The organism is Ruminococcus sp. 1001136sp1_2201st1_G3_2201SCRN_220225 (assembly GCF_040924365.1).
GTDB classification, from domain to species: domain Bacteria; phylum Bacillota; class Clostridia; order Lachnospirales; family Lachnospiraceae; genus Blautia_A; species Blautia_A faecis.
Map to the genome: position 1 here is coordinate 1 of NZ_JBCOME010000039.1, position 42,349 is coordinate 42,349.

55 protein-coding genes and 2 tRNA genes are annotated in these 42,349 nt (G+C 43.0%); 8 read left to right on the forward strand and 49 right to left on the reverse strand.

Annotation, left to right across the window (positions count from 1 at the left end):
• Window positions 1-364: 364 nt before the first annotated feature.
• Entirely contained in the window at window positions 365-1,198 is an 834-nt protein-coding gene (gene rhaD, locus AB5642_RS12820; RefSeq protein ID WP_118578371.1) for a rhamnulose-1-phosphate aldolase, read from the reverse strand.
• Window positions 1,199-1,643: 445 nt separating this feature from the next.
• On the opposite strand from rhaD, the gene AB5642_RS12825 reads away from it, so the two are divergent.
• From AB5642_RS12825 to AB5642_RS12840, 4 genes are all read left to right on the forward strand, one after another.
• Window positions 1,644-1,716: transfer RNA gene (locus AB5642_RS12825), tRNA-Val, on the forward strand.
• Between the two features lie 18 nt (window positions 1,717-1,734).
• Window positions 1,735-1,808, forward strand: a tRNA-Met gene (locus tag AB5642_RS12830).
• Between the two features lie 187 nt (window positions 1,809-1,995).
• Window positions 1,996-2,688, forward strand: coding sequence for a hypothetical protein (locus AB5642_RS12835; RefSeq protein WP_173718250.1), 693 nt, complete (start codon window positions 1,996-1,998; stop codon window positions 2,686-2,688).
• Window positions 2,689-2,740: 52 nt separating this feature from the next.
• Window positions 2,741-4,288, forward strand: a complete 1,548-nt coding sequence (locus AB5642_RS12840) for a hypothetical protein (protein WP_173718249.1) — start codon at window positions 2,741-2,743, stop codon at window positions 4,286-4,288.
• A gap of 82 nt (window positions 4,289-4,370) precedes the next feature.
• Here AB5642_RS12840 and AB5642_RS12845 read toward each other — a convergent pair whose 3' ends face one another.
• The 3 genes from AB5642_RS12845 to AB5642_RS12855 all read right to left on the reverse strand — a co-directional run bounded on the left by AB5642_RS12845 (window position 4,371) and on the right by AB5642_RS12855 (window position 10,082).
• On the reverse strand, window positions 4,371-5,519 hold the full coding sequence (locus AB5642_RS12845) for a DUF4179 domain-containing protein (RefSeq protein ID WP_173718248.1): 1,149 nt from the start codon (window positions 5,517-5,519) through the stop codon (window positions 4,371-4,373).
• On the reverse strand, window positions 5,512-6,021 hold the full coding sequence (locus tag AB5642_RS12850; RefSeq protein WP_118581320.1) for a sigma-70 family RNA polymerase sigma factor: 510 nt from the start codon (window positions 6,019-6,021) through the stop codon (window positions 5,512-5,514). Before AB5642_RS12850 ends, AB5642_RS12845 begins: the two co-directional genes overlap by 8 nt.
• 263 nt (window positions 6,022-6,284) lie before the next feature.
• Window positions 6,285-10,082: a phosphoribosylformylglycinamidine synthase gene (locus AB5642_RS12855; RefSeq protein ID WP_173718247.1), complete on the reverse strand. Its 3,798-nt coding sequence runs from the start codon at window positions 10,080-10,082 to the stop codon at window positions 6,285-6,287.
• Window positions 10,083-10,470: 388 nt separating this feature from the next.
• Here AB5642_RS12855 and AB5642_RS12860 point away from each other — a divergent pair, with 388 nt between their 5' ends.
• Together AB5642_RS12860 and AB5642_RS12865 are read left to right on the forward strand one after the other, a co-directional pair.
• On the forward strand, window positions 10,471-11,382 hold the full coding sequence (locus tag AB5642_RS12860; RefSeq protein ID WP_173718246.1) for a LysR family transcriptional regulator: 912 nt from the start codon (window positions 10,471-10,473) through the stop codon (window positions 11,380-11,382).
• Between the two features lie 78 nt (window positions 11,383-11,460).
• Complete coding sequence (locus AB5642_RS12865) at window positions 11,461-12,549, forward strand: class II aldolase/adducin family protein (protein WP_173718245.1); 1,089 nt, start codon at window positions 11,461-11,463, stop codon at window positions 12,547-12,549.
• 116 nt (window positions 12,550-12,665) lie between these two features.
• On the opposite strand, the gene AB5642_RS12870 is transcribed toward AB5642_RS12865, so the two are convergent.
• From AB5642_RS12870 to AB5642_RS12880, 3 genes are all read right to left on the reverse strand, one after another.
• Window positions 12,666-13,496 carry an Mrp/NBP35 family ATP-binding protein gene (locus AB5642_RS12870; RefSeq protein WP_173718244.1) on the reverse strand — a complete coding sequence of 277 codons (831 nt, stop codon included), beginning with the start codon at window positions 13,494-13,496 and terminating at the stop codon, window positions 12,666-12,668.
• 25 nt (window positions 13,497-13,521) lie between these two features.
• The gene (locus tag AB5642_RS12875) at window positions 13,522-13,851 is read right to left on the reverse strand and encodes a metal-sensing transcriptional repressor (RefSeq protein ID WP_118581323.1); all 330 of its coding nucleotides are present in this window, start codon (window positions 13,849-13,851) and stop codon (window positions 13,522-13,524) included.
• A gap of 162 nt (window positions 13,852-14,013) precedes the next feature.
• Window positions 14,014-14,178 carry a DUF6783 domain-containing protein gene (locus tag AB5642_RS12880; protein WP_308768419.1) on the reverse strand — a complete coding sequence of 55 codons (165 nt, stop codon included), beginning with the start codon at window positions 14,176-14,178 and terminating at the stop codon, window positions 14,014-14,016.
• Here AB5642_RS12880 and AB5642_RS12885 point away from each other — a divergent pair.
• Window positions 14,119-14,262 (forward strand): DUF6783 domain-containing protein, encoded by a 144-nt coding sequence (locus AB5642_RS12885; protein WP_319017159.1) that lies wholly within the window; start codon window positions 14,119-14,121, stop codon window positions 14,260-14,262. The two genes, AB5642_RS12880 and AB5642_RS12885, sit on opposite strands and share 60 nt — an antisense overlap.
• Before the next feature lie 8 nt (window positions 14,263-14,270).
• On the opposite strand, the gene AB5642_RS12890 is transcribed toward AB5642_RS12885, so the two are convergent.
• On the reverse strand, window positions 14,271-14,498 hold the full coding sequence (locus AB5642_RS12890) for a hypothetical protein (protein WP_118581326.1): 228 nt from the start codon (window positions 14,496-14,498) through the stop codon (window positions 14,271-14,273).
• Window positions 14,499-14,738: 240 nt separating this feature from the next.
• Here AB5642_RS12890 and AB5642_RS12895 point away from each other — a divergent pair, with 240 nt between their 5' ends.
• Window positions 14,739-15,311, forward strand: a complete 573-nt coding sequence (locus AB5642_RS12895; protein WP_148461635.1) for a xanthine phosphoribosyltransferase — start codon at window positions 14,739-14,741, stop codon at window positions 15,309-15,311.
• 103 nt (window positions 15,312-15,414) lie between these two features.
• Here AB5642_RS12895 and AB5642_RS12900 read toward each other — a convergent pair whose 3' ends face one another.
• The 41 genes from AB5642_RS12900 to murB all read right to left on the reverse strand — a co-directional run bounded on the left by AB5642_RS12900 (window position 15,415) and on the right by murB (window position 42,035).
• A complete protein-coding gene (locus tag AB5642_RS12900) occupies window positions 15,415-16,881 on the reverse strand; it encodes a sugar-binding protein (RefSeq protein WP_173718242.1) in 1,467 nt (488 codons plus the stop codon).
• Between the two features lie 59 nt (window positions 16,882-16,940).
• Window positions 16,941-17,585: a WYL domain-containing protein gene (locus AB5642_RS12905; RefSeq protein ID WP_173718241.1), complete on the reverse strand. Its 645-nt coding sequence runs from the start codon at window positions 17,583-17,585 to the stop codon at window positions 16,941-16,943.
• A 103-nt stretch (window positions 17,586-17,688) separates the two neighbouring features.
• Window positions 17,689-18,414 carry a type 1 glutamine amidotransferase gene (locus AB5642_RS12910; protein ID WP_173718240.1) on the reverse strand — a complete coding sequence of 242 codons (726 nt, stop codon included), beginning with the start codon at window positions 18,412-18,414 and terminating at the stop codon, window positions 17,689-17,691.
• Complete coding sequence (locus AB5642_RS12915) at window positions 18,411-19,748, reverse strand: Mur ligase family protein (protein WP_118581169.1); 1,338 nt, start codon at window positions 19,746-19,748, stop codon at window positions 18,411-18,413. Before AB5642_RS12915 ends, AB5642_RS12910 begins: the two co-directional genes overlap by 4 nt.
• Window positions 19,749-19,873: 125 nt before the next feature.
• The gene (locus AB5642_RS12920) at window positions 19,874-20,728 is read right to left on the reverse strand and encodes a phosphatidylinositol-specific phospholipase C/glycerophosphodiester phosphodiesterase family protein (RefSeq protein ID WP_173718239.1); all 855 of its coding nucleotides are present in this window, start codon (window positions 20,726-20,728) and stop codon (window positions 19,874-19,876) included.
• 83 nt (window positions 20,729-20,811) lie between these two features.
• Window positions 20,812-21,348: a bL17 family ribosomal protein gene (locus AB5642_RS12925; protein WP_118581175.1), complete on the reverse strand. Its 537-nt coding sequence runs from the start codon at window positions 21,346-21,348 to the stop codon at window positions 20,812-20,814.
• 110 nt (window positions 21,349-21,458) lie between these two features.
• Window positions 21,459-22,418, reverse strand: a complete 960-nt coding sequence (locus AB5642_RS12930) for a DNA-directed RNA polymerase subunit alpha (protein WP_118581178.1) — start codon at window positions 22,416-22,418, stop codon at window positions 21,459-21,461.
• 54 nt (window positions 22,419-22,472) lie between these two features.
• Entirely contained in the window at window positions 22,473-23,066 is a 594-nt protein-coding gene (gene rpsD, locus AB5642_RS12935) for a 30S ribosomal protein S4 (protein WP_118581181.1), read from the reverse strand.
• A 22-nt stretch (window positions 23,067-23,088) separates the two neighbouring features.
• Window positions 23,089-23,484 (reverse strand): 30S ribosomal protein S11, encoded by a 396-nt coding sequence (gene rpsK / locus AB5642_RS12940; RefSeq protein ID WP_148461639.1) that lies wholly within the window; start codon window positions 23,482-23,484, stop codon window positions 23,089-23,091.
• Window positions 23,485-23,541: 57 nt separating this feature from the next.
• A complete protein-coding gene (gene rpsM, locus AB5642_RS12945) occupies window positions 23,542-23,910 on the reverse strand; it encodes a 30S ribosomal protein S13 (RefSeq protein WP_117852568.1) in 369 nt (122 codons plus the stop codon).
• A gap of 299 nt (window positions 23,911-24,209) precedes the next feature.
• Window positions 24,210-24,323 (reverse strand): 50S ribosomal protein L36, encoded by a 114-nt coding sequence (gene rpmJ, locus AB5642_RS12950; RefSeq protein WP_003022746.1) that lies wholly within the window; start codon window positions 24,321-24,323, stop codon window positions 24,210-24,212.
• A gap of 291 nt (window positions 24,324-24,614) precedes the next feature.
• A complete protein-coding gene (gene infA, locus AB5642_RS12955) occupies window positions 24,615-24,833 on the reverse strand; it encodes a translation initiation factor IF-1 (protein ID WP_117852566.1) in 219 nt (72 codons plus the stop codon).
• A gap of 33 nt (window positions 24,834-24,866) precedes the next feature.
• Window positions 24,867-25,625, reverse strand: a complete 759-nt coding sequence (gene map, locus AB5642_RS12960; protein WP_118581184.1) for a type I methionyl aminopeptidase — start codon at window positions 25,623-25,625, stop codon at window positions 24,867-24,869.
• A gap of 18 nt (window positions 25,626-25,643) precedes the next feature.
• Window positions 25,644-26,288, reverse strand: a complete 645-nt coding sequence (locus tag AB5642_RS12965) for an adenylate kinase (protein WP_118581187.1) — start codon at window positions 26,286-26,288, stop codon at window positions 25,644-25,646.
• Window positions 26,289-26,359: 71 nt separating this feature from the next.
• Window positions 26,360-27,676, reverse strand: coding sequence for a preprotein translocase subunit SecY (secY, locus tag AB5642_RS12970; protein WP_368371682.1), 1,317 nt, complete (start codon window positions 27,674-27,676; stop codon window positions 26,360-26,362).
• A gap of 13 nt (window positions 27,677-27,689) precedes the next feature.
• Complete coding sequence (rplO, locus tag AB5642_RS12975; protein ID WP_118581190.1) at window positions 27,690-28,130, reverse strand: 50S ribosomal protein L15; 441 nt, start codon at window positions 28,128-28,130, stop codon at window positions 27,690-27,692.
• Window positions 28,131-28,151: 21 nt separating this feature from the next.
• Window positions 28,152-28,334 (reverse strand): 50S ribosomal protein L30, encoded by a 183-nt coding sequence (gene rpmD / locus AB5642_RS12980; protein WP_117852555.1) that lies wholly within the window; start codon window positions 28,332-28,334, stop codon window positions 28,152-28,154.
• Window positions 28,335-28,348: 14 nt separating this feature from the next.
• Window positions 28,349-28,858, reverse strand: coding sequence for a 30S ribosomal protein S5 (gene rpsE, locus AB5642_RS12985; RefSeq protein ID WP_117852552.1), 510 nt, complete (start codon window positions 28,856-28,858; stop codon window positions 28,349-28,351).
• Window positions 28,859-28,876: 18 nt separating this feature from the next.
• A complete protein-coding gene (gene rplR, locus AB5642_RS12990; RefSeq protein WP_118581193.1) occupies window positions 28,877-29,245 on the reverse strand; it encodes a 50S ribosomal protein L18 in 369 nt (122 codons plus the stop codon).
• A gap of 17 nt (window positions 29,246-29,262) precedes the next feature.
• Window positions 29,263-29,802 (reverse strand): 50S ribosomal protein L6, encoded by a 540-nt coding sequence (rplF, locus tag AB5642_RS12995; RefSeq protein ID WP_118581196.1) that lies wholly within the window; start codon window positions 29,800-29,802, stop codon window positions 29,263-29,265.
• Between the two features lie 95 nt (window positions 29,803-29,897).
• The gene (gene rpsH, locus AB5642_RS13000; RefSeq protein ID WP_118581199.1) at window positions 29,898-30,299 is read right to left on the reverse strand and encodes a 30S ribosomal protein S8; all 402 of its coding nucleotides are present in this window, start codon (window positions 30,297-30,299) and stop codon (window positions 29,898-29,900) included.
• 198 nt (window positions 30,300-30,497) lie between these two features.
• Window positions 30,498-30,683, reverse strand: coding sequence for a type Z 30S ribosomal protein S14 (locus AB5642_RS13005; protein WP_117852543.1), 186 nt, complete (start codon window positions 30,681-30,683; stop codon window positions 30,498-30,500).
• 73 nt (window positions 30,684-30,756) lie between these two features.
• Window positions 30,757-31,296: a 50S ribosomal protein L5 gene (gene rplE / locus AB5642_RS13010; protein ID WP_118581202.1), complete on the reverse strand. Its 540-nt coding sequence runs from the start codon at window positions 31,294-31,296 to the stop codon at window positions 30,757-30,759.
• Between the two features lie 22 nt (window positions 31,297-31,318).
• Window positions 31,319-31,630 carry a 50S ribosomal protein L24 gene (gene rplX / locus AB5642_RS13015; protein ID WP_118581205.1) on the reverse strand — a complete coding sequence of 104 codons (312 nt, stop codon included), beginning with the start codon at window positions 31,628-31,630 and terminating at the stop codon, window positions 31,319-31,321.
• Window positions 31,631-31,641: 11 nt separating this feature from the next.
• Entirely contained in the window at window positions 31,642-32,010 is a 369-nt protein-coding gene (gene rplN / locus AB5642_RS13020; RefSeq protein ID WP_022067326.1) for a 50S ribosomal protein L14, read from the reverse strand.
• Between the two features lie 14 nt (window positions 32,011-32,024).
• Window positions 32,025-32,282, reverse strand: coding sequence for a 30S ribosomal protein S17 (gene rpsQ / locus AB5642_RS13025; protein ID WP_117852536.1), 258 nt, complete (start codon window positions 32,280-32,282; stop codon window positions 32,025-32,027).
• Window positions 32,283-32,300: 18 nt separating this feature from the next.
• Window positions 32,301-32,510, reverse strand: coding sequence for a 50S ribosomal protein L29 (rpmC, locus tag AB5642_RS13030; RefSeq protein WP_118581208.1), 210 nt, complete (start codon window positions 32,508-32,510; stop codon window positions 32,301-32,303).
• Complete coding sequence (gene rplP, locus AB5642_RS13035) at window positions 32,500-32,937, reverse strand: 50S ribosomal protein L16 (RefSeq protein WP_117852531.1); 438 nt, start codon at window positions 32,935-32,937, stop codon at window positions 32,500-32,502. Before rplP ends, rpmC begins: the two co-directional genes overlap by 11 nt.
• The gene (rpsC, locus tag AB5642_RS13040) at window positions 32,937-33,593 is read right to left on the reverse strand and encodes a 30S ribosomal protein S3 (RefSeq protein WP_117852529.1); all 657 of its coding nucleotides are present in this window, start codon (window positions 33,591-33,593) and stop codon (window positions 32,937-32,939) included. The genes rplP and rpsC overlap by 1 nt, the downstream gene beginning before the upstream one ends.
• Before the next feature lie 11 nt (window positions 33,594-33,604).
• A complete protein-coding gene (rplV, locus tag AB5642_RS13045; RefSeq protein ID WP_117852663.1) occupies window positions 33,605-33,994 on the reverse strand; it encodes a 50S ribosomal protein L22 in 390 nt (129 codons plus the stop codon).
• A gap of 97 nt (window positions 33,995-34,091) precedes the next feature.
• Entirely contained in the window at window positions 34,092-34,373 is a 282-nt protein-coding gene (gene rpsS / locus AB5642_RS13050) for a 30S ribosomal protein S19 (protein ID WP_015526921.1), read from the reverse strand.
• A 15-nt stretch (window positions 34,374-34,388) separates the two neighbouring features.
• Window positions 34,389-35,234, reverse strand: a complete 846-nt coding sequence (gene rplB, locus AB5642_RS13055; protein WP_118581211.1) for a 50S ribosomal protein L2 — start codon at window positions 35,232-35,234, stop codon at window positions 34,389-34,391.
• 62 nt (window positions 35,235-35,296) lie between these two features.
• Window positions 35,297-35,596, reverse strand: a complete 300-nt coding sequence (gene rplW / locus AB5642_RS13060) for a 50S ribosomal protein L23 (protein ID WP_117852524.1) — start codon at window positions 35,594-35,596, stop codon at window positions 35,297-35,299.
• Window positions 35,596-36,216, reverse strand: a complete 621-nt coding sequence (gene rplD, locus AB5642_RS13065; RefSeq protein ID WP_118581214.1) for a 50S ribosomal protein L4 — start codon at window positions 36,214-36,216, stop codon at window positions 35,596-35,598. The genes rplW and rplD overlap by 1 nt, the downstream gene beginning before the upstream one ends.
• 21 nt (window positions 36,217-36,237) lie before the next feature.
• Window positions 36,238-36,870, reverse strand: a complete 633-nt coding sequence (rplC, locus tag AB5642_RS13070; protein ID WP_117852520.1) for a 50S ribosomal protein L3 — start codon at window positions 36,868-36,870, stop codon at window positions 36,238-36,240.
• Window positions 36,871-36,950: 80 nt separating this feature from the next.
• On the reverse strand, window positions 36,951-37,268 hold the full coding sequence (rpsJ, locus tag AB5642_RS13075) for a 30S ribosomal protein S10 (protein WP_117852518.1): 318 nt from the start codon (window positions 37,266-37,268) through the stop codon (window positions 36,951-36,953).
• Between the two features lie 535 nt (window positions 37,269-37,803).
• On the reverse strand, window positions 37,804-38,871 hold the full coding sequence (locus AB5642_RS13080; RefSeq protein ID WP_173718238.1) for a hypothetical protein: 1,068 nt from the start codon (window positions 38,869-38,871) through the stop codon (window positions 37,804-37,806).
• A 31-nt stretch (window positions 38,872-38,902) separates the two neighbouring features.
• Window positions 38,903-39,157 (reverse strand): HPr family phosphocarrier protein, encoded by a 255-nt coding sequence (locus AB5642_RS13085; protein ID WP_118581220.1) that lies wholly within the window; start codon window positions 39,155-39,157, stop codon window positions 38,903-38,905.
• Complete coding sequence (whiA, locus tag AB5642_RS13090; RefSeq protein ID WP_173718237.1) at window positions 39,154-40,113, reverse strand: DNA-binding protein WhiA; 960 nt, start codon at window positions 40,111-40,113, stop codon at window positions 39,154-39,156. Before whiA ends, AB5642_RS13085 begins: the two co-directional genes overlap by 4 nt.
• 17 nt (window positions 40,114-40,130) lie before the next feature.
• Window positions 40,131-41,009 (reverse strand): RNase adapter RapZ, encoded by an 879-nt coding sequence (gene rapZ, locus AB5642_RS13095; RefSeq protein WP_118581226.1) that lies wholly within the window; start codon window positions 41,007-41,009, stop codon window positions 40,131-40,133.
• A 114-nt stretch (window positions 41,010-41,123) separates the two neighbouring features.
• Window positions 41,124-42,035 (reverse strand): UDP-N-acetylmuramate dehydrogenase, encoded by a 912-nt coding sequence (gene murB / locus AB5642_RS13100; RefSeq protein ID WP_118581229.1) that lies wholly within the window; start codon window positions 42,033-42,035, stop codon window positions 41,124-41,126.
• Window positions 42,036-42,349: the final 314 nt, after the last annotated feature.

The window sequence follows — 42,349 nt, forward strand, 5'->3', positions numbered from 1 at the left end:
CACGAAACAAAATCAAAAGACTTAGATATAGACTATACTCCGCCAAAACCAAAGAAGCCCCGCATTCCACCAATGAACCACCCCTGGCGTCGTCAACAGTTTGGAAAATTTGTCAAACAGCAAGAACACCACCAGAATGATCAAGATACAAAAATTGCCTGAGGAATGAAGCACATCAATATAACAAGCCCCAGCAAAAAGCCGGGGCTAATACTTCAATTATTTTAGGACATTTTCAAAAACGCTTGACAGCAATTTTTTCATATTTTATAAACATTTATTAAAATTGATTTCCTCTAAAGTAAAAAATCTGCCTGTGAATTTTCTCATCACAGACAGATCTCACATTATTATATTAATTTACTTACTGCTCTTTTTCATAAAGAAATTCTTCCGGTAAAGTAACATGAAAGTCTTTGGCTACTGCGCGGAAATCATCAGGAGTAATGGTCTGAAGCTTACGCGGTGCCATGGACATTACCTTCACCAGGATTTCCGCAGACTTCTCTACTGTATGGAGAAGGCCAAAGGTCAGGTCAAAGTCCTCACCGGAGCAGAACATTCCATGATGTGCCCAGATAACAACGTCATATTTCTTCATCAGCTCAGCTGTTTTTACTGCAATTTCTCTTCCGCCTGGTACCATCCAGCCTACAACGCCTACGCCATCCGGGAAAACAACCGGGCATTCTGTTGCAGACTCCCACAGCTCTCTTGTAAATACCTTGTCGTCCAGTGGAAGGACAAAGGTTAATGCGATGGTGTTGGTTGTATGTGCGTGATAAATAACACGATGTCTGCCGTTTGTAAGCTTCTTTTTTACCTCATGATTCATAAGGTGGGTTGGAAGCTCGCTGGTTGGGCGGCCGCCTTCTACCAGTCCCCAGCGGATCCTGTAATTAACACCCTTGTCATCCAGTTCAATGATTGCAAGACAGGCTTCCGGGTCAACTGCTATGTTTCTGAAATATTTGCCACTTCCGGTTACCAGGAAAAACTCTCCTGCAAGTCCCGGCACCTCTGTGCCGATAGGCTGCCACTCGCCTGGTGCATTCAGACGGGGACGGATCATTTCTACTTCTTCTGCTTTCAGACGATAGCTTAAGTTTCCACCGTTTCTCTCATGCCAGCCCTGCTGGAAACCATCGTCCGCCATTTTGATAAAGCCCTTCATAAATTTGGAATCTAAAATCTTCATACCATCTTCTCCTCTTTTATTTTTCGTATCGCCAACTGACGTTTCCTAATAGGAAAAACAATTGTCAGCTGATCGCAATTATGGTCTCAGGGCGTGTTTGTGAGCCCTTTCTTATGAGACCATACGAATACGCTGCGTCCGTTCTTTTTCTTCTTACAGGTATCCGGTATGCTTTTGTTTGCTCTTCTTGTTTACAGACTCAGTATAACACCAATTCTCATTTTGGAAAGAACCTTACTTGCCAAATTGTTTTCCGCTTTTTGCAAATAAGGACCCAAAATAAAAATTTCTGTTTCTAGAGCCTTTTTTTCCAATAAAATAGTAAAAAAATATAATTCTAAATTTTTTGAAAAAAAGTAAAAAAAGTTGTTGACAATTTGCGACAGTTGATAGTATAATAGCAAAGCGAGCTGCGGGAGAGAAATAAATTTCACAGTTTGTATATGGGGTCTTAGCTCAGCTGGGAGAGCATCTGCCTTACAAGCAGAGGGTCACAGGTTCGAGCCCTGTAGGCCCCATACTTATGAAATGAATATGGCGAGATAGCTCAGTTGGCTAGAGCACGCGGTTCATACCCGCGGTGTCGAGGGTTCGAATCCCCCTCTCGCTATTATAGATGTTGCAGATTGCAGCATCTATTTTTTTTATCTATCAGCGAAGCGGACCTGGAATGTCCGCTTCGCTACTTGCTCATGAACGCAGTCGCTTCGCGATCTGTCAGTGGGAGTTTTCAAGTCAAACGCCATAAAACTTGGCATGTATTTTTTCCAGTTAATAATTTTTAAAGGAGTAACTGCATGAATATTGACCCATCTATCCGTAAACTTCTTGATAATGAAGCTACCATCCACGAAGCTCAGATCCGCGCTTTGTTCCAGACTCTTGACCGCAGGTTTGGGCTTCGTGGAGCTTCTGTGCCTATCCGCTTTGGTTACGATGAGGCTGTACTTGGCTCTTATACACCTGCTTCTTCTCATGAAAAGGAAGGCTTCTATTTTTCCCTTCTGTTTATTGGTTATGCCGTAAAGAAGCCTCTTTCCAAAGAGGATCGCCTGGATCTTTATAAGCACGAATACGCCCATTATATGCAGTACAATATGAAAATACCGGCGCAGTACAACTGGCAAGCCGGGAAACACGGGAGCGCCTGGAAATACTGCTGTTCTCTTGTGGGCGCCGCGCCTACTCCCTATTATAGAATCGGAGAAAGCCTTCTGAAGCACGATTATGACAAAGCTCTGAAAAACCCTATTCACGACAAGACAGTTCCCATCCGGGACACCTACCGCCGTGAACAGGCCTACAAAAGCGCCAAACATAGCGAAATAAAATTCCAGGTAAACGATGTGGTAACTCATCCCAAATTTGGGGAAGGTACTGTAGAGGAAATCGTACAACTGTCCAATTCCGTCCGGCTGCATATCCGGTTTGCAGATGATGAGGTAAAAAAGATTGACCAGAAATGGCTGCTACGGTCTGGTCATAAATAGTTATATTTTTACAAAACCCAATAAACTTATCATATAAAAGGAGTAAAAAGCCATGAAAAAAAATCATCATCTACACCGGCAGATTCACCTCTGCCTCATCATTTTACTGCTTCTGTTTTGCAGTTCAAGCCAGGTATTTGCCGCAGCAAGGGTAAATGTGAAAAATACCAGGATTAAATTATCAGCCACAAAGCTTACTTATAATAAAAAGGTACAGCGTCCAAAAGTAAGAGTAACTTATAAAGGAAAAGTCTTGAAGGAAAAGAAAAACTATATTGTAAAGTACTCTAAAGGCTGCAAAAAAGTAGGAACTTACACGGTTCAGATTATTGGAAAAGGCACTTATACCGGCACTGCTAAAAAACAGTTTGTTATTTTACCGCCGAAAGCCCAGATAATGAATATCTATGCAAAAACAGCAGCTGCAACTGTAGTAGTAAAAAGACAAACCTCCCAGACCAGTGGTTACCAGCTGCGCTATGCCACTAATTCAAAACTAAAAAATGCAAAAACTATAACAGTCAAAGGTAACAAAAACAACACAATTTTTCTCAATGGCCTCCGTGCCGGGACTACATATTATATGCAAACCCGCACTTACATGACCGTTAAAGGAAAAAAATACTATTCCAAATGGTCTTCTACAGGCCATTGCACAACAAACAGAGAGACAAACAGTACCCACCAAAGTGCAACCCCTACACCTACACCAACGCCTACATCCACACCGGTTCCTACACCCACACCGATTCCCAAAGCTGATCTGCCTGCACACGACCAAAAAGAAAATGCACCAGCTAAATATACATATGAAATTTACGGTCTGGACAAACAGAAGGCAGATATTTACACCGATTGTCTCAAACCTCTTTTTATAAAGACAGACAATCCGGATCCGAACTCTTTTTCCTTGATTTTTAATGGAAATGACTCGCGGACCAGCGCATACAGAAGTGGTTCATCTCGTTTCTTTGATGATATTCCTTTAGAAAACAATGACTCAGAAACTACTTCATTAGAGAAAGTAAAAGGCGGTTATATCAAATACGTGAAATTTTTCGAAGCAGGAACCTACACTGTAGAATTCAGGGAATATTCATTATCAGGTTATACGGTTGCAAATACAGTGACATTAAATGTTCTGGATTATGATCAGGCAGAAAACGCATGGCTGATTGACATTATTAACAAAACTACAACTGCTGATATGACTCCTTTTGAAAAGATGGACGCTATAAGTGCCTACCTCAGAGAACCAGGCCGCTTTAAATATTTAACCAGATATAACGATCATACAGTCGATCTGGCAGCAGATCCCAATGAGCCATTTTTTGTAACTTACCGTTGGAACTCTAGCACATCACCGTCAGTTCTCGGTGAGTTCGCTGAATTAGTCGGTGGATTTGATGATATTCATTATTGCTTTGGTGATTATCCGGTTGGCTCTCCATCATGGTCCATATGGCATTATGTGGTAAAGCTTACTATAGGAAATGAGACGCGAAACTACGCCGTTTGCCCAATGGGCTCAACCGGCAACATTGAAGAAATCAAAATGATTGATTTTTCCGATCTGAGCAATATGCGAAAGTTCGGATAATCTTAATTTAACAAATCAAATAAGTCCCCATCCCACTGTTTTAATTGCAAAAAACAGTGAATGGGGACTTTTTTCGATTATTCTATTTCTTAAGCTTCATTTTTACCGGCTCATACGTGGTATTCGTTTCATAGTCATATCCCCGTATTCCGATTTCGTCGGCAAGGTCCGTTTTCTGATAGCTTCTCTGGAAGGTGGCTTCTTTTCCAACCTCTGCCACCTCTGAACCACCGCCAAGGTCGGAAAGCTGCCACAGATTTCCATTCAGATCCATTACGTCAAGGGAAATACTGTCGCACTCTTCTAAGAAGATGCAATGGATTGTGACGTAATCGCCCACTTCTGTTTCTTCTATATCTGCGGACAGGATCTTTACTTTTCCATCTGCAGTTATCCCTTCACCATCCACAGGCACATAGGTCATGTTTTTCCCCTGGCTCTTATCTTCCAGCTGAAAAGTAATATTTGTACGCATCACATCATCAACGCACTTAGCATCAGGAAGCGTGGCAGTTCCAATGCAGGAAACGGTAAGATTCTTACTCTCATTTGTCTTTACCGCGGAAGAATAGAAATCTACTACATCATCTTCCAGATTTCGATAATCTCCCACTGCTGTTTCAATGCCAAGATCTGAATCAAAATCAAAGCTGGCTCCAACCTTTACTATGATCAGCCCTTTTTCTGCGGCATATTCTCCTATTGTCTTGTCACTTTCAATTCCAAGATTTCTTACAGGATCCTCATTCATGGTATCTTGTCCTGCCAGAAGATACTTGCCTCTTTCTTTCGCTGTGACTTCCATCACCACCTGGACGCTGTTCTTATCACATAGGGCTTCCTTCACGGTGTAAGTGAGAATGGAATCGCCATCTTCCTGCTGCACCGGATCTTTTTCAATCATCCCCTTGGCTTCTTCCGGCAACTTATTTCCAACTTCCTGGAAAAATCCGGAAATTCCTATATACTTCTCTGCTGCAAAAACAGTGGCACCAAATGCCATCACTGCCGCAAATGTCAGGATTAAACTGCGCTTCCAGTTTTTCCGTGTACCAATTTTTCCCATTCTGTCAGTGCCATTTATTACTTTTCCCGTTTTTTCTTCTTTCTGATACCCTCTATCGGACTCTGCCGAATTCTCTATCATTTCCAATGTCTCATCTACACGCCTGCGCACACATTCCGGCACTTCTGTTTCTTCTGAAAAAACATCAAACAATTTATCATCCATGAATATATCCTCCTTCATACTCTGCACGAAGCTGTTTTCTGGCTCTGGAGAGCCTTGTAAGCACTGTATTCTGGCTGATTTCCAGAAGAGCGGCAATTTCCTTTACACTAAGGGATTTGCTGTAATACAAAAGCATCACCACCTGGTACTTCTCTTCCAGGGATGCCAGGATTTCCTTCCACTCACAATCTACATAGCCTGATTCCTCGAAGATTCCCTCTTCCATTTCCATCGTAGGAAAAACACGGCCTTTATGCCGAAGCATTTCATTGCAGTTATTGATCAGAATCCGAATCATCCAGGTTTTGAAGTAAGAATCCTTTTTTAAAGTGGAAAGCTTCTCATAACACTTTAAAATCGTTTCCTGTATGGCATCTGCCACATCTTCGTCATTCTTCAGATAGGCCCAGGCTACTTTATACATGCTCTGGGTATTCATCCGGATGAGCTGTGCAAATGCACCGGAATCTCCGGATTTTGCCTTTTTCACCAAATTTTCCATAAGGTTTTTCGCTCCTTTTTGTGTTCTGCAGTACACGAAATTAATTGCTGTATTTCCTTTTACATACATTAGATGGAAATAGCCTGGAAAATATTTCATTAAAATTATTAAATATAGCGCAAGAACTATATTGATGGCAATGCATCTGCGATGACGAAAATCAAAGTAATGAAGATACAAAAAATATCCTGGATAAGTTACAATGCGGAAAAAGCTTTGTACTTACCAGGATATTTCTTTTTTAACGTTTTATTTGCAACGTTTTATTTGAAGTACTCAACACCGGACTCAAAGATCTGAATATCCTGCTGTCCATAGATGTTGATTGCAACGCCATTGTCGCGGCGCTCGCTATGTGCCATCTTACCGAGAACACGTCCATCCGGGCTTGTGATACCCTCAATGTTATAGGTAGATCCGTTGATATTGGATTCTTCGGACTGATCCAGCTCTCCGTTTGGATTTACATACTGGGTAGCTACCTGACCGTTTGCAAGGAGCTTAGCAAGCCATTCATCGTTTGCTACGAAGCGTCCCTCACCGTGGGAAGCCGGGTTGCAGTATACACCGCCAAGTGTGGCTTTCTGCAACCATGGAGACTTGTTGCTTACAACCTTTGTGTAAACCATCTTGGAAATATGACGTCCGATGGTGTTATAGGTCAGTGTAGGAGAATCCTCTTTCTGTCCGCAGATCTCACCGTATGGAACAAGTCCCAGCTTGATCAGCGCCTGGAATCCGTTACAGATACCAAGTGCAAGACCATCTCTCTCATTTAACAGCTTCATAACTGCCTCTTTGATCTTTGCATTCTGGAAGGCAGTTGCAAAGAATTTCGCAGAACCGTCTGGCTCATCACCAGCGGAGAAACCGCCTGGGAACATGATCATCTGTGCCTGATCAATGGATTTCTCAAATATTTCCACAGAATCACGGATATCCTCTGCACTTAAGTTCTTAAATACCTTAACGTCTACCTCAGCTCCGGCTCTCTCGAATGCCTTTGTACTGTCGTACTCACAGTTTGTTCCCGGGAATACAGGAATGAATACACGTGGTTTTGCTACTTTATGCTTGCAAACATAAATGTTCTTAGTATTGTAAACACCATTCTCATAGGTTGCTTCTGGATCTGCTGTCTTTACAGCCATGGCAACTGGTCCGTCATTTTCTTCGCCGGAGGTTGTCTTGAATACTTTCTCCAGAGTGCCTGTCCATGCCTTGTAAGCCTCATCCAGAGTGATCTCAGCGTTTCCGTAGGAGAATTTACCATCAGCTGTTACTTCACCGATCACGGTGTATGTGATGGAAAGCTGACCAACCTTTTCAGCCGGAACTTCCAGAACCAGATCGCCGAAGCCTGGTGCAAAGAAGTCTCTTGTATCCAGGCTATGCTCAATCTTCACGCCCATTGCATTTCCAAATGCCATCTTGCTGACAGCTGCAGCAATACCGTGACGGTCAAGTGCATAAGCGGAAACCACTTTTCCAGCCTGCATATCATTGTGAAGCTTCTCATACTGCTCCATAATGCCTGTATAGTCTGGTAAATCGTACTGATCCTTGGGTGCACGAAGCCATACCAGTTTATTTCCAGCCTTTTTCAGCTCTGGTGTGATCACATCCTGAAGCTTGGCAACATCCACTGCAAAGGAAACCAGTGTTGGCGGAACATCAATGTCATTGAAGGTTCCGGACATACTGTCCTTACCACCGATAGACGGAAGACCGAATCCCATCTGTGCTGCATAAGCACCAAGAAGTGCTGCAAATGGCTGGCTCCATCTCTTTGGATCCTCTGTCATACGACGGAAGTATTCCTGGAAGGTGAAACGGATCTTCTTATAATCACCGCCTGCTGCCACGATTCTTGCAACAGATTCTGTCACTGCATAAGCAGCTCCGTGATATGGGCTCCAGGAAGATAAGTATGGATCAAAGCCATAGCTCATCATGGTTACTGTATTGGTAGTTCCATTCTGTACCGGTACCTTGGCAACCATTGCCTGAGTCTCTGTAAGCTGATTTTTACCTCCATAAGGCATCAGAACGCTTCCTGCACCAATGGAGCTGTCAAACATCTCTACAAGGCCCTTCTGGGAGCATACATTTAAGTCTGCCAGTGTGGAGAGCCATTTTTCTCTCACATCGGCTACGTCCGGACGCTCTTCAAAAAGGTTGCCCTCTTTATTCGGAATTTCAACTTCTACAGTTGTCTCCTGATGTGCACCGTTGGTATCAAGGAATGCACGGGAAATATTTACAATCTCCTTTCCTCTCCAGGAAAGCACCAGTCTTGGCTCTTTTGTTACAACAGCAACCGGAACTGCTTCCAGGTTCTCTTCGTTTGCAAAGCCAAGGAATTTCTCTACGTCTTCCGGAGCAACAACAACTGCCATACGTTCCTGGGACTCGGAAATTGCGATCTCAGTACCGTCAAGACCTGCATATTTCTTCGGAACTTTGTCCAAGTCGATCTGAAGACCAGGTGCCAGCTCTCCGATTGCTACGGATACACCGCCTGCACCGAAGTCGTTACATTTCTTAATGATATAGCTGACTTCCTCACGACGGAACATACGCTGGATCTTACGCTCTGTAGGTGCATTTCCTTTCTGTACCTCAGCGCCGCAGACCTCGATAGAAGCCTCTGTATGTACCTTGGAGGAACCGGTAGCACCACCGATACCGTCACGTCCGGTACGTCCTCCAAGAAGGATGATGATATCTCCCGGATCAGAATTCTCACGAATAACTGCACGTCTTGGAGCAGCACCCATAACTGCACCGATCTCCATACGTTTTGCAACGTAGTTCGGATGATAGATTTCTTTTACATAGCCGGTAGCAAGACCGATCTGGTTACCGTAGGAGCTGTAGCCGTGAGCTGCACCACGAACCAGTTTCTTCTGCGGAAGCTTGCCCTTCAGAGTCTCTTTTACGGAAACAGTAGGATCTGCTGCTCCTGTTACACGCATTGCCTGATATACATAAGTACGTCCGGAAAGCGGGTCACGGATTGCACCGCCAAGGCAGGTAGCTGCGCCACCAAATGGCTCGATTTCTGTCGGATGGTTGTGTGTCTCATTCTTAAAGTTGATCAGCCATTCCTCTTCTTTTCCATTTACATCAACCGGCACTACAATACTGCAGGCATTGATCTCGTCGGACTCTTCCTGATCCTGAAGCTTGCCTTCGGATTTCAGTTTCTTCATAGCCATAAGAGCAAGATCCATCAGGCAGACGAATTTGTCGTCTCGTCCCTTATAAAGGACTTCTCTGTCGGAAAGATATCTGTTATAGGTATCAACGATAGGAGTTTTATAATCACCCTCATCAAATTTCACCTGTGTAAGCTCAGTGGAGAATGTAGTATGACGGCAATGGTCAGACCAGTAAGTATCCAGAACACGAATCTCGGTCATGGACGGATCACGTTTCTCCTCGTTCTTGAAATAGTTCTGGATATGAAGGAAATCCTTGAATGTCATAGCAAGGTTCAGGGAGCTGTAAAGTTCCTTCAATGGTGCTTCATCCATATCGCGGAAGCCATCGAAAATCTTAACATCTTCCGGGTCCTTGAACTCTGTAACCAGTGTCTCCGGCTTCTGAAGACCTGTCTCACGGGAATCTACAGGGTTAATGCAGTGATTCTTGATTGCCTCGAATTCTTCCTCTGTAATGTCACCTTCGATCACATAAGTAGTGGCAGAACGGATGATTGGCTGTGCATTTTCGTCCAGGAACTGCACGCACTGTACAGCGGAATCTGCTCTCTGGTCAAACTGGCCAGGAAGGAATTCTACAGAAAAAACATGTGCGCCATCTGCTGCCTCGAATTTCTCCAGGTAAAGATCATCTACCGGCGGCTCGGCAAATACGGTATGGCATGCTTTCTCAAATACATCATCAGAAATATTCTCTACGTCATAGCGGATCAGTTCCCGCACGTTTGTTACAGTCTGAATGCCCAGATAAGAGCTGATCTCATGCTTCAGTTCTTTGGCTTTTACGGCAAAGGATGGTTTCTTTTCTACGTATACTCGTCTTACGTTACTCATTGGAAAACTCCTTTCGTGAATGTGAAATCATAGTGTGGTGTGCTTTTTCATTTTGAAAAAATATGGATGACTGCGCAAAACTGCAGCCATTCTTGCACATTTTCGTTTATTATAGTATCATAGGTTTTGTCATAAGTAAAATTAATATATCTTATATTTTTTATTACTATTACTTCTATATGTAAATAAACATGGCTCATCAGTCATAGCAGAGTTTGAGTTACTGTTCACTGACAATATTCCGCGAGGTGTTTTTTGTGAACAAAGTTCACAGAAAACCCGAGAATTGCAGCGCGAAATCATGCGAATGCGTGATTTCTGTGCATCGCGAAGCGTGTTACTGGTCACGGAGTGGACAGTAACGAGTTTGATTTTGGAGGATTTATATATGGATATCAATCTTGAATTATACAAATGCTTTTACTACGTTGCCACCACCTTAAGCTTCTCTGAAGCCTCCCGCCAGCTGTTCATTTCCCAGTCTGCAGTAAGCCAGGGAATCAAGGCTCTGGAAAAAAAGCTGGGACGGGAACTGTTTTTCCGAAGCACCAAGAAGGTTTCCCTTACCCCTGAGGGAGAAATACTTTTCCAGCATGTCAAACCGGCCCTGGAAATGCTTTCCCAGGGAGAGGCACAGCTTCTTGAGGAAGACAGACTTCAGGGGCAGCTTCGGATAGGGGCAAGCGATACCATCTGCCGGTACTTTCTGATTGACTACCTGAAGCGCTTTCATCAGGATTATCCCGGAGTGCGGATCAAGGTCACAAACAGCACCTCCATGGGCTGCGTGGAGCTTCTGGAAAACCGTCAGGTGGACCTGATCGTAAGCAATCTTCCCAATTCCCGGCTTACCGCACACACAAAAGTACAGATGGTAAAAGAATTTCGGGATATTTTTGTTGCCAATCCGGACTTCTTTCCACTTGAAGGAAAAGCCCTGGAAATAAAGAAGCTGATGGAATATCCTCTTCTCACCCTTTCGTCCAAAAGCACAACAAGTGAATATCTTCATCAGTTTTTTGCATCCCACAGACAGAATCTGATTCCGGAGGTTGAGCTTAACAGCAATGATCTGCTTATTGATCTGGCACGCATTGGTCTTGGAATTGCCTGTGTTCCGGATTACATGCTGGCTTCTTTACGTGGACAGGAAACCGCTCTGATAGAGGTCAGCCTGAAGCAGCAGCTTCCACCCAGACAATTAGCCCTTGTATATCACGAAAGCCTTCCTTTATCCCAGGCTGCCCAGAAGTTTTTTGACTATTTTTCATCAAAAAGCACAAAAACTACTTCTTTTTAGCATATTTTGATAGCTAAATATTACCATATCATGTACAATGTAGATGTATGAAAAAAACAATGGGAGGTATTAAATTTTATGGATCTTTCAACTTTGGTAAAAATGTCAAACACTTACGGAAGCAATCCTGCTTACGTTCTTGCAGGCGGTGGAAATACTTCTGTCAAAGATGAAACCACACTGTATGTAAAGGGCTCCGGTACACAGCTTGCCACCATTAAGGCAGAGGAATTCGTTGAGATGAGCCGCGCCCGTCTCAATGAGATTATGAAAACAGAGTATCCGGGAAATGACACAGAGCGTGAAGCTGCCTATCTTGCAGATGTAATGGCGGCAGTAACAGATGCAGATAAGACCAAGCGTCCAAGCGTGGAAGCATTACTCCACAATTTATTTGCATATACCTATGTACTGCATGTTCATCCTACTCTTGTAAATGGTCTGACATGCGGCAATGGCGCAAAGGCACTTTCCGAGCAGCTCCTTGGTAAAGAGGTTCTCTGGATCGACATCTGTAAACCAGGATACACACTTGCACGTATCTGTTATGAGAAAATGAACGCTTACAAAGAAGAATTTGGAAAAGATGTGCAGGTTCTTCTGCTTCAGAATCATGGTATTTTCGTAGCTGCAAATACCGTAGAAGAGATTGGTGTTTTATTTGATGGCGTGATCTCCACCCTTGAAAAACAGGTAAAACGAACAGCTGACGTCAGTGATGCTGTTACCCCGGCAAAAGAAGCTGCTGCACAGAAGCTTTCCCAGCTGCTCGGACATGCTGTAGAGATTGTACCGGCTGCTGAAGCAGATAATTTTGTAAAAAATAAAGAAGCTGCCGCACCGCTTCTGAAACCATTCACCCCTGATCACATTGTATATTGCGGTCCATATCCTTTATTTGTTGAAAACATTGATCAGGCAAAAGAAGCACTGGATACATTTATGGCTGAAAATGATAAAGAACCAAGACTGATCCTGGTTCAGGGCGTTGGTGCATTTATTATGGAAGATGACAAGGGGAAAGCTGCCAAGGCACAGCTTCTGGCTAAGGATGCCATCAAGCTTGCTGTCTATGCAGAAAGCTTCGGCGGTCCGCTTCAGATGACAGATGAGATCACTTATTTCATTACCCATTGGGAAGCAGAGGCTTACCGCAGTAAGAAATAAAGAAAAGAAAAAGATTCTGGTAAAAACAGGATGTTACAATCTTGTTTTTACACAGAATCTTTTTTTGCAAAATGTTCGCCACAATTTGTGTGATTTTCTATAGTGCTCTCAACCTCTTACTGTGGCAGAACCCCATCTGCTGCTTCAATATACGGATTATCGATCTCATCAAAGGCGCCCTCGTCAACCTTGGCTGCATAGGCCGGGTCGATTGGCATTTTGCCAAGAACCGGAACATTCAGGGATGCGGCAATCTCGTCAATGTGGCTTTCGCCAAATACTTTCAGTTCTTTGCCGCAGTCTGGACATTTCACATAACTGTAGTTCTCTACAAGGCCCAGAACCGGCACCTTCATCATTCCAGCCATATTGTATGCCTTCTTCACGATCATGCTTACAAGATCCTGTGGAGAGGTTACGATCACGATTCCCTGAATCGGAAGGGACTGGAATACAGTCAGCGGAACGTCTCCTGTTCCTGGTGGCATATCTACGAACAGGTAATCTACATCACCCCAGATAACATCTGTCCAGAACTGTTTTACCATGTTGCCAAGGATCGGTCCCCGCCAGATTACCGGAGTGTCCTCAGTTGGAAGAAGCAGGTTAATGGACATAACCTTGATTCCATTTTGGGTCTCCATAGGGAAAATACCGCTGTCGTTTGCCTGGGCAGCACCTTTCAGGCCGTACATTTTCGGTATGGATGGTCCGGTAATGTCTGCGTCAAGGATTCCTACTTTATAGCCTTTCTTTGCCATTCTGTTTGCAAGAGATGCTGTCACGAAGGATTTTCCAACGCCGCCTTTACCACTTACAATACCGATCACATGCTTTACATTGGACATTGCATTCATTGCGGCCTGCATGCTCTGCGGATTTTTCTTGCTGGCACAGCCTTCACAGCTTGATTTGTCGCAAGTCTTGCTGTCACATTCTTTTGCCATTTTTATCTATCTCCTTTTTCCTTATTTATTTCATAAACCTGTCAATTGCACGTTCCAGTTCCTTGATGGCGTCCTTGTCTCCATGCTCTACCGCATCCACAATACAGTGTTCAATGTGATCCTGTAAAATAATCTTGCCTGTATTATTAATAGCAGATTTCACTGCGGAAAGCTGGATTAGCACTTCGCTGCAATCCCGGCCGTCTTCCACCATACGTTTGATGGATTCCAGGTGCCCGATTGCACGGGAAAGCCGGTTCAGTACAGCCTTGGTCTGTGCATGACTGTGGTGATGTCCGTGTTCTCCATGGGAATGCATGACAGTGGTGCCATCTTCCAGAACATGGGTATGCATATGCTCTTCCTCGCCTTCATGCAGGTGGTTCTCTAACTGTTCTTCTATCATGTCATCCTCCTGTATTTGCCAACCATTTCGCATATCCAACAGTGTTCTGTGGATGGTTTCTGACTGGTGTAATTCTTTTGAAGCACGTCCGTTTATTATAACATACTTCCCTTAAATATGCACTATTTCTGATGATTGTATTAAAAAATATGCCTTAGAGCCTGTTTGAAAAATCATTCCCGCAATCTGCACGCCCCACTTTGCGGTATATTTTGTCTGAATTCGGTTGCCGTAGCCCGCTACGGCGCCCTCATCCGGACAAAATCTCCCACAAATTGTAACGCACATCTTGCGGAAAGCCTTTTTCAAACATGCTCTAAGGTCGTTGTTGTAAGCAGTAGCTTAAAATCCGCTTCGTGACCTGCAGCTTATATTTCCGTAAAGGAACATCTCTGTTTGATCTGGGAGGTCTGGATGTCAAATATGATGGTGCCATCTTCCAGAACCGTCTTCTCATAGGTTACTTCTTTTCCCTTAAATTTATTCTTCACATATTCCTCAGGATCTTCAATTTCCACCTCGTCCACAAATACATCCCTCATCTGGTTCCTTGGACATTTATTGAAAATTTCCCAGATTACTTCATACTCTTTCATATTCTCACCTGCTCTTTTTTGTAAAACTATCTGCTCCTTTGTCATCTCCCGCATTTGCGTTACTGTTTATCCGGCTGACTGCAGATGTTTTTCACAATAAAGCTAATCCTTTTTCCATAAATTAATTTCATTATAGATATTTTGTACTTTTTTGTCAAAAATAATTGAACTTCTTCAGAGAATGTCGTATCATAGAAATACTAAAATCGAAACGACATGAAGCGAAAAGGAGATATAGCCATGCAGCTTTTAAAAGAACGTATTCTTAAAGATGGCGTTGTGAAACCAGGCAATATATTAAAGGTAGACAGTTTCCTGAACCACCAGATGGACATTGACCTGATCAATGAGATTGGTAAGGAGTTTAAGGCGCGTTTCTCAGACTGCCCCATCACCAAAATCCTCACTATTGAAGCTTCCGGTATTGGCATTGCCTGTATTGCAGCACAGTATTTTCATGTTCCTGTAGTATTTGCCAAGAAATCCCAGAGTGTAAACCTGGACGGCGAGATGTACTGCACCAAGATTGAATCCTTTACCCATAAGAAAGTTTATGATGTTATTATTTCCAAAAAGTTCCTTGGTCCGGAGGATCACGTACTTCTTATTGATGATTTCCTTGCAAATGGCTGTGCTCTTCTCGGACTGATCGATATTGTAAAGAAATCCGGAGCTACTCTCGAAGGTGCCGGAATCGTAATCGAGAAGGGCTTCCAGCACGGCGGACAGCAGATCCGCGATATGGGTGTCCGTCTGGAATCTCTGGCTATCATTGATTCCATGACAGATGATTCCCTGACCTTCCGCGATTAATTTTTAGGAGCAAAAATACCAGTAATCATCAAACGATTACTGGTATTTTTATTTTACTTACGTATTTTTTATTTTACTTACGTATTTTCATTTTACTTCCGTTTTATGCTTTTCCACTACTCTGCAGCTTGCTATTACTCTCCTGGTTTTCTCCATCCTTTACAGCCGGAACTTCTTCCGTGCTCACTTCAGGCTCATCCTTTGGGGTTACCTGGCTCTTTTTCCCAGATTCACCACCTTCCGGTGTAAGACTCGCCTCCGGCGTCACTGTCACTTCCGGTGTCGGACTTATTTCCTCTGGTACAGGCGTAGGAGAGGCTTCCGGCGCGATCATTTCTGCCTGATAGAATCCATTATCCACAAGAATCTGATAATTATCCTTATCAATCAGCTTTCCATCACAAGTAACCGTTCCAATAATCTTCACACCATTATCATACTGGGAATAATTATTGATATCAACGTCATCCCCATTCAGGTAGGTTTCCACCAGCTTCGTCAGGCCTTCTGCCAGATCACGGCGATCCAGCATGACTGTAAAACCGATTTTTTCTTCTGCCACACTTTTAACAGCATCTGCATCTGCATTTACACCTGTGATCAGAGGCCAGTTCTCATCACCAGGCTGGAGCTGCTCTTTTTCCAGAAACTCCAGAGCCGCCAGCGCAAAATCATCAGAAGCAGTGCAGATAATATCCGGAGTTTTCTCCAGAGAATAAAATTCGTCTATCTCAGATTTCAGCTGCTTCTTCGCAGTATCTGTATTCTGATCCATAATGCTGGTTTCATCAAAAGTCACACGGCCGGAACGGCAGATCAGTGTACCATCGTCAATATACTCCTGCAGCACCTCCATTATTCCGTTAAACAGGAATAACGAATCGTCATCATCCGGAGAGCCCATAAGAAACTCTATGGTACGAACGCCTCTGTCTTCCCGGACTTTATCCAGTTCTTCTTTCTCTACAATATTTTTGGCAATCTCTTTTCCAATTGCACGCATATTAAAAGTGACAAAATATTTCACGTTGGGCGTATCCATGATCAGATTGTCATAGTCAATCACCGGAATCGAGAGCTCGGAAGCCTCTTCCAGTACATCTGTAAGACCATATGGATCAACAGGTGAAATTACCAGTGCTTTCAGTTTCTCATCCTGAAGAAGCTCCCGGATCTGTTCTGCCTGGGTGTCAGAATCGTCCCCGGCAAAATACATAGCAGCTTCATAACCGGCCTCTTCCAGACGTGATTTCAGTTCTGTACGCTCCAGACTGCTGTTGATATCCTCTCCCTCTTCCGGAAGCAGCACCCCCACCTTATCAAGGTCTTCCTCCGGTTCTTCCGTTGTCTCACTTTCTTCTGAATTTTCGTCCTTTTTATCACTGTCCTGTTTATCGGACTTTTTATTCGTATCCTTTTTGCTGTCAGCGTCCTTCGTGTCTCCAGTGCCCTCATTTTCGTCCTCAACGCTCTCTTTTACAGCCTCGGCGGCTTCATTTTTACCGCAGCCTGTGAGAAAAGCACTGCACACCAGAAGTCCGGTAAGAAGTCCTGCAATTTGCTTTTTCATAAAAATCCCTTTCTATGTAACTTAATATCATTCTAGTACATCGTTTTCGAAAAATATTCTTACTTATATTCTTTCAGGATTCCCTTCAGATAATCACGGTAAGCCTGAACTGACTTCTTAGGCTTCATAAGGATTACATCTTTCCCCATGCCTGTAAGCCATCCGTAAAACTCAGAGGTCTCATCCACCTGCACTGCAGCAACGAAAGTATCCTCTTCTTTCTCCTTGTACTGGGCATAATTTCCAAGTGCTGCCATAATTTCTTTCTTTTTCTTATTTCTGCAAAGAAGCTTCACCGGTTTATCCTCCTCAGAATCTGACGGTGGAAGCAGCCAGGAATTTTTCGCTTTTTTGTGAGGCTCGCTGGAAAATGCACTGCCTTCAGTCTCTGCTCCAGCACTGTTTTTTGCAGAGTCTTCCGGATTTCCACTCTCCTTTTCTGTAGTGGATGTATTTACGCTCTCTGAGTCAGCTTCTCCGGCAACATAATATCCGGTATACTTTCCTCTTTTAAACTTAATGTCCATGCCAAAGCTTCTCAGCACTTCCATATCGTCATAAATACTTTTTCGCTCAGCACTGACTCCGTTTTCCTGAAGTCTTCCAATAATTTCCTGCATAGTGCACGGATGTGTTTCACTGGTCTCTCTCAGTATTTTTTCAAGATAAAGGATTTTCCCTTTTTGATTGATTCCTTTTGCCATATCGTTCCCCTTATTTTTATCTGTACATATCCAGAGCGTGTTTGAAAAAGGCTTTCTGCAAGGCAGGAATAATTTTTCAAACAGGCTATGGAGCTTGTTTGTATCAGTTCTCTTTTACAAAACGATGATATACGTAATCATTTGCTGCCTTCTCTTCTGTATCATCCAGTGGCGCAAGCCGGACTTCTTTTCCATATTTCTGCTCAAGAGCATGTGCGATCAGCCAGTCTGCCAGCTGCGGGTTCTTGGGAAGAAGCGGACCGTGAAGGTAAGTTCCGATCACATTCTTGTAAACCACACCCTCATAGCCTGTTTTTCCATCATTTCCAGATCCATAGAGTACTTTTCCCAGAGGCTTGCAGTTATTAATACAGGTTCTTCCTCCATGGTTCTCAAATCCAACCACAGGCATATCAAAAAGGTCGCTTTTCAGCACAATATTGCTGATCAGACGTCCCTCTCCCTGTTCGGTGTAAAGATCTACCAGGTCAAGCCCTGTAATGGTTCCCTGATCTGTCTTATAATATTTTCCAAGAAGCTGGTAACCACCGCAGATAGCGATAACTACGCCTCCATCTTCCACATATTTCTTAAAATCCGGCTGAATTTCCTTCAGTTTCTCACAAACCAGCATCTGCTCCCTGTCGGAACCACCGCCCAGTAGCACAATATCCAGTCTGGAAAAATCAATCTTGTCACCCAGTTCAAAAGCAATGGTCTCTGCCTCAATTCCACGCCACTGGCAGCGTCTCATAAGGCACTGGATATTTCCTCTGTCTCCATACAGGTTCAGGAGATCAGGATATAAATGTCCGATTGTCAGTTTCATTCCTTTTCTCCCTCCATTTTCTTAAGAATATTATGAGTGCTGAATAATGCAGTGTAGTTTACCAGAACGTAGAGATTGCCTACGCCGTCTTCAATTCTTTTTCGGATCGCTGTTTCCACATTTTCCTCAAGCATAACCGGAATGTCCACATATTTCATCCGGAGGCGCATATCCTGGCAGCGGATACCGCTGACTGTAATGGAATGAATGCTTGCATCGCCCAGAAGGTCAAAATCCACATCCCAGAGCCAGGAAATATCTGTTCCATCCTGTGCATTGTCGTTGATGGTGATAATAATATCTTTCTGTGTTTTATCCTGCATAACTGCGGAAATATTCTGGTTAAAACCGGCAGGATTCTTTGCAAGGTTCAGCATAACACCAGTGCCTTTAATACGGAACTGTTCCATACGACCATTTTCCGGATTAAATTTCTGAAGCATATTCTGGAAATGCTCTCCGGAAAATCCAGCTGTACGCAGCCCGGCATAAGCAGCCAGAATATTATATACATTATAAAAGCCTTTGTAATTGGCTGTAAGGTGCTTATCCTCCACCTGAAAGGACAGTTGGTCACCAACCTTTACATCATGGGCATCATATTTGATTTCCGGTCTTGCAAAGCCACAGGATGGGCACTTGTAATCCCCCAGCTGACTATAGTGGTAAAAACTGTATTCCAGCCTGGCACCACACTTTTTACAAAAACGTCCTTCCCGTATCTCGTTTGCCGCACTCTTCTGGACAGGCTTACTGATTCCGTATGTGATATACGGATTGCCGCTGTCCATAGCAAGATACGCCGAAAGCGCATCATCCGCATTTACGATTACCTGCATTTTCGGTACTGTGCGGATCATCTCTTCCAGAATGTTCATGGTAATATCAATTTCACCGTAGCGGTCCAGCTGGTCGCGGAACAAATTAGTCAGAAGCATGTAGTCCGGCTTCAGGCCTGGAAATACATGGCGGGTAGAAGCCTCGTCTACCTCAATGCAGGCGTAATCTGCATCCAGCCTGCCTGTAGGTCCGGCAGCCAGCACAAAAGCTGCTACAACGCCGTTTAACATGTTAGAACCGGTGTGATTGCAGACTACTTTCTGCCCTTCATTTTCAAGGGCTGCGCAGAGCATGTTGTTGGTGGTTGTCTTACCGTTGGTTCCACAGGTTACAAATATTTTCTTCCGCACCTGAGAAGAAAGATCTTCCAGGATATCAGGATTGATCTTTAATGCGATCTTGCCCGCCCAGGTCACTCCCTGGCGTCCCATTTTCCTGCAGATAAAGCCTGCAGATTTCGCTGCAAAAACAGCAGCCATTGTTCTGATTTTCATGTGTATTTAATCCTTTTTCACTACTATTCACAGGGTAAAGCTCAAAAAGCAATTATGAATGAGCCAATGAATGGCAGTCCTTTTCAAGTATTATTTTCGTATGTTATATAATTAGACAGTGCAGCTTAATTCAAGTTATCTGTGATCAGTACATCTGTACAGACACCTTGCGCCCCATTCGCCAGATATCTTCTGGCTTCCTCTTTGTCATTTATGGTATAAATATATACCAAAATGTCCCGTTCGTCAAAAATTTTCTGCACTTCTTCGGACCAGTAGTCACGATAAATGGTTACAGCCATGATTTTATTGGTTTGACAGAATTCTGCAATATCGTTCAATTCTTCTGTGGTATATTCCTGCCACAGAGAATAGATATATGCAGGAAATTTATACAAAAGTGCTGTTCCAGGATACATGGCTGAATTGTATATTTCCGGGATGATCTGTTTAAGCGTATGCTCGATGCCAGCTTTTATAGAGATTTCCCTGTACTGTGCATAATCCTCAAGAGTACGCTGGTAATTGCGGACAGAATATTGTTTGGAATCTATCATTACAAATGCATCCGGATATTCGTCCAGCAGTTTCAGAAGGTCTTCAAAGGTCATAGGGGTGTATTTCCCATATATAGGCGTATTTAAAAATTCTTCTGAGGATAGAACTTTTCGTTCTTCTCCTTCCCATTGTCCAAGAGACTCTTTCCAGTTATGGCGGCACACCCATACTCCATCACTGGTCTGCGTCAGATCCACCTCAAACAGGCGGCAGCCTTTATCATAATAATTGATAAAGCTTTCTCTGGAATTTAAGTATGTGAGACCGTCAATCCCACCCAGAGCATGCGTTATAATATTGTAATTTTCCCAGTCAAATTCCGGTGTATTCACTGGAATTTCTTTTTTCGCTTCGTACCGGACGGAGCCTGTCAAAAGCCAGGCTAACAAACAAATTTCTATTAATAAAAGTAACTTTCTCACATTGGTATCCCTAAATTAAGAAAAAAGAGATATCTACGAAACGTAAATATCTCTTTTCTTATGATCAGTAATTCTGTTTCGGATTAAACCAGCTCGATGAGCACTTCCATAGCGCCATCACCTTTACGCTGTCCAATCTTAACGATTCTGGTGTATCCACCGTTACGGTTAGCGTATTTTGGTGCGATTTCCTCGAACATCTTCTTAACCATATCTACATCTTTGGTGTTTTTCTTCTTGCCAGCGCCCTTAGCCGGAACTTCTTTAACCGGGTAGAACACTTTCATCATCTGACGACGAGCGTGAAGTCTGGATGGAGCATCTTTTGTGATCTGCTTCTCAACTTCATCGTAAACAGTTTTCTTCTTACCGTCTACAACTTCTTTCACTCTCTTGCCTTCAGCGTCTTTTCTTGCAACTTTAGCTGTTACAGTAACAGTCTCAAAGTTGTCTTTCTCGCGAACAGCCATAGCTACAAGGCCTTCAGCGATCTTACGGATCTCTTTAGCTTTAGCTTCTGTTGTAACAATTTTTCCATTGTATAACAGATTTGTAACCTGGTTTCTTAACAGAGCTTTTCTCTGGTCAGCTGTTCTGCTTAATTTTCTATATTTTGCCATTTAATTTTCCTCCATCTGTGGGACAGCAGTCCACGCTTGTTCGGTCTTACTGGGCTGCTGCTTAGCAAATCCCCACTGTAATAATCTTACGCGATACCTTTATGGTTATCTTACTCTTCTGTTGGCTGAAGCTGTAAGCCCAGCTCTTTCAACTTGGCAAGTACTTCCTCTAAAGACTTACGTCCAAGGTTACGTACTTTCATCATGTCGTCAGAAGTCTTATTGCAAAGCTCCTCAACAGTATTGATGCCTGCTCTCTTCAGACAGTTGTAAGAACGAACTGAAAGCTCAAGCTCATCAATGCTCATTTCAAGAACTTTCTCTTTCTCATTGTCTTCTTTCTCGATCATAACCTCAGCGGTCTTTGCATTCTCGGAAAGGTCAATGAAAAGGCTTAAATGCTCGCTTAATACCTTTGCTGCAAGGCTTACTGCCTCATCAGGATCCAGCGTGCCGTTTGTGTATACATCAAGTGTCAGTTTATCAAAGTCTGTAACCTGACCCACACGTGTATTCTGCACAACCATATTGACTCTCTCAACCGGGCTGTAGATTGCATCAACTGCAATTACACCGATTGGCATGTCATCTGATTTGCCCTTATCCGCACTCACATATCCGCGGCCTTTTGTAATGGTAAGTTCCATTGCAAGTCTGCAATCCTTACCACCGTTTAAGGTAGCGATTACCTGATCCGGATTCATGATCTCGATATCCTGATCTGCCTGAATATCAGCAGCTGTCACAACACCTTTGCCCTCACACTCAATGTATGCGGTCTTCGGCTCATTGTCAGCACTGTTATTCTTAATTGCAAGACTCTTAAGATTCATGATGATCTCTGTCACGTCTTCTTTTACTCCAGGGATGGAGCTGAATTCATGAAGAACACCATCGATCTTAACCTGACTTACTGCAGCTCCCGGCAGGGAGGACAGCATAATTCTTCTAAGAGAATTGCCAAGTGTAGTACCGTAACCTCTTTCAAGAGGTTCTACAACGAATCTTCCAAATTTTTTATCTTCAGATATCTCGGTAATTTCGATTTTTGGTTTATTAAAATCAAACACTATAAATTTCCCTCCTTCTGGGTTGTATGCAATTGAGGGTATTATCAGGGCTCATTATTTGGAGTACAACTCGACGATAAGCATCTCGTTTACAGGAACGTCAATTTCTTCTCTTGTAGGAAGCTCTTTTACAACGCCCTTAAGATTCTCCTGGTCAGCCTCAAGCCAGTTCGGAACAAGTCTTCCGCCTGTTACCTCAAGGATTCCTTTGTATCTCTCAGAACCTTTGCATTTCTCTTTGATCTCGATGCTGTCGCCAGCTTTTACGAGATAAGAAGGAATGTTAACGCATTTTCCGTTTACAAGAACGTGCTTGTGGTCAACGATCTGACGAGCTTCTTTTCTTGTTCTTGCAAATCCCATACGGAAAAGAACATTGTCAAGTCTTGTCTCAAGCATGATCATCAGGTTCTCACCAGTCTGACCTTTCATTCTGTCGGCTTTCTTGTAGTAGTTACGGAAAGGTTTCTCCAGAACGCCATAAATGAATTTTGCTTTCTGTTTTTCTTTTAACTGAAGACCGTACTCAGATACTTTACGGTTTGCACGTTTTAACTGTCTTGTGGATTTTTTATCAATTCCTAAATAAATTGGATCCATTCCAAGGGATCTACATCTTTTCAGGACCGGTGTTCTATCTACTGCCATCTTGGCTTACCTCCTAATTCAATTAGACTCTTCTACGTTTTGGTGGACGGCATCCGTTGTGCGGAACCGGAGTTACGTCACGGATACTTGTTACTTCAAGACCGCATGCCTGAAGGGCACGGATAGCAGCCTCACGACCTGATCCTGGTCCTTTAACCATTACGTCTACTGTTTTTAATCCATGAATTAAAGCAGCCTTTGTTGCAGTCTCAGCTGCCATCTGTGCTGCATAAGGAGTAGATTTCCTTGAACCTCTAAATCCCAGACCGCCGGCACTTGCCCATGAAAGAGCGTTTCCTTCGTTGTCAGTCAGAGTAACAATTGTGTTGTTAAAAGAAGACTGGATATGTGCCTGTCCGTGTTCAACGTTTTTCTTGACACGACGTTTTGTTGTCGTTTTTTTAGTTGTTTTTGCCATTTTAAAACTAACCTACGCTTTCCTTAATCAATCAAAATTTATAGTTAGGATACTGAATTATTTCTTCTTATTTGCTACTGTTCTCTTCGGACCCTTGCGTGTTCTAGCATTGGTCTTGGTCTTCTGACCACGAACCGGAAGTCCTTTACGATGACGGATTCCTCTGTAGCATCCGATTTCCTGCAGTCTCTTAATGTTCAGGGCGATTTCTCTACGAAGATCACCTTCTACCATCATTGTCTCATCAATGACAGCCTGAAGTCTCTTAACTTCATCATCAGTCAGGTCTCTGACACGTGTGTCAGGATTTACATTTGCCTGAGCAAGGATTTTGTCTGCACTTGGTCTTCCGATACCATAAATATAGGTAAGACCGATTTCGATTCTTTTCTCTCTTGGTAAGTCTACACCAGCTATACGAGCCATGTACTGTTTCCTCCATTTTCTTTACTGAAAGTTCTGCGTCTTCGTACATCACTTGTATCAGATACAAGGTGAAATGGGATGCATCCATACGCACTCTTTCTTAATTCTTAGTTCCTAATTGGGGTGCCTCGGTATAACACCCAGCTGCTTTTGGCGATTCGCAGCCTTTCCGAAATTTGCGGCCAACGGGCCAACGTTGCCTCCGGTATTAGGCAATACATGCTTAGTTCATTATATGTCAGATGATACAACCCATCCGGGTGTTTCACCTACAGCCGCATTCACAAACAATGGATCAATCAACCCTGACGCTGTTTGTGCTTTGGATTCTCACAGATAATTCTGATAGAACCTTTTCTCTTAATGACCTTGCATTTCTCGCAGATCGGTTTTACAGATGATCTTACTTTCACTGGAAATCCTCCTTCCGTAAAATATAGCATTAAAATCTGCAGTTTAGGGCGCAGTTATACACACGTACAAGCGCGTCCGCATTGTATTGTAGCATTATGGTCTACAAAATGCAAGCAGTTTTTTAAATTTTTTTTACATTTTTCTAATTTTTTTAGTTTCCTGAAGTTTGAAACATTTTTTCTGTGTTCAGTTTCTTCTATAATAGAAGAAACTCCTGTACCATAGAAGCATTTTCTCAGGCACAGGAGTTTTATATTCATTAATCCGAATTTGCTATTAACGAATCTGAATTACTTATCTCGCCAGATGATTCTTCCCTTGGAAAGATCATATGGGGAAAGCTCCATTGTTACTTTGTCTCCTGGAAGAATACGAATAAAGTTCATGCGCAGCTTGCCGCTGATATGAGCAAGTACAACATGTTTGTTTTCAAGTTCCACTTTAAACATTGCGTTTGGCAGCTTCTCTAAAACAGTGCCTTCTACTTCAAGTACATCTACTTTTGACATTTTATACCTCCTGTATCGCCTTAATGATAATGATTAATACTCTGTGAGTGTCAGAATCTCCGGTTCGCCATCTGTAATCAGTATGGTGTTCTCATAATGTGCGGAAAGGGAACCATCCATGGTCACCACTGTCCATTCGTCATCCAGCCAGCATACATCTGCTCTGCCCATATTGATCATGGGCTCTATGGCAAGTGTCATGCCTGGAAGTAATTTCACTCCCCTGCGTTTCTGAGGGAAGTTGGGAATCTGCGGATCTTCGTGAAGATGAGTACCAATCCCATGTCCCACAAGATCTCGTACAATACCATAACGGTATTTCGCCGCATACGCTCCGATTGCCTTGGAAATATCATTGAGATGATTTCCTGCTTTCGCGAATTTTATTCCTTCAAAGAAGCACTGCCTGGTTACATCCATAAGCTGCTTGGCTTCTTTGGAAACTTCTCCGACTGCATAAGTACGGGCCGCATCAGAATGATATCCTTTATAGATCAGTCCTGCATCAATCTTTACCAGATCACCATCCTGGATAATTTTGTCCTCCGAAGGAATTCCGTGGACCACTTCATCATTCAGGCTGATGCAGAAGGAGCCAGGAAAGCCTCCATAATTCAGAAAATTGGGAATGCATCCCATGGAACGGATCATATCTTCGCCGATACGGTCGATTTCCTTGGTACTCATTCCTGGTTTAATATAAGGGATCAGCCCGTCATGGACTTTTTCCAGAAGATGTCCGGATTCCCTCATAAGTTCAATTTCTTGTGCTGTTTTTATTGAAACTGACATTACTTCTTATCCTCTATTCTATTCGCCAAGGATCTTCACAATATCACCAAATACCTCATCCAGGTTCTTGGTGCCATCTACAGTTTTCAGTACGCCCTGACCAGTATAGTAGTCGATAAGCGGCTGAGTCTGCTCATGATATACATTCAGACGCTTCTGTACAGTCTCCGGCTTGTCATCGTCACGAAGCACAAGATCCTCACCGCATGTATCGCAAACCCCCTCTGTCTTCGGAGCTGCAAATACAACGTGGTAGGTTGCACCACATTTTACGCATGCGCGTCTTCCACCCATACGGTTCACGATATTCTCATCCGGAACATCAACATCAATAGCATAATCAATCTTGCTTCCCAGCTTGCTTAAAGCATCGGTAAGGCATTCAGCCTGTGGGATTGTTCTTGGAAAACCGTCCAGAACATAGCCGTTCTTGGCATCCGGCTGCTGGATTCTGTCCACAACAAGGTCGCAGGTAAGTTCATCCGGTACAAGCAGTCCCTGGTCCATATAAGTTTTTGCTTTTTTCCCAAGTTCTGTGCCATTTTTGATATTGGCACGGAAAATATCGCCTGTAGAGATATGGGGAATACCATATTTCTCAGCAATTTTCTTAGCCTGGGTTCCTTTTCCTGCACCTGGTGCACCTAACATGATAATTCTCATAAAAAGCCCTCCATTTTCTCATACTACGAATTAAGGCTGTGACGCATATAAGCACCACAACCTTTATTCTTTTAGTTGTTCAGGAAGCCTTTGTAATTGCGGACAAGCATCTGTGATTCAATCTGTTTCACAGTCTCCAGGATAACTCCAACAATAATGATGATGGAAGTACCACCGAAGGATACGTTTGCACCGAATACTCCATTGAAGAAGAACGGAATAACCGCAACGATAATCAGGCCTACTGCACCTATAAATATAATATAATTTAAGATTTTAGTCAAATAGTCTGACGTTGGTTTTCCTGGACGGATACCAGGAATGAAACCACCCTGCTTTTTGATATTGTCTGCAACTTCCAGCGGGTTGAATGTGATGGAAGTGTAGAAATATGCAAAGAATACGCAAAGTACAATATACAGAAGCAGTCCCCAGCTATACTGTGGCTGACTTGGATTACACCAGTTATTGGATGATAATCCTCGAATAATCTCACTGCCGATGCCGGTTCCATTAGCTTTTCCTGCAAGCTGTGCGATTACGCCTGGGAAAGACATAATTGAGGAAGCAAAAATAACCGGAATAACACCAGCGGTGTTAACTTTCAGCGGTATATTGGTAGTCTGACCACCCATCAGCTTTCTGCCGACCATTTTTCTGGAATACTGAACAGGAATTCTTCTCTCTGCACCGTTAAGGATCAGTACAAATACCACCATGACAACGATTATTGCAACAATGATAACCCCTGCAAGCAGTCCTTTTGCAATTGTTTTTCCTTTGATGAAGTTCTCATAAAGAAGAGATAAGTCACTTGGAACACGGGAAACGATGTTAATGGTCAGGACGATGGAAATACCATTTCCAACACCCTTCTCAGTAATACGCTCACCGATCCACATCAGCATGGCAGAACCAGCTGTGAGGCAAGTAACTACAGTTAAGCCTTTAAAGAAGTTCATGTTCGGGATCAGACCCTGGCGACCAAAACCGATTGCCATTGCCACAGACTCAAACAACGCAAGACCAACAGTTACATAACGGGTAATGGCAGTAATTTTCTTTCTGCCCTCTTCTCCATCTCTCTGCATCTCCTCCAGAGCCGGAATAGCAATTGTGAGAAGCTGCATGATAATGGATGATGTAATGTATGGCGTGATGTTCAATGCAAAGATTGACATCTGGGTAAATGAGCCACCAGTGAACGCATCAAAGAAATTGAATGCGTCACCAGTGTTTTTAGCAAACCACTCTTTAAAGAAATCGCTATCTACTCCCGGAACAGGAAGCTGTGATCCGATACGGATGACAAGAATCATCCATAATACATAGAGGAGTTTACGTCTCATCTCTTTTACTCTGAAAACGTTTTTGAGAGTTTCAAACATTTGATCACCTCTATTAGATCAGCTCTACTGTACCACCTGCAGCTTCGATTTTAGACTTTGCAGTCTCACTTACAGCATTTACTTTAACTGTAAGCTTCTTGGTAAGCTCGCCGTTTCCAAGGATTTTAACGCCGTCACCAGCTTTGGAAATTGCACTGCTTGCAAGTAAGCTCTCAACTGTAACCTCTGCACCATCCTCAAAACGGTTCAGAACATCAACGTTGATTGCAATGATCTCTTTAGAGTTTCTGTTTGTGAATCCTCTCTTAGGCAGACGTCTGTATAAAGGCATCTGTCCACCTTCAAATCCCGGTTTCTTGTGTCCGGAACGTGCTAACTGTCCTTTATGGCCTTTACCGGCTGTTTTGCCGTTTCCAGAACCATGTCCACGGCCTCTTCTGAAGTTATCGCTGTGCTTAGAACCCTCAGCTGGTCTTAAGTTTGATAATTCCATTATGGCACCTCCTTTTTGTAATTATGCTTCTTCTACTTTTACCAGGTGCTGTACCTGCTGAATCATTCCTCTTGTTGCCGCATTGTCTGGCATCTCAACTGTTTTGTGCATTTTGGTAAGACCCATTGCTTTAACAGTAAGTTTGTGCTTCGGAACTGCGCCAATCGGAGATTTTACTAAAGTAACTTTTAATGTATTTGCCATTTTAATATTCCTCCTTAAGCCAGAATCTCATCAACAGATTTTCCACGAAGTTTTGCAACTTCTTCCGGAGTTTTTAACTGTCTTAAGCCTTCGATGGTTGCAAGAACAACATTCTGCTTATTTCTGGATCCCATACATTTTGTACGGATGTTTTTGATACCAGCTAACTCGATAACGGCACGAGCCGGGCCGCCGGCGATAACTCCAGTACCTTCCGGAGCTCTCTTAAGAAGCATGGAAGCGCTTCCGTAAGAACCTACGAAGTCATGTGTAATGGAACCATTCTCATCTCTTGCTACGGTTACTAATTTCTTAATAGCATCCTCTTTTCCTTTGCGGATTGCTTCCGGAATCTCGGCTGCCTTTCCAAGTCCTGCACCAACGTGTCCATTGCCGTCACCTACAACAACTAAAGCTGTGAAACGGAAGTTACGACCACCTTTAACAACCTTGGTAACACGCTTGATTGATACTACTTTATCTTCTAACTCTAACTGACTAGCATCAATAAGATTACGTTTCATGTGTTTCGCTCCTCCTTATTAGAATTTCAGTCCAGCTTCTCTTGCTGCGTCTGCCAGTGCTTTTACTTTACCGTGGTAAATGTATCCACCTCTGTCAAAAACAACTTCCTCGATGCCGGCTTCCACTGCCTTCTTACCGATTACAGTGCCAAGATATGCTGCTGCTGCAACATCGTCGGTGTTCTCAAGCTGTGCTTTTACGTCTTTCTGAAGAGTAGAAGCAGATACTAAAGTCTTTCCAACGGTGTCATCGATAATCTGTGCATACATGTGTTTATTGGAACGAAATACTGCAAGACGCGGAGTTGTTGCAGTGCCATTTAAATGATGACGTAATCTTCTATGCTTTTTCTCGCGAATTTCCGCTCTAGATGCTTTATTAACCATTTTCTCACTCTCCTTAATTATTTCTTACCAGTCTTACCAACTTTGCGTCTGATAACCTCAGTATCATACTTAATACCTTTACCCTTATATGGCTCAGGTCTTCTCTTATCTCTGATCTCAGCTGCAAACTGTCCAACTTTTTCCTTGCTGATACCGGAAACGATAATCTTGTTACCGTCTACTTTGGTCTCAATACCTTCCGGATCTTCCATTTCTACCGGGTGAGAATATCCAAGGTTTAAAGTAAGCTTCTTGCCCTGCTTAGCGGCTCTGTAACCAACACCGTTAACTTCAAGAGTCTTGGTGTATCCTTCGCTTACACCAACAACCATGTTGTGGATAAGGCTTCTTGTTAAGCCGTGAAGGGATTTCATTTTCTTTAAGTCGTTTGGTCTTGCAACAACTACATGACCATCTTCAACTTTGATTTCCATCTCTGTTGGAAGCGCTCTCTCAAGTGTTCCTTTTGGTCCTTTTACGGTTACTACGTTTCCTTCTGCAACAGATACTTCAACTCCTGCCGGAATAGCAACCGGAAGTCTACCGATACGTGACATACTATGTGTCCTCCTTACTTAGATTATCGGAGAGGTTTTCGCAACCTCTCTGTTTTCAGTGTTTCGTCTACTTCTTGAATGAATGGAGCCGAAGCTTACCATACAAATGCAAGAACCTCGCCGCCTACCTGAAGTTTACGAGCTTCTTTATCGGTGATAACACCTTTATTAGTGGAAAGGATTGCGATTCCAAGTCCTCCAAGAACCTTCGGAAGCTCTTCCTTACCAGCATAAACACGAAGACCCGGTTTAGAGATTCTCTTTAAACCTGTGATGATCTTCTCGTTTTTGTCTTCGCCATATTTCAGTGTGATATGGATGTTTTTAGCAACACCATCTTCAACTAAATCGTATTTTGCAATGTATCCCTCATCAACAAGGATGTTTGCAATTGCAATTTTCATCTTGGATGCTGGTACATCTACTGTGTCGTGTTTTGCAGTGTTTGCATTACGAATTCTTGTAAGCATGTCTGCGATTGGATCGCTCATTGTCATGTTAGTTTCCTCCTCATATTCAGACTTTACATGTCATAGTATATTTATATAAATTTACGTGTTACCTGTGTAACATCATCCCGTGCTGAACTGGTACTGCACCTTGCGGCTTGCACTCGTTAAGGTTCGGGATGGACTTTGCACGAAATTCATGTTCGCCTTACGGCTTACATTCATTAAGCGACTTTCAGCTTCGGCTTACCAGGAAGCTTTCTTAACTCCCGGGATCTGTCCTTTGTAAGCTAACTCACGGAAGCAGATTCTGCAGATTCCGTATTTTCTTAAATATGCATGTGGACGTCCACAAATTCTGCAACGGCTATATTCTCTTGTAGAAAATTTAGCTGGACGCTGCTGTTTGATTTTCATTGCTGTCTTAGCCATGAATCGTTCCTCCTATATCAGATCTGCTGACCCCGGCAAGGAGCCGGCGGTCAACTTTGGAATGTTCCTCTACTTATTTCGCAAAAGGCATGTTGAACAGCTTCAGTAACTCACGAGCTTCCTCATCAGTATTTGCTGTTGTAACGAAGATAATGTCCATACCTCTTACTTTGTCAACTTTATCGTACTCAACTTCTGGGAAGATAAGCTGCTCTTTGATACCAAGAGCGTAGTTTCCTCTTCCATCGAATGCGTTAGGATTAACGCCACGGAAGTCACGTACACGTGGAAGTGCCAGGTTGATCAGACGATCAGCGAACTCATACATCTTCTCGCCTCTTAATGTTACTTTACATCCGATCGGCATTCCCTCTCTGATTTTGAAGTTAGCAACAGATTTTTTAGCTTTTGTTGCGATAGCTTTCTGTCCTGTAATCAGCTCCATATCTGCAATAGCTGCATCAAGAAGCTTAGCGTTCTCTTTTGCTTCACCAACACCCATGTTAATTACGATCTTGTCGAGTTTTGGCACTTGCATAACGTTTTTATATCCGAATTTTTTGGTCATGGCATCCATGATCTCATTAGTATAAAGTTCTTTTAATCTACTCACTTATGTCTGCCTCCTCTCTCAATTAATCGATAACCTTACCTGTTGCTTTGGCAACGCGGACTTTTTTGTCACCATCCATCTTAAAGCCAACTCTTGTTGCTTTTCCATCTGCCATAAGCATTACGTTGGAGATGTGAAGCGGAGCTTCTTTTGTGATGATTCCACCATTCTGGTTTGCAGCTGATGGTTTGGTGTGTTTTGTAACCATATTAACGTTCTCTACTAATACGGTATTGTCTTTTACGTTAACGGCAAGGACTTTGCCTTCTTTGCCTTTATCTTTACCAGCGATTACTGTAACAGTATCACCTTTTTTAATCTTCATAGCTGACATTAGGCACCCTCCTATAATACTTCCGGAGCTAAGGAAACGATCTTCATGAATTTTTTCTCACGAAGCTCTCTGGCAACTGGTCCAAAGATACGTGTTCCTCTCGGAGTTAAGTCGTCTTTAATGATTACGGCAGCATTTTCATCGAAACGGATATAGGATCCGTCTTTACGACGAGCGCCTTTTTTAGATCTAACTACAACAGCCTTTACTACGTCACCTTTTTTAACAACGCCGCCTGGTGTTGCATCTTTAACAGTAGCAACGATTGTATCGCCGATGTTTGCATATCTTCTTGTAGAGCCACCCATAACACGGATACAAAGGATTTCTTTTGCACCAGTGTTGTCGGCAACTTTCAGTCTTGTTTCCTGCTGAATCATACTGGTTATCCTCCTTATTTAACTCTCTCTACTACTTCAACCAGTCTCCATCTCTTGTCTTTGGACAGCGGTCTGGTCTCCATAACTTTTACGGTATCACCGATGTTGCACTCATTGTTTTCGTCATGAGCTTTTAATTTATATGTTCTCTTCACGATTTTCTTGTAAAGAGGATGTTTTACATGGTCTTCAATTGCAACTACGATGGTCTTATCCATCTTATTGCTGACAACCTTACCCACGCGGGTTTTTCTCAGATTTCTTTCCACGATTATGTCCTCCTAAATTCACTATTTGGAAGCGTTAGCTTTCGCAGTGATCACTGTCTGGATTCTGGCAATATTTCTGCGAACCTCTTTGATTCGTCCTGTATTGTCTAATTGATTGGTTGCATTCTGAAATCTCAGATTGAAAAGTTCTTTCTTAGCAGCTACTAATTCTTCGTTTAATTCTGCAGCTGATTTTGCCTGTAAATCTTCTACGAATTTATTAATTTTCACTGTTATCACCGCCTTCTAACTCTGCACGAGAAACTATTTTGCATTTACATGGTAACTTGTGCATTGCAAGACGTAATGCCTCACGAGCGATTTCTTCTGAAACGCCTGCGATCTCAAACATAACACGTCCTGGTTTAACAACTGCTACCCAGTATTCCAGGGCACCTTTTCCGGAACCCATACGAGTTTCTGCTGGTTTTGCTGTTACTGGTTTATCTGGGAAAATCTTGATCCAAACCTTACCACCACGTTTGATATAACGGGTCATAGCAACACGGGCTGCCTCAATCTGATTAGATCTGATCCAGCAAGGCTCGGTAGCAACAAGACCGAATTCACCATAATTGATCTGATTACCTCTAAGGGCTTTTCCTCTCATGGAGCCACGGAATTGTTTACGACGTTTAACTCTTTTTGGCATTAACATTATTTATCGCTCCCTTCCTTAGTTCCTTTAGTTGGAAGAATCTCACCATTGTAGATCCATGCCTTTACACCAACTTTGCCATATGTGGTGTCTGCTTCTGCGAAACCATAATCGATGTCTGCACGAAGTGTCTGAAGCGGAATAGTTCCATCGCTGTAGAACTCTGTACGAGCCATATCAGCTCCACCAAGACGTCCAGATACGGATGTTTTGATTCCCTTTGCTCCAGATTTCATTGTACGCTGCATTGTAGATTTCATAGCACGTCTGAAGGAGATACGGTTCTCCAGCTGAAGAGCGATGTTCTCTGCAACAAGCTGAGCGTCTCTGTCTGGTCTCTTAACTTCTTTGATATCAACGATAAGCTTCTTGTCTGTGTATTTGGCAAGTTCAGCTTTAACTTTCTCGATCTCAGCGCCGCCTTTACCGATTACGATACCAGGTTTAGCTGTGTAAATGATAACTTTGACTCTGTCAGATGCTCTTTCGATCTCGATCTTGGAAACACCTGCGCTGTATAATTTCTTTTTGAGGAATGTTCTGATGTTGTAGTCCTCTACCAGATAGTCTGCGAAATCACTCTCTGCATACCATCTTGAATCCCAATCCTTGATAACACCGACTCTAAGGCCATGTGGGTTAACTTTCTGTCCCATGTCTATCCTCCTTATTTCTCATCCAGCACGATGGTAATATGGCTTGTTCTCTTCTCGATTCTGTAAGCTCTACCCTGTGCTCTTGGCTGGATTCTCTTCATTGTAGGTCCTTTATTTGCATAGCAGGCTGCAACGACGAGATTGTCTGCGTTCATTCCATTATTGTTCTCAGCGTTAGCAATAGCTGATTCCAGTAATTTTTTGATTACGCTGGAAGCGTATCTTGGGTTGTATGTCAGGATACCAAGTGCTGTCTGCACATCTTTGCCACGGATTGCATCTAAAACGTAGCAGGCTTTCTGAACAGAAATTCTTGCATAAGATAATTTTGCAGACGGTCTTGTCTCTCTATTATTCTCATTTCTGGCTCTCTTAATCTGGCTTCTATGTCCTTTTGCCATTTTAAAGTGCCTCCTTTCGTCATATTCAATATTCAGGTAAACACCTGGGTTGCCCGAACCGCTTCTTGCGATCAGGCAGCCTGGTGAAAAGTACTAACTAGCGAACACCGGATTTCTTTTCGTCTTTTCCGTGTCCTCTGTAGGTTCTGGTAGCAACAAACTCACCAAGTTTGTGACCAACCATATCCTCAGTAATATATACCGGCACATGTTTTCTTCCGTCATGGACAGCGATTGTATGTCCAACAAAAGACGGGAAGATTGTGGAACGGCGTGACCAAGTTTTGATTACGGATTTATCATTTGCAGCGTTTAATGCATCTACTTTTTTAAGTAAGCTCTGATCTGCAAAAGGTCCTTTTTTCAGTGAACGAGACATTCTTAATCCTCCTTATTATTTGCTTAAAGCTTTTCCATCGCGTCTTCTTACGATGAGCTTGTTGGACGCTTTGTTTTTCTTTCTTGTCTTCAGACCAAGAGCAGGTTTGCCCCAAGGTGTACACGGACCTGGACGTCCAACCGGAGCGCGGCCCTCTCCACCACCATGTGGATGGTCATTCGGGTTCATAACAGAACCGCGAACTGTAGGTCTGATTCCCATGTGACGCTTACGACCAGCTTTACCGATGTTGATCAGGTTGTGATCACCATTTCCGATAATACCTACTGTAGCACGGCAGATGATCGGAACCATTCTCATCTCACCAGATGGGAGACGAAGTGTAGCGTATTTGCCTTCTTTAGCCATAAGCTGAGCACCATTACCAGCGGAACGAACCATCTGTCCGCCCTTTCCTGGGTGAAGCTCAATATTATGAACCATAGTACCAACCGGGATAAGCTCTAACGGTAAGCAGTTACCTACACGGATTTCAGCTTCCGGTCCGTTCATAACTTTCTGTCCAACTTTAAGTCCTTCCGGAGCAAGAATGTATGCTTTCTCGCCATCTGCATAGCAGATAAGTGCGATGTTTGCTGTTCTGTTCGGATCATACTCAACAGATTTAACAACTGCCGGGATTCCATCTTTTCTTCTCTTGAAGTCGATGATTCTATATTTTCTACGGCTTCCGCCTCCCTGATGTCTTACAGTGATCTTACCCTGGTTGTTACGTCCAGCGTTTTTCTTTAAAGACACGGTAAGGGATTTCTCTGGTGTTGCTTTAGTAATCTCAGAGAAGTCGGAACCTGTCATATGTCTTCTAGACGGGGTATATGGGTTATAACTTTTGATTCCCATTTCTTTTCTCCTTTCAAATTTGTTCTCACGCTTTTGAATGCGTATAAACTGCTATCTGTTAATTAAAGACCCTCGAAGATCTCGATGTCTTTGCTGTCCTCTGTAAGGGCTACGATAGCTTTTTTGGATTTAGCAGTTTTTCCAACTACCATTCCGCGGCGTTTTTTCTTACCATCAAGATTCATGGTATTTACGCTTTTAACTTTTGTTCCATCGAACATTTTCTCAACTGCTTCTTTGATCTGAGCTTTGTTTGCTTCCGGATGAACAAGGAAAGTATATTTCTTCTCACCCATAGCAGCCATGGATTTTTCAGTGATCACTGGTCTTTTGATCACGTCGTAATATTTAATATCTGCCATTATGCGTATACCTCCTCGATGGATGCTACAGCGTCTTTAGTTACTACTACAGTACCGTGGCTCATAACATCATATACGTTGATGCCGTTAGCAGCTACAGTCTGTACGTTCTCGATATTTCTTGCAGAAAGGATTACGTTCTTGTCTTCCTGTGCTGTTACAATAAGAGCTTTCTCTGCTTTCAGATTTGTAAGAACCTTCTGCATTTCTTTTGTCTTTGCATCAGCAAGTGCAAGGCTATCAACAACTACGAATTTATTGTCCTGAACTTTGGAAGTCAGAGCGGATTTAAGAGCTGCTCTTCTTTCTTTTTTGTTCATTTTTACTTCATAATCTCTTGGAGTTGGTGCGAAAATAATTCCGCCGCCTGTCCACTGTGCAGCACGGATGGATCCCTGTCTAGCATGACCGGTTCCTTTCTGTCTCCAAGGTTTTCTTCCGCCACCGCTTACTTCAGAACGAGTTTTCGCTTTCTGAGTACCCTGGCGTTTATTTGCAAGCTGACGAACAACAGCAAGGTGAACAAGATGCTCATTGACTTCAACGCCGAATACTGCATCGTTCAGCTCCATTGTTCCAACTTCATTGCCTTCCATATTATAAACAGTTACGTTTGCCATTTGTGTGCTCCTCCTTTCTTATTATAAGGACTTTACTGTCTCTTTGATTGTAACCAAGGATTTCTTAGGTCCTGGAACAGCACCTTTAACTAACAGTAAGTTATTTTCTGTATCTACGCGTACGATCTCAAGATTCTGAACAGTTACCTGCTCGCTTCCCATATGACCTGGCATGTGTTTTCCTTTGAATACCTTGCTCGGATCAGAACAAGCACCATTGGAACCTGCATGACGATGATATTTGGAACCGTGAGCCATAGGTCCTCTGGACTGTCCATGTCTCTTGATTGCGCCCTGGAAGCCTTTACCTTTTGAAACTGCTGTTGCATCGATGTGATCTCCAGCTGCAAAGATATCAGCTTTAATTTCCTGTCCTACCTCATATTCAGCAGCGTTCTCAAAACGGAATTCTTTAACGAATCTCTTAACTGCAACGCCTGCTTTTGCAAAGTGGCCTGTTTCCGGTTTGTTCACCAGTTTCTCTCTGATGTCGCCGAAGCCAACCTGAACTGCTGTGTATCCGTCGTTCTCATCTGTTTTAACCTGAGTTACGACACATGGACCAGCCTGTAAAACGGTTACCGGAATTAACATTCCATCTTCGTTGAAGATCTGAGTCATTCCGACTTTGGTAGCTAAAATAGCTTTCTTCATCTTTCTTCCTCCTATAGCGGATTGCCCTTTCGGGTAATCATATAATAAATAGCTAAATGCTTATGCATTTACAAGATTAATTATTTTGCCTTCATCTTGATGTCGATATGAACACCAGCAGGCATTTCCAGTCTGGACAGTGCATCAACTGTCTTCTGGGTCGGAGCAATGATATCAATCAGTCTCTTATGTGTTCTCTGCTCAAACTGTTCTCTGGAATCTTTATATTTGTGAACAGCTCTTAAGATTGTAACAACTTCCTTCTTAGTTGGAAGCGGAACCGGTCCGCTAACTGTTGCACCATTCTTCTTAACAGTGTCGATGATCTTTGCAGCAGATGCATCTACTAACTGATGATCGTAAGCTTTTAATGTGATTCTCATTACCTGATTTGCCATAAAAAAAGTCTCCTCCTATTCGTACTCACTATCAGTACGACAAGCGGCGACTGTACACATCTCCGTGTGTGTCCTAAAACATCTTCCTGCTACGGACATTCTTTCACACGTCCCATCCCAAGATGGCTATTGAACTTGTACAGTGACTTGTCGTCAGTTTCCTAACTTGACATTCGCTCCACGGAAAACCCGCCTTAGTCGGCGGCAACCTCGCGCTTCATTGCTATCATGTCACAGCAGATATTAGTATACACAAAGGTTTTAAAAATTGCAAGTGTTTTTTTCAAAAAATCCAGATATTTTTTTGTATTATTTTAAATACAATCCAGAGTGTGTTTACTCCGGTTTTTCTTTCTTCCTATTATATAGTGTTTCTAATAGCTGTCAGTTACAATCCTGTTGCTGACAACCATCAATCAGCTTTCATTATTTAATATAGTGGTTCTAAATCCTTACGCAGTCATTGTCTTTTCCTTAATAAAAAAACAAGAAGAGGCATCATCGAATGCCTCTTCTTTCCTATTATAATAATGAATCAATCTTCATCATCATAGTATTCATCTTCGTCCTCTTCTTCGTCAGCAAAGATATCAGAATAATCAAACAAAGTAACCTTGGTTATCTCATCTTTCACAATGTCAGGAGCATCTCCTTCTTTCTTTGCTTTCGCAGCAAGCTGTGCCGGTGAATATCTCGGGATTGCCAGCTTCTTGATCTCAACTGGTTCCTCCTCTTCCTCCTCATGAATCTCCGGAGCCGCTTTCTTCTTCGGTGCTGACTTCTTAGTCTGTGTTGCAGGCTTAGCAGACTTCCTGACTGGTTTGGAGTCCTTTGCGGTAGCTGCTGCTACTTCCTTCTTCAGAAGTTCATGTGCTTCACTTGTAGCACTCTGTACAGCTCTTTGTGGAGCTTCCTCTTCTTCTACATCGAAATCGTCTTCATCGATTTCATCCACAAAGCCACCGGTACGGATCTTGCGCTTTTCTTTCTTGCTGCGCTTGCCCTGTGCTTTGATCTCACGCTCTTCATCACGGTACTCACGCTCTTTACGCTTCTCTTCTTTCTTCAGCTCTTTACGGCTCTTCACGTATCCTGGTTCTGTATCCTCCGGATAGTCGTCATAATCATCCGGATCTTTTTTCCAGAGTTCTGCGATTACATAAAGAATAATCAGAAACAGAACGGTAAGCCCAAGAACAATCAGCCCCTCAATACTCTTGGTAGCTGCCATCAGATATCCGATAAACGGAATTGTTACAACAATTTTCGGAAGGTAGCTTCCAATTGCCACATTAATCGGCTGTCCCTGAGAAACAGTTGGATCCATAGCAGTACCTGTACCATTTGCGACATCAGCGCTGGCCAGTGTATAACGATACACTGCATTCTCATCATTTACAAGGATCGGTGTACCCAGAGCTGCTTCTTCGGTTTTAACCGGAATTGCATATGTAACAGATCCCATTGCCAGATTTGACTTGACTGTGGAGTCGTCTCTGATTTCAGTCGTCACTCCAAAGAATGGAGGAACCGCTAATGCAACCACACAAAGTATGGTACATATTACAACAAAATGTACTATAAATTTTAAAAACTTAGACATTGGTAACCATCCTCACTTTTTACGGCAGCCTTTACTGGTTGCTCAGATACTGTTCAATACTGCTCATCGCAGCTTCTTCATCTTCACCATTAGCAGAAAGTGTAATCTCCTCACCGGCGTCAAGTCCCAGTGTCATCATACCCATAATACTCTTGGCATTTACTTTCTTCTTGCCTACTTCTACATAAATTTCACTGTTGAACTGACTTGCCACCTGTACCAGCTGTGCAACGGGTCTGGCTTCAAGCCCTGTGGACAGGTGAATGGTGATTGGTTTTTTAATCATAATAACTCCTCCTTGTTTTCCCTCAGGTCATCTGCAAGCAGGCTTAATTTACGAAGCCGGTGATTTACTCCAGACTTTCCAACCTGTGGGTTCAACATCAATCCTAGTTCTTTAAGTGTTGCTTCCGGATACTGCAGCCGCAATCTTGCGATCTCCTCAAGTCCTTCATTCAAACTCTCCAGGCCCACCTTTTCCTCAAGAAGTCTGATATCCTCGATCTGCTTCACTGCTGCATTAACCGTCTTATTTATATTAGCAGTCTCACAGTTTACCTTCCGATTCACAGAATTGCGCATCTCTTTCAGGATACGGATATTTTCCAGATCCATAAGAGCTACATTTGCTTCCATAATAGCAAGCATGTCTACAATCTGTGCGCCTTCCTTCACATAGAGTACATAAGACTTCTTACGCAGAACCATCTTGGCATCTATATGAAAGCTGTGAATAATTTCCTGCAGCTGCCCGCTTATCTCCTGGCTGGGACATACAATTTCGAAATGGTATCCCTTCTGTGGATCACTGATCGAACCTGCCGAGAGAAAAGCACCGCGTACAAACGCCCTTTTGCAGCAATCCCTCTGATACACAATAGAATTGGATACAAGTGGCATCCCTCCGCTCACTCCCGAAAATTCCAGCTTGGCAGAATCCAGTATTTCCTTTATTAAAAACTGATCGATAATGGAAATACAATAAAGATTTCCCTTTCTGAAACGGTCAATCCGGGAATTTGATACATCTGTCTCTATATTAAATGTTTTTTGCAATAATGTAAAGCCTTTTCTTGAAAGTGCCTCATTTTCCGTCTGGATACGCAGGGATTTTCTCCCATCAGTTCCAGCCTCCAGGCTGCCGCAGAAAGTAAAGATTGCAGCCAGTTCCGCAATCCTGCAGTGTCTTCCGGAGCCGATATGCCTGGAAAGTTCTTCTTTCACCATCCCTGAAAAAGACATTCCGCGATTTCCTCTTTCTATTTTTTCAATAGGCGATCTTTATCCACATCTCTGTGCTCCAATCGAAAGCCATATTCACCATTTCTGGCGATCCTGCTGTACAACTCCCTTGCAATGGTAACGGAACGGTGCTTGCCCCCTGTGCAGCCAACTGCAATTACAAGGCTTGTTTTCCCCTCCTGTGCATACTTAGGAATCAGGAACTCCACCATATCTTCCAGTTTATTTGCAAAAATTCTTGCAGTCTCATTATCCATTACATAATTAAACACGCTCTCATCCATACCGGTAAGGGGACGTAATTCATCCTCATAATATGGATTCGGAAGAAAACGCACATCAAATACCAGATCCGCATCCGCTGGAATTCCATACTTAAATCCAAAAGACAGAACCGTAACCATCATATTACAGAATTTTTCATTATTTACAAAAATCTTCTCGATTTCCTGGCGCAGCTCTCTTGTAAGAAGATGACTGGTATCAATAATATAATCAGCTCTCTTACGAAGAAAATCCATTTTCTGGCGTTCCAGACGGATTCCGTCATCTACCCTACCGTTACTGGCAAGCGGATGGCTGCGTCTGGTTTCCTTATAACGCTTTACCAGCACGGAATCTTCAGCATCCATAAAAAGAATCTCAAAATCATATCCAGCTTCTTTCATATGATCCAGAACCTGTGCCAGTTCTTCCAGAGAGTGACCGCTTCTGGCATCAATACCAAGTGCCGCATTCTGGACTCCTTCTTCATGTACTTCCAGCATCAGGGAAGCAAATTTCTCCACCAATGGAATAGGAAGATTGTCCACACAAAAATAGTGGGCATCCTCCAGCATTTTCAGCACTGTGGATTTTCCAGCACCGGAAACGCCTGTAACAATTACAAATCGCATAATTTATCTCCTGCCGGGCAGAATGTTTAATGTTCATAACCTAACCAGTAACGCAAAATGAACTCATCTGCCTCTTATGTGTCTTAAATCCATTCCAAAGGATTCTTCATGGCTCTAGAATTCTCCCAGAAACTTCACCTCTGGTTCAAGCTTCACACCAAATTTCTCCATAACAATTCTTTGAACATCAGACATCAACGTGGTAACATCTTTCGCTGTGGCATTTCCTGTATTGATCACGAAACCGCAATGCTTCTCAGAAACCTGGGCACCGCCTACCTGATAGCCTCGCAATCCGCTGTCCATGATCAGTTTGCCTGCAAAATAGCCCTCTGGCCGTTTGAAAGTGCTTCCTGCACTTGGATAAGAAAGTGGCTGCTTGCTGGTTCGCATCCCTGCTAGCTCCTGCATACGGCTGCGAATCTCCTCCTGATCACCCTTTTCAAGAGAAATGACAGCTTCCAGAACAATATAGCCTGCTTCTTTTATCACACTGGTTCGATAACCCATGTGAAGTTCATCTGCCTGCAAGGTCAGGACTCCGCCCTCTGGAGTAAGAACCGTGACTTCTTTCAGAACATCCTTCATTTCTCCGCCATACGCTCCTGCATTCATCACCACAGCGCCGCCTAAGGTTCCCGGAATTCCCCCTGCAAACTCAAAGCCAGTCAGCGATGCCTCTCTTGCAGCTGCAGCAATTCCAGATAAAAGAGCTCCTGCCTGGGCATGGATCCTGCTGTCTTCAACTCTGATCTGTCCAAAGTTTCTATACAGCTGCACTACTACTCCCTGATAGCCCTTGTCGCTTACAAGAAGATTGCTTCCATTTCCAAGAATAAAATACGGAACATTTTTTTCCTTACAAACAGCTATGATTTTCTTAATCTCATCAGCATTCTCCGGTACCAGAAAGAAATCTGCCGGACCGCCAATTCGGAATGTAGTATGCCTGCTCATAAGCTCCGCTTCCAGTATCCGGTTATCTTCCAGAATTTCCTGGAACCGCTGTTTTAAATTTACATTCACAGATTTACATCCTCTATCTTTCTATACTCAACTTTTCTATCAAATGATATCTGCGCCAATCCTATTCTTTCCATTGTCGCATCGTTTTATTATACTATTTAACTTCACAAATGTACAGAAAAAACGCATATTTTCCAAGATTCTTTCCATACTAAATGTTGTTATGACAGTTGCAAAACAAGAAACTTTTCTCAGCGACATGTTCGTTTCGTGAAAGGAGATCTCACCCATGCTCCAGCAAATTTTCCTATCCATAGTCGGCTTCTGCTCTGGAATCATCATCGCAGGCGGTGTAGTTGGCCTGCTTATCGGTC

Coding starts and splice junctions, on each gene's coding strand:
- AB5642_RS13085 (WP_118581220.1), bottom strand. CDS start 39,157: ATGATTAAAAAACCAATCACCATTCACCTGTCCACAGGGCTTGAAGCC.
- map (WP_118581184.1), bottom strand. CDS start 25,625: ATGTCAGTTTCAATAAAAACAGCACAAGAAATTGAACTTATGAGGGAA.
- AB5642_RS12835 (WP_173718250.1), top strand. CDS start 1,996: ATGAATATTGACCCATCTATCCGTAAACTTCTTGATAATGAAGCTACC.
- AB5642_RS12875 (WP_118581323.1), bottom strand. CDS start 13,851: ATGCATACCCATGTTCTGGAAGATGGCACCACTGTCATGCATTCCCAT.
- AB5642_RS12845 (WP_173718248.1), bottom strand. CDS start 5,519: ATGGATGATAAATTGTTTGATGTTTTTTCAGAAGAAACAGAAGTGCCG.
- rplW (WP_117852524.1), bottom strand. CDS start 35,596: ATGGCAGATATTAAATATTACGACGTGATCAAAAGACCAGTGATCACT.
- AB5642_RS12965 (WP_118581187.1), bottom strand. CDS start 26,288: ATGAGAATTATCATGTTAGGTGCACCAGGTGCAGGAAAAGGAACCCAG.
- rplB (WP_118581211.1), bottom strand. CDS start 35,234: ATGGGAATCAAAAGTTATAACCCATATACCCCGTCTAGAAGACATATG.
- AB5642_RS12900 (WP_173718242.1), bottom strand. CDS start 16,881: ATGAAAAAGCAAATTGCAGGACTTCTTACCGGACTTCTGGTGTGCAGT.
- rplC (WP_117852520.1), bottom strand. CDS start 36,870: ATGAAGAAAGCTATTTTAGCTACCAAAGTCGGAATGACTCAGATCTTC.
- AB5642_RS12865 (WP_173718245.1), top strand. CDS start 11,461: ATGGATCTTTCAACTTTGGTAAAAATGTCAAACACTTACGGAAGCAAT.
- rpsJ (WP_117852518.1), bottom strand. CDS start 37,268: ATGGCAAATCAGGTAATGAGAATCACATTAAAAGCTTACGATCATCAG.
- rpsS (WP_015526921.1), bottom strand. CDS start 34,373: ATGTCTCGTTCACTGAAAAAAGGACCTTTTGCAGATCAGAGCTTACTT.
- rplF (WP_118581196.1), bottom strand. CDS start 29,802: ATGTCACGTATCGGTAGACTTCCGGTTGCTATTCCGGCAGGAGTTGAA.
- infA (WP_117852566.1), bottom strand. CDS start 24,833: ATGTCAAAAGTAGATGTACTTGAAGTAGAAGGCACTGTTTTAGAGAAG.
- rapZ (WP_118581226.1), bottom strand. CDS start 41,009: ATGCGATTTGTAATTGTTACAGGCGTTTCCGGTGCTGGAAAATCCACA.
- rplX (WP_118581205.1), bottom strand. CDS start 31,630: ATGTCAGCTATGAAGATTAAAAAAGGTGATACTGTTACAGTAATCGCT.
- rpsK (WP_148461639.1), bottom strand. CDS start 23,484: ATGGCAAAAACAACTAAAAAAACGACAACAAAACGTCGTGTCAAGAAA.
- whiA (WP_173718237.1), bottom strand. CDS start 40,113: ATGTCTTTTTCAGGGATGGTGAAAGAAGAACTTTCCAGGCATATCGGC.
- rplR (WP_118581193.1), bottom strand. CDS start 29,245: ATGGTTAATAAAGCATCTAGAGCGGAAATTCGCGAGAAAAAGCATAGA.
- rpsC (WP_117852529.1), bottom strand. CDS start 33,593: ATGGGACAGAAAGTTAACCCACATGGCCTTAGAGTCGGTGTTATCAAG.
- AB5642_RS12860 (WP_173718246.1), top strand. CDS start 10,471: ATGGATATCAATCTTGAATTATACAAATGCTTTTACTACGTTGCCACC.
- rpsM (WP_117852568.1), bottom strand. CDS start 23,910: ATGGCTCGTATAGCTGGTGTAGACTTACCAAGAGAGAAAAGAATCGAA.
- rplP (WP_117852531.1), bottom strand. CDS start 32,937: ATGTTAATGCCAAAAAGAGTTAAACGTCGTAAACAATTCCGTGGCTCC.
- AB5642_RS12905 (WP_173718241.1), bottom strand. CDS start 17,585: ATGGCAAAAGGAATCAATCAAAAAGGGAAAATCCTTTATCTTGAAAAA.
- AB5642_RS12855 (WP_173718247.1), bottom strand. CDS start 10,082: ATGAGTAACGTAAGACGAGTATACGTAGAAAAGAAACCATCCTTTGCC.
- AB5642_RS12890 (WP_118581326.1), bottom strand. CDS start 14,498: ATGAAAGAGTATGAAGTAATCTGGGAAATTTTCAATAAATGTCCAAGG.
- secY (WP_368371682.1), bottom strand. CDS start 27,676: ATGTTTGAAACTCTCAAAAACGTTTTCAGAGTAAAAGAGATGAGACGT.
- rpmD (WP_117852555.1), bottom strand. CDS start 28,334: ATGGCAAATACATTAAAAGTTACTTTAGTAAAATCTCCGATTGGCGCA.
- AB5642_RS12840 (WP_173718249.1), top strand. CDS start 2,741: ATGAAAAAAAATCATCATCTACACCGGCAGATTCACCTCTGCCTCATC.
- rplD (WP_118581214.1), bottom strand. CDS start 36,216: ATGGCAAACGTAACTGTTTATAATATGGAAGGCAATGAAGTTGGAACA.
- rpsH (WP_118581199.1), bottom strand. CDS start 30,299: ATGACAATGAGCGATCCAATCGCAGACATGCTTACAAGAATTCGTAAT.
- AB5642_RS12925 (WP_118581175.1), bottom strand. CDS start 21,348: ATGGCAAAATATAGAAAATTAAGCAGAACAGCTGACCAGAGAAAAGCT.
- AB5642_RS12910 (WP_173718240.1), bottom strand. CDS start 18,414: ATGAAACTGACAATCGGACATTTATATCCTGATCTCCTGAACCTGTAT.
- rplN (WP_022067326.1), bottom strand. CDS start 32,010: ATGATTCAGCAGGAAACAAGACTGAAAGTTGCCGACAACACTGGTGCA.
- AB5642_RS12850 (WP_118581320.1), bottom strand. CDS start 6,021: ATGGAAAATTTGGTGAAAAAGGCAAAATCCGGAGATTCCGGTGCATTT.
- AB5642_RS12915 (WP_118581169.1), bottom strand. CDS start 19,748: ATGAAAATCAGAACAATGGCTGCTGTTTTTGCAGCGAAATCTGCAGGC.
- rhaD (WP_118578371.1), bottom strand. CDS start 1,198: ATGAAGATTTTAGATTCCAAATTTATGAAGGGCTTTATCAAAATGGCG.
- rpsE (WP_117852552.1), bottom strand. CDS start 28,858: ATGAAACGTAATCTTATTGATGCTAGTCAGTTAGAGTTAGAAGATAAA.
- AB5642_RS13005 (WP_117852543.1), bottom strand. CDS start 30,683: ATGGCTAAGACAGCAATGAAAATCAAACAGCAGCGTCCAGCTAAATTT.
- AB5642_RS12870 (WP_173718244.1), bottom strand. CDS start 13,496: ATGGCAAAAGAATGTGACAGCAAGACTTGCGACAAATCAAGCTGTGAA.
- rplO (WP_118581190.1), bottom strand. CDS start 28,130: ATGGAATTATCAAACTTAAGACCAGCTGAGGGTTCTAAGCACAGCGAT.
- AB5642_RS12895 (WP_148461635.1), top strand. CDS start 14,739: ATGCAGCTTTTAAAAGAACGTATTCTTAAAGATGGCGTTGTGAAACCA.
- rplV (WP_117852663.1), bottom strand. CDS start 33,994: ATGGCAAAAGGACATAGAAGCCAGATTAAGAGAGCCAGAAATGAGAAT.
- AB5642_RS13080 (WP_173718238.1), bottom strand. CDS start 38,871: ATGTCTAAGTTTTTAAAATTTATAGTACATTTTGTTGTAATATGTACC.
- rpsD (WP_118581181.1), bottom strand. CDS start 23,066: ATGGCAGTAGATAGAACACCGGTCCTGAAAAGATGTAGATCCCTTGGA.